This window comes from Myxococcales bacterium (assembly GCA_022184915.1).
In the GTDB taxonomy this organism is placed as follows: domain Bacteria; phylum Myxococcota_A; class Polyangia; order Fen-1088; family Fen-1088; genus JAGTJU01.
Genome location: JAGTJU010000005.1, coordinates 519,044 through 576,714 on the forward strand (window position 1 = coordinate 519,044; position 57,671 = coordinate 576,714).

The following is a 57,671-nucleotide window of genomic DNA, read 5'->3' on the forward strand; positions in this document are numbered from 1 at the left end:
GTGGCCATGGGCACCCCGAGCCTGCGACCGGCCACGACGAAATCCTCTGACGATTGAATGCGTCCCCGGGCCCAGATGGCCAGTCCCGAAAGTGCTGTGATGTAGCCAACCAGTATGAACCAGACCATCGTGCGGAAACTTCGGCGAGGAGCTTACTCGACGAAGCGCACGCGTCAGCGGCGCATGAGCGAAGAAGTCGGTCACGAGGGCCGAAGGCCGCGCTAGCTCACTTAAGCTCATCGTCCTGCCTGGTGGCTAGCCGAGCCGAGTGCCTGTGTGCTGGGGATCGAGTTCAAAAAACCATTGATTTGACGGGGCATTTAACTTTCGTGGTCAATCGTCCAGTTTACGGTTCTCGCACGCGGACAGCCGCGCTCGTTGTTGCTAACACCGGTTCAATCATGTTGCGCGAACGGGCAAGAATTCGGCCACGCCCTCTGCGTCAGGGGTCGGCTGAGGTCGTCGACTTGATCGATACGTATTTCAACGCCTACAACGCGGCTCGCCTTCGAGAGGCCTGCCAGGCCTTCGTGGCCATGATTGATTCGGGGGCAACGATTGGCCTGTCCCTGTCGGGCGCGTTGACGCCGGCGGGCTTGTCGTCCGTGTTGGTGCCGCTGCTCGAGATGGGCTTCGTCGATTACATCTCGTCCACGGGCGCCAACCTGTACCACGACCTTCATCACGACCTGAACCTTCCCCTCTACCGCGGCACGGCCCAGCTCGCCTCGGGCGCGGAAGACGTCAGGTTGAAGCGAGAAGGCGTGATCCGCGTTTACGACATTCTCTTCGAGGCGAACGTGCTCTACCGGACGGACGAGTGGGTCTACCGGGTTCTGATGGAGCCCGAGTTCCAAAAGCGCCTGTCAGGCTCCGAGCTCCATCACCGGCTGGGCCGCTACGCGCTCGAGACCGCGCGCAAGCTGGACGTGGAAAAGCCCTCGATCTTGGCGATGGCGCACGAATTCGACGTGCCGATCTGGTGTCCCTCACCGGCTGATTCCACCATCGGCCTCAACATGGCGGCCCTGTTCGCGGCGGCGCCGAGCACGGCGCCCCAGATGGACCCCGCGGCCGACGTCATCGAGATGACCTCCGTCGTGCTCGACGCCAAGCGGACCCCGAATGGCGCCTCGGCGGTGCTGATTCTGGGCGGGGGCGCGCCCAAAAACTTCCTGCTGCAGACCGAACCGCAGCTGCAGGAGATCATGGGCGTGGACGAGCGCGGGCACGATTATTTCGTGCAGATCACCGACGCACGGCCCGACACGGGCGGGCTGTCGGGCGCCACGCCGCAAGAGGCGGTTTCGTGGGGCAAGGTCGATCCCGATAAAGTCCCCGACTCGGTCGTGGCCTACGTGGACTCCACGATCGCCCTGCCGCTCATGGCTTCGTACGCCATGGCGAAGTGTGAGCCCCGTGCCCCCAAACGCCTGTACCAGCGCCTGCCAGAGATGGTGAGCAAGCTCAAAGAAGCCTACAAAACCAGCCCGCTTTACGCGCGGTACTGGGGCTGAGGTCGGCTTCGCCGTCACTCAGAAATATTGGTTGAAGGCGAGTTGCCCGAACCATCCCTGGCTCGGCTCAGGCGAGCTCCAGGGCCGTGCGAGATCCAGGCGCAACACGAATCCGGCGAGGGCAAGGGGGACGACGCGCAAGCCGATGCCTGCCGCCGCCGCCTGGCGCCAGGGTTGGCTGCGCCCGGTGGCGTCCATCGGTTCGTGAAGGGCCGTGTCCAACAAAACGACGCCCTGAAGGGCCCATCGTCGCGCCACGTTCACGGACTGTCTGAACTCGAGGTTGAAGAACGCCTGTGTGCGATTGCGAAAGAAGGCGTCCGGCAACCCTCGCACCCCTTCGAGACTGCCCAACAGCACGCTGTGGTTTGCGTTCCCTCCCCCCACGCCAGCGGCCTTGAGACGCCCCATGAGCACGGCCTGGCGCCAGACAGGCGCCGCGAAGGTGGTGGTCCAGGCGAGTTCGGGGCGGGCCTCCAGGGAGGGCAAGAGCACGCCAGGGTAAAGCTCGAGGGTGGAACGCCAGCCAGACGGGACCAGATCGTGGAACGTAAATTTGTCGACTTCCACGACGACAGCGGCCCCGATCCAAAAACCAGTGGACGGAACCCGGCTCACCTCCGCGGAAGACACCCATTCGCGCACCCCAAACGCCCCGAACGTGACGCGAACGGGGCCTTCGTAGGAGAAGGGACCGTTGACGAGGAGGTCCATCCCTGCCTGCCGCCTGAGCCACGCGGTGTCGGCGGCTTCCGGATCGGTCTGGCCGTCGGCAAAGCGAAAATCGGCGGTTGTCAGATAGGCGCTGAGGTCAACGCTCCAGCGGCCTCGGGCGTAGGGGTGCTGGTAGAACTGGACGGTGCCATTGAGGCCCCGCTCTTCCCAGCTCAAGAACGCCGCCAGGGTCGACGCCGTGCCGAGGAGATTGGATTCCGTGGCGCCCACGAGGGCGTAGGTGTCCACGGCCGTGGCTCCCGTCGAGAATTCCAGGCTGGGAATCAGCGTGAACTTCTCCCTGACGGTGACCACGAGTTCCGGATCGTCGGCCTGCACGGTGACCTTGTCGAAAACGGCCAGGTTCCGAACGCGTCTTTCAAATTCCTCGATCTCGATCGCGGTGAGCGCCGTGGGCATCGGACGCGGGAGCAAGCGCTCGATGGTTCTGCGTCGCGTGCGCTCGAGCCCCACCAAGCGCAGCTGTGTAAAGGGCCGGGACACCGTCCGGTCCACCTCCACCGCGGGTGACAGGGCAGGAAGCTCGTCGTCCGCTTCGGTTTCGCTGTCCGTCTCGCTCTCGTCTCTGGCTGCGCTGGCCGCGGCGCGATCGACGGGCGCCGCCAAAGCACCTGCGCTCGAGAGGCAAACGAGCAGGGTCGTCGTGCCGAGCGCGCAGGACAGACCCGCGCGCCCACTACGGGTTCGTAGGCGGAGACTCACGGGGCTGTGAAGACGCGAGGGCGTCGTGGGCGAGGGGCTGATTCACGGAAGAACGCTGGGCAGCATCATCACCACCTCGACCAAAATCAAGAGGACGATGGTGGCCTCGAGCCAGATCAGGCGGTTGTCACGGACGACGTCGAGAATGAGCTCGAGGGCCTCTTGAACGCTCCGCAGACGCGTCTCGAGGGCGGTGAAGCGATCCCCGAGTTCGAACTCGCCACGAAGGTCATCGTAGATTTCGTCCATCGCCGGGTCGTCCCACGTGGCGTCCGGCTTTTCGAGGAGATGAAGCACCGAAAGGATCTCGTTGCGGGTGCTCACGGCCTCCCCGATGAACCGGTGCAGGCGACGTGGCCTGGAGGGGGCAGACCCGCGCAGGCGAAGGCGTTGTACGAGACCGTCGGTCTCTGCGGAGAGGCGTTCGATGGCCTCCTCGAAGTGATCCATGGCCACGCTCTGCGCGAGAGTGAGGGCGACCACGCCGGCCCGTGCGGGGGTGAGGCGATCCAGCACCATTCTTCCATCGCAGAGAGCCAACCGAGAGGTGTTCTCTTCGCGGACCTGAAAGGTCTCTTCGATGTCCTCGTGGCTCAGCTCTCCCACGTGTTTGCGGATGCGGTCCAGGAGCGCATGGCGCTGGCTGGGCTCGACGTCATGGAAAACCACAACCCCGAACGGGTAGACGAAGGCGGTCCCCTGGCCGAGGGAGACGTTCACCACGCCTCCCGCTTTGGGCTGGTCTCCCAATACGGACGCGAGCGAGCGCATGCGGAAGTTGGCGGAAAACCCCACGGCCACGAAGGAATGCGTCCGGGCGGTTGCCTCGACGCCTTCCTCCAGCCCCCCTGACGAGGGGTTGGACACGACGGTGGTGGGGATCAGCACGCGAGACGAGGAAGTGATCGCAGAATCCATGAGGTCTGCTGAAAGTTAGCTGACGGCACGCATTGCGAAAGAGGGGCTGTGACGAAGCGTCGGATCAATGGTCAGTTGTCATGGCGAATCGCACATTCCCGATACGCACGGCCCGCTCGCAGGACCAAGGAGCGCCTGATACGCTCCGGACGAAAGTCACGCCGAAGCCGGCGGCCGAGAGATGACTAGCCCACTTAGACTCCCCTGGCCGCCTCGTAGACGTGGGAGAGACGATCCCGCGAGGAAGCCTGGAGCATGTTTGGTTCACGCAAAGAAGGCCCTGCCGCCGTAGAGAAAGATTACCTCGTTCGGCAGCTCAAGCAGCTTCTCGAAGCGCTCGTGAAGAAGGTCCTTCACGAGGGACAGCCGCCCGAACAATCCCAGGAGGACGTGCGCAGCCTCTGTGGCGAGCTGTTGAACGTTGAGTACGACGAGCTTTCACGCCTCAACGTTTCGTCGATGGCGATGCTGTTGCGAAGCCCGGAGCGCATAGAAGCGTTTGCTCTCGTCATGGAAGCGGACGCGCAGCAGCTTCGCGCCAGGGGCGACGTTGTTGGTGCCGATGCGCTGGAAGGCCGGGCGCACACCCTGCGTCTTTCGCAGAGCACGAGGGCGGGCGGCTCATCCCCCGAAGCGCCTTAGCCGGACAGCCGCGCCACCACGGACATCAACTCGTCGATGGCCGCATCGCCCTCACCCGAGCTGATGGCGTGCTTCACGCAGCCTTCCGTGTGATGGCGCAGCAACGCCAAGGCCACGGATGACAGCGCCGAGCGCACGGCGGCCACCTGCGTGAGCACGTCGACGCAGTAGCGATCCTCTTCCACCATCTTTGCGAGCCCCCGCACCTGGCCTTCGATGCGCGAGAGGCGCTTGAGAAGCGCCGCCTTGTCGGGCTGCACGACCTGCGGCTTTTCAGGCGGCATCGAAGCCCGCATCCTCGATGGCGCCGCGCAGCTGCGGCTCGTCGACCAGCATTTCGTCGAAGGTCACGTCGGCCTGCCCGGGCGCAAGCTGTACCTTGACGTCCTTGACGCCCGAAACCGCCTGCAGCGCACGGGTCACGCTGGCCACGCAGCCACCGCAGGTCATGCCTTCGACCTTGATGCTCGTCGTTTTCATCTCGTCTCTCCTTGTTTGGGGGTCGCGCCGGCCGTGCCGGCAAAACGGCGGAGCAACAGAGCGTTGCTGACCACCGAAACGGAGCTGGCCGCCATCGCCGCGCCCGCGATCACGGGGCTGAGCACGCCAAGGGCCGCCAGGGGGATGCCCACCACGTTGTAGACGAAGGCGAAGAACAAGTTCTGACGAATCTTGCGCAGCGTGGCCCGCGCCAGCCTGACAGCGTCGAGCGCGCCGCGCGGATCCGAGCGCATCAAGGTGACGTCGGCCGTTTCGATGGCCACGTCGGCGCCCGCGCCCATGGCGATCCCCACATCGGCAGCGGCCAAGGCAGGGGCGTCATTGATGCCGTCGCCCACCATCGCCACCACCTGGCCCCTCGCCCGCGCGTCGTGCACGGCCTCTGCCTTGCGCGCCGGCAACACCTCGGCCTCGAAGCGCGTGACGCCCAGCTGCTGCGCGATCGCCTCGGCCGTGGGCCGCCGATCGCCCGTGAGCATCACCACGTCGATGCCCTCGGCGCGCAGGCCCTCCACGAAGGCATGCGCCTCGGGGCGCACGGGATCGGCGATGCCGATCACGCCCAGCACGGACGGCCCCCGCCCCAACACCACCACGGTGGCACCCTGGGCGTCGAAGGCGGCGAGCGCGTCTTCCGGCAAAGGGGCGCCTCGCGCTTCCGCCAGGCGAGGGGCGCCCAGCCAGGTGGGCTCCCCTTCCACCACGCCTTGCACCCCGAAGCCGGTGAGCGATTCGAACACGTCTACGCCGGGCCACGAAAGGCCCGCGGCCCGCGCCTTGATCGCGCGCGCCAGAGGATGTTCGGAAGGCGCTTCGAGCGCGGCCGCCAGGCGGAGCACCTCCGCCTCGGACACTCCAAACGACCTCACGCCCACCACGGCGGGAGCGCCCTGGGTGAGCGTGCCGGTTTTGTCCACCAGCGCCAGCTGAACGCCGGCGGCCCGCTCGAGCGCCTCGGCGTTGCGAATCAGTACACCCAAGCGCGCGCCCACCCCCATGGCCACCGTGATCGCGGTGGGAGTGGCCAGCCCGAGCGCGCAGGGGCAGGCGATCACCAGCACGGCCACCGCGTTGACCAACGCCACGCCCCAGCCTGCAAGCGCCCACCACACGAGGAAAGTCACCAGCGCCAGGGCAAGCACCACCGGCACGAACACGGCCGCGATCTTGTCCGCCAACTTCTGTATCGGCGGCTTCGAGCCCTGGGCGGCTTGCACCATGCGGATGATCGCCCCCAGCACGGTGGCCTCTCCCACCGAGCCCGCGCGGCAACGCAGCCGGCCGTTGCCGTTCACGGTGGCGGCGTACACCTTGGCGCCGGTGGCCTTGGTGACGGGCAAACTTTCGCCCGTGAGCAGCGCCTCGTCCACGCTGGAGCCCCCCTCCAGCACCTCACCGTCCACGGGGACGCTCTCGCCCGGGCGCACCTCGAAGGTGTCGCCCACCTTCACCTCGGCCAGGGGCACGTCCACGTACTGGCCCTCGCGCCAGACGTGGGCGCGCTGCGGCCGCAAGCGTACGAGCGCCTCGATGGCGAAGGAGGTGCGGCTCTTGGCACGCGTTTCCAGTATCTTGCCGAGCAAGACCAGGGTGATGATCACCGCGGATGACTCGAAATAGACGTGTCCCTCGAGGCTCCCGATGACCGTCACGAGGCTGTGCCCGTAAGCCGCCGAGGTGCCGAGCGCCACCAGCACGTCCATGTTCGCGGCGCCTCCGCGCAACGCCTTGTACGCGCCCACGTAAAAGCGTGAGCCGGCCACGAACTGCACGGGGGTGGCCAGCAGCAGCTGCCACCACACGGGCAGCATGAGCGCGTGCACACCCGTGGCCATCGCCACCATCTCCAGCAGCAAAGGCGCGGTGAATACCAGCGCCAGGTACAACCGCCTGCGCTCGCGCCGCTCGGCCTCGGCTTTTTGCGCCTTCTGCTCCTGCTGTACCTCCTCCGCATCGCCGTCCAGTACGCGGGCGCCGTAGCCCGCCTTCTGCACGGTGGCCACGAGGTCGGCCACGCTGTGCTGCGCGGGATCGAAGACCACGTGCGCACGCTCGGTGGCGAAGTTGACCGCCGCCGTCACACCGGGCCGGCGGCCGAGCACCTTTTCGATCCGCGCCGCACAGGCCGCGCAGGTCATGCCTTCGAGCGTGAAGTCGACGTGGCTTTGGGGCGAAGCGGCGGGCTCAGAGGAAGACGTCACCTTCCAAGTATACCCCCAAGGGGTATTTGAGCAAGGTCTCGGCGCGTCTAGGGGCGAGGGGCAGCCCGGCCCACCCGCCGCTACTGTTCCGTTTCGCTCTTCGCCACCGTTTGAGGTCCCAGCATGTCGTGGGCCAAAAGCCCACACACCGCGGCGCTCTCGTCCACCATCCGCGTGAGCAGCTCGTGGATGCCGTGACGCAGGCCCGGGCTGCGGCGCTCGTCGAGCCACGCCGTCAGCGCCGCCAACCGGGCGTAGGCCGCGTGCCCAGGGCTGCCGGCATCCTTCGCCGCGCCGGGAAACAGCTCCGAAACGAGCTTCATGGACGAATTGAGGCAGTAGCGAATCGAGCGCGGGAACGTGCCCTCGAACAGGAGGAAGTCCAGCACGCCGCTGCGCGAGACCTGACCCCGGTAGCGCCTCATGAAGGGCTCGAAGCCGGAGCAGGCGCGCAGCAACGCCAACCAGAGGTTGAGATCGACGATCTTGTGGGGGTTTTCGCCCGACAGCGTGTGGTGCTGCATGTCCAGGATGCGCGCCACCTGCGCCGTCCGCTCGAGCATCACCCCCAGCCAAAGAAACGCCAGCGGCGCCTCTCGCAGCATCGTGCTGCGCACCAAGCCCAGGCACAGCTGCCCCGTCCGGCGCACTTTGCGGTAAAACTCGTCCCGGTTGCGCTCGTACTCGGCGCGCGACTCCGGCTGGGAGAGCCACAGGTAAAGCTCGTTGATCTCTTCCCACGCCTCGGCCGAGAGCACGTCACGGATGGTGCGCGCACACTCGCGAGCTGCATGGATCGTCGACCACAGGCTCACGTGGTTTTCGTGATCCCAGGTGGTGTACTCCTGAACCAAGCGCGCATCGCCCGCCTGTTCGGGCGAGAACCTGCGCAAAAAAGCGGGGTACTCTCCCGAGACGATCACCACCGGTTGCCAACACTGGGCCACCGAGATTTCGGCGTCGAAGGACAGCGCCCGTGTAACCTGCAAAAGGCGCGCGGTGCTCTCGGTGCGCTCTACGTAGCGTCCGAACCAGAAGCAGTTATCGGCGACACGAGCGATCATGGCATGTCCTTTTGCACCCAGGTGTCCTTCGAGCCACCACCTTGGCTCGAGTTGACGACGTACGATCCTTCGCGCAGTGCCACGCGGGTCAATCCTCCCGGCAGCACCCACGACTCGAAGCCGAGGCCCCCTTGCACGGCGCCCGTCAGGATGAAAGGCCGCAGGTCCACGCGGCGCGCGCCGAGCGTGTGGCGGTCCGAGTCCCACGTGGGACATGTGGAAAGCTCCACCCGGTGCTGGGCGATGTACTTGCGCGGCTCGGCCTGGATGCGACGCCGGAACTCTTCGCGTTCGGTGCGCGTGGATTGCGGTCCCATCAACATACCGTAGCCGCCCGCCTCGTCGACCGCCTTGACCACCAGCTCACCGAGATGTTCGAGCACGTACTGCCGATCGTCCTCGGCGATGCACTTGTACGTGGGCACTTGCTCGAGCAACGACGACTCGCCGAGATAAAATTTGATCATGTCCGGCACGTACGGGTAGATCGCCTTGTCGTCGGCGACGCCGTTGCCGGGCGCGTTCACGAGGGCCACGTTGCCCTTGATGTACGCCTTCATGAGGCCCCTCACGCCCAGCATGCTGTCCGGACGGAAGAAGGCAGGATCCAGGAACGCATCGTCGGTGCGGCGGTATATCACATGCACGCGCTGCGGCCCGTACGTGGTGCGTACATAGACCTTGTCGTCGTCGACGAAAAGATCGCTTGCCTCGACGAGCTCGACGCCCATGGTGCGCGAAAGGAAGGTGTGCTCGAAGTACGCCGAGTTGAAGGGCCCCGGGGTGAGCAGCACGGCCGTCGGATCAGACCCAGGCGCCACGGACCTCAGGGTCTTCGCCAGCTGCGTGGGGTACTCGTCAACCTGCCGGACGCCCAAGCGCTCGAGCGCGTGCTGGAACACACGCTTGGTCACCACGCGGTTCTCGAGCACGTACGACACCCCCGAAGGTGTGCGCAGGTTGTCCTCGAGCACCCGGAACGTGCCCTGAGGGTCACGGATCAAATCCACGCCCGCGATGTGGATGCGCACGTTCTTCGGCGGATGGACGCCACACAGCTGAGGGATGAAGCTCTTCGAGCCCGTCACCATCGCCCGGGGAATCACGCCCTCTTTCAGGATGCGTTGATCACCGTAGATGTCTGCCAGAAAGAGCTCGAGCGCCGCCATCCGCTGCTTGAGGCCCTTTTCCACCTCGGCCCACTCGCGGCCTGCGATCACCCGCGGCACGATACAGAAGGGAAAGATCTTCTCGGTGCCGCGGTTATCCGAGTACACCGAAAACGTCACGCCTTGGTTGATGAGCGAAAGCTCGGCCAAGTCTTGGCGCTGCCGGAAAGCTTCGGGGCTGAGGCCCCCCAAAAGGCGCACCGCCACCTCGGCGTGCTCGCGTGGGCGCCCCTGGCCGTCAACGAGCTCGTCGTAAGCGTCGGGAAGAGGCTTATACTGGGCAAGAAGGGAATCGGGCGGAAGCTCCATGGCTTCGAGTCTAAGAGCCTGCTTTTTCTAATTCAGCAATATAATCCGACCTTTACGAATAATAAACCATTTGGAAACATGGCAGTTACGTTTGCCCCTTATCCTCGCTAGAAAGCGCTTCGTGCCTAACCCCGCTTCGCGACACGTGTATCCGCTCTGCCAACTCGTGGATCGGGGGGGTGAACCCGCGCCCCTTTCCCCTTCCCCGATCCTCCGAATGACCCCATGAGCCGCCCTCCCACCCTGCCAGGTCCCGCCCCGAAAGGGTTGTTCGGCAACTATCGGGGCGCCGCGGACTCCTTCGATGAGCTACGGGGAGCCTCGGGCGAGTTTCGCCCCGTGTGGCGCCCCCTCCTGGATCGCCTGGAGACCCTGGGGACGACGGAGCTGTCGCGCCGGTGGCGCCAGGCCCAGCGGCTCATCCGCGAAAACGGCATCAGTTTCATTCTCTACGGCGACGAGCGCGCCCAGGACCGGCCCTGGAAGCTCTCCCCCTTGCCGGCGGTCTTCAGCCAGCAAGAGTGGGCGCCCCTGGCCGAGGGCCTCCGTCAGCGGGCCACCCTCCTCGAGTTGGTTCTGGCCGACTTGCACGGGCCCCAACATCTGCTGGCCGAGGGCCTGTTGCCACCCGCCCTGGTGTTCGGCAACCCCAACTTTCTGCGAGCGTGCCAGGGCATGCTGCCCCCACGTGGGCGGTGGCTGCCACTTTACGCCGCTGACGTCGCGCGCGTGCCGGATGGCAGCTTCCGCGTGCTGGCGGATCGCACCCAGGCGCCCTCGGGCACGGGCTACGCCCTCGAAAACCGCATCATCATCGGCCGCACCTGGCCCGAGGTGTTTCGCGAGTGCCGCGTGCAGCGCCTGGCCTCCTTCTTCAACACCTATAAAGAGACGTTGCTGTCTTTGGCCCCGCGGCCCCATGACCAACCGCGGGTGGTCTTGCTCTCGCCCGGGCCCCACGACCCCACGTATTTCGAACACGCCTATTTGGCGCGCTACCTGGGCTTCACCCTGGTCGAGGGCGGCGACCTGACGGTGCGTGACGCCCGCGTGTTCCTGAAAATGCTGGGCGGCTTGCAGCGGGTGGATGTCATCGTACGCCGCGTACCCGACGTGCTCTGCGACCCTCTGGAGCTCCGGGCCGAGGCTCCGGCGGGGATCCCGGGCTTGCTGCAAGCGGTGCGCGACGGGAACGTGGCCATCGCGAACCCGCTCGGCACGGGGCTCGTGCACAGCCCCGCGCTGCTTCCCTTCCTGCCGGGCATCTGCCGGCGCTTTTTGGGGGAAGAGCTGCGCACGCCTTCGGTAAATACGTACTGGTGTGGCGATGCCAAGTCGCGCGCTTTCGTGCTCGAGCGGCTCGGCCAGCTGGTGATCAAGCCCGCGTTTTCGAGCGGGCCTGCCGTGCCCCAGTTCGGGGGCCTGCTCTCCGAAGTGCAAAGGCAAGAGCTGGCCGCGAAGATCAGCGCTCATCCGCAAGCGTACATCGCGCAGGATCCGCTGACGCTGTCCACCACCCCTGAGCTCTTGGCCGAAGGCCCGCAGCCACGGCACGCGGTGTTGCGCGCGTTCTTGACGGCCTCGGCCGATCGCTTCGACGTGATGCCCGGCGGTTTGACCCGCGTCGGGCCTCGGCCCGATGCGCTCGAGGTGTCCCTGCGCGCGGGGGGCGGCAGCAAGGACACCTGGGTGTTGAGCGAAGGGCCGGTCCAGAGCTTTTCGCTCTTGCCGCCGGCCACGCTGGCGACGCCGCTATCGCGCGGCGGCGGCGATCTGCCGAGCCGCGTGGCCGACAACTTGTTCTGGCTGGCCCGCTACGCCGAGCGGGCCGAGGGCATCTCCCGCCTCTGCCGCGTGATCGCCAGCCGGCGCATGGAGCAGGCCGGCGACGAAAACGACGACGAAGCCCAGGCACGGCTGCTCCAAGTGTTGGCCGAATCGCTGGGCGTCACCTTTCCGGCGCGGCTCGGCGCCGAGGCGGCCGTCACCCGTTCGATTTGGTCGCGGGAGTGGCCGGGCTCGCTCGGGCACGTGGTGCAAGCCACGACGCAGCTGGCGCGCATGGTCCGGGATCGTCTCTCCACCGACACCTTCCGCATTCTGCTCGCACTCGAAGACGAGCTACAGACCCCACCCGATCAGGGCGATCCCGACCTCGGGCAGGTGGTGCACGCCATGGATCGCATGGTGCTCACGCTCGCAGCGTTCGCGGGCCTTGCGATGGACGGCATGACCCGGGGGCACGCCTGGCGGTTCCTGGATCTCGGCCGCCGCCTCGAGCGCGCCAACACCATGGCCTTGCTGCTCACGAAAACGCTCACGCGGGCCTCACGTCAGGAGGAGCGCTTGCTCGAAGCCACGCTGGAGGTTGCGGACAGCGGCATCACCTACCGGCGCCGCTACCCGACGCGCCTCGAGGTGGGGCCCGCCGTGGACCTCTTGCTCACCGATGAAACGAACCCGCGCTCGGTGGCCTTTCAGCTGCAATGCCTCGTCGATCAGATGGATGCCCTGCCCGAACAGGGGCCGGATGCACAGCGCTCGTCTCAACAAAAGCTGGCGCTGGCAGGGCTGACGGCCCTGCGGCTGGCCGAGGTGCAAACCCTCTGTGCGGCCGCCCCCAATGGAGAGCGGCCCGCCCTTCACCAACTCATCGAACGGCTGCTGCGCGATCTGCCCGCGCTTTCCGATGCATTGAGCGGCCAGTACCTCAGCCATTCGGCCGTGTCGCGCCAGCTGGCTTTCGATCCCAACGCCTTCGATCGCCCCCTGTGAACCGCCGTGAAACTGCGCATCCAACACCAAACCGCGTACCACTACACCGAGCCGGTGAGTGTGTCGCACCACATGGCGCACCTGGTGCCCCGCAACAGCAGCACCCAGACGTGTTTGTCGCGTGAGCTCGTCATCTCTCCCGAGCCCGCGTTGCGCCGAGAACGCGTGGACGCCTATGGCAACCGCTGCGTTTACTTTTCGATTCAAGAGCCGCACACGCAGCTCGTGGTGCTCTCGCGCGCGCTCGTGGACGTGCTGCCCGTGGAGCAGAGCCTGCCGTTTTCGGGCCAACCCTGGCAAGAGGTGCGCGATCGCCTCGCCAAAGATCGCCGGCCGGACATCCTTTCGGCCTACGCGTTTTCCTTCGACTCCCCCTACGCGCCTTTGTCGGCCAGCATGGCCGAGTACGCACGCACGTCGTTTCCGAACGGGCGGCCCTTGCTCGAGGCGGTGGCGGATCTCACCCGGCGCATCCACGAAGACTTCACCTACGACCCGGCGTCCACCACGGTGGCCACGCCGGTGGCCGAGGTGTTTCGGTTGCGCCGGGGTGTGTGCCAGGACTTCGCGCATTTGCAGATCGCTTGCCTCCGCAGCCTGGGCCTGGCGGCGCGCTACGTGAGCGGGTACCTGCTGACGCGCCCGCCGCCCGGGCGGCCGCGCCTGGTGGGCGCCGACGCCTCGCACGCGTGGCTTTCGGTCTTCGTGCCCGAGTTCGGCTGGGTGGATTTCGATCCCACGAACGACGTGGTTCCCGGTGGGGAGCACGTACAGGTGGCCGTGGGGCGCGACTTCGGCGACGTGGCGCCCGTACGCGGGGTGATTTTGGGGGGTGGGCAGCACCGGGTGGCCGTGTCCGTGGACGTCGAACCGCAGTCCTGAGCCGCCGCGCGGGCGCGGATCTGCCAAGCTTGGCGCATGCGGAAACGTGCCGCGCTGGGCGTGCTCGTGGCGGCCGTGGCAACGGGGGCACCCGAGGCCGTGGCGGAGCGCTGGCCCTCGCCCGAGGTGGCGGCCGAGGTGCTGGCAGCGCTGCCCGCGGGGACGGTCTTTGTCGCGTTCGGCCCGGCGGCCGACAACACCCTTTGGATGGCCCGCCACGTGGCGACGTCTCGCGAGGCCCTCCTCTCCGAGCTCGCCCGGCCCGAGGCCTACCCCCAGGCGATCCCGTCGTTCGTGCGGGTGGCAGACGTGGGCACGCACCCGCGCGGCGATGGGGTAGACCGCAAAGTGGCCTGGGAACTCGAGGTGCCGCTTTGGAACCTTGCGGGGTCCCTGTGGCTCAAGCCCTTCGGTACGAGCGTGCAGCTTCGCATGCAGGAAGGCGCCTTTGCGCCGGGCGCATTCACCTGGCAACACACACCCTCGCTCGCGCCCGACGCCAGCCTCTTGGTGTTGACCGGAACCGCGAACACCGCGCAGGCTAATTGGGCCACCCGAAGGATCGCCGGGCGCAGCCCTCTGGCGGAGCCCGCCATGACCGCCGCTGCCGCCTACGTTTTGCTCGAGGGCATGAGCGCGCTCTTCGCCCCTCGAGATACTGCCTTGGGACTTTCCAAGGCAGAGGGGCTGCCCCGCTGGCCACAGGCGCCGCGCGAGCCCCCGCCCCTGCACGCCTTGCCCGCCCACCTGGCCGTGGTCGGGCCCGCGTTCTCGGGCCCCGTGGGGCTCGTGGTGCGGAGGCCGAATGGACGGCTTGCCCATGTCGAGGTGGCGTTCGACACCCCTTTGTCGCCCGAGGCCGCCCTGGCCGCCCTGGCCGAGCCCCACCGCTGGCGCGCGCTGCCCGGCTGGAAGCACATCCGCGCCAGCACGCCGGTGGGGACACAGGAAGGGGGACGCGAGGGCAGCCGACAACGCTGGGAGGTGGACGGCAGCTTTCCGTTTCTGGACTTCGACGCGCTTTGGGACGTGACGGCCGGGAAGACCTTGCGTGCCGAAGCCGTCGCGGGCTCCGGCACGGGCGCCGTGTGGGCCTTCGTGGCGCGGGCGCAGGCAGGAGGCGCACGCGTGGTGTTTAGCCTGCACCCACGCCTCGATCGGCTAGGCATGGTGCCGCGCAAGTTCATCGACGCGGAGCCGCTCTTGGAACCTGGGCTCGCCCTGGCGGTGGCCTACGTCTACGCGATGTCCCTGGCATACACCCTGCCAGGACCTTGAGGGCCACGAGTCACCCCCGGCGCCGGGGACACGTCGACCCCGTCGACATGCCCCCGCCGCCTCGCCCGGACCGCCACCGACCCGCCCCTCACCGGGCGATTCACCCGCGCCTCCCTTCGGCCCCACCCCTGCACCCTCTCCGCCCTGTGGGCCCCCACGCCCCGTCCCTCCCACCGTGGCCCAGAAGGTAACATGAGGCGACGGCCAAAGACATAAAATTCCCAATAATTTCAATGTAGTATGAGAATTTACCGGGCCACAGATCCCCCGACATGAGGGCGGATCGGCCCAATGTCGGCGGGCCTCCCCACGTCAGCCTACGCGTAACGGCCAACCCCTCGCGGGTCCCGAGGGCGTTCGGCAGACCACCTGCTAAGGTGGCCGCGCATGGAACGGGGCCGCCGCGACGAGGTGAAAGTTTGTGGTCTTCACGCCTGTCGCGCGGTCTTTGCGACGCGCCCCGACGCGGTGCTCAAGGTGTTCCTCCGCGACGATCGCGTGGCGCTGCTCGGTGACATCTTGCAAGCGCTGGCGCGTGAACGACGCCCCTACAAGGTGGTGAGCAACGACGAGCTCGAGCGCCTGACCGAGAGCACACACCACGAGGGGGTCTGCTTCCTGGTTCGACCGCGCCCGCCGCGCACCCTGTCCGGCCTGCTGTCCGAGGGCCGAGGGCAGACGCGGACCTTCGTCGCCCTGACGGACGTCGCCAACCCTCACAACGTGGGCGCCATCCTGCGAACCGCGGCGCATTTCGGTGTGAACGCGGTTTTGCTGGGCCCCGGGGGACGGCTGTCGCCCGCAGCGCTGCGCACAGCCCAGGGGGGCGCCGAGGCGCTGGCCGTGGTGGCCGTGGAGGGATGGCGAGAGGCGCTCGGCGCCTGCCGCGCGGCCGGCTTCACGCTGGTGGCCACCTCGAGCCACGCGGCGCACAGCGTGTTCGAGACCCGGTGGCCCGCGCAAGCTGTGATCATGGTGGGAAGCGAGGCCGCGGGCCTTCCCCCCGAGGTGGCGCGCCTGGCGGACCTGAACGTGGCGGTGCCAGGCTCGGGTCAGGTGGAGAGCCTCAACGTGGCGGCCGCCACCGCCGTGGTGCTCGCCGAGAGATGGCGGCGCCGCGCCGACATCACCCGGTGACGAAGGCTAGGCCGTCTCAGTTCACGAAGCCTGTGGCTTTGCGTTCGTAGTCGTAGAGCGGCAGCGTCGGTGGATAAGGGCGTGGCGGGCGGCGGGCCTGTCTGAGAAAGGATTCCAAGGTCTCGACGACCTCGGGATGCTGGGCCGAGACGTCGTGGGCCTCGGCCAGATCCACCCGGAGATCGAAGAGGCGCAGCGGGGCCCCGGGCTCGACCCTCAGCCCCTTCCAGGACCCGTGGCGCACCGCTTGGGCCAGCTTCCGCTCTCCACCCGCTTCCCAATAAAGGAACGGCATCTCCGCCTGGGTACCGCCGGTCAAGGTGGGAAGCACCGAGACCCCATCGATGCCCACGGGCACCTCGCCCCCGGCCAGATCCACGAGGGTGGGCAACACGTCCCACGCCGCAAAAACGTGGGCGCTCACGCGGCCCTTGGGAATGCGGGACGGGCCCCACACGATCAGGGGGACGCGAATGCCTCCTTCGTAAAGCTCCCGCTTGTGGCCCCGCAGCGGTCCGTTGGCCGCGAAGAAGGTGGCATCGGACATGTCGTCGCTGGCGCCGTTGTCGCTGGTGAAGAACACCACGGTGTCTTCGGCGAGGCCGAGCCTGCGCAGGAGGGCGAGCAGGCGGCCGACGTCGCGATCCAGGCGTGAGATCATGGCCGCGAGCGCCGTGCGGGGGCGAGGCTGCGGCGCGAGATGGTGCGTGCCCACGAACGGCGTGGGCTCGGGGAACCGCCCCGCGTAGGCGGCCAGCGCGTCTTCGGGGGCCTGCAGCTCCGTATGAGGGATGGTGACCGGCAGGTAGAGAAAGAAGGGGCGTTCGTGGTTGCGCTCGAGCCAGGCCAAGGCTTCGTCCATGATCGCATCGTGCGCATAGCGGCCCTTGCGATCATCGGCGTTTTCGGGGAACGCGACCTTCTCGGCTTTATGCCAGAGGAAGGCGGGGTAGTAGTAATGCGCGTGCACTTGGTGGAGGTATCCGAAGAATTCGTCGAAGCCTTGCTGCCAAGGGACACCGGCGCTGCCCACGTCACCAAGTCCCCACTTGCCGAAGAGCGCCGTCTTGTAGCCCAGCGGCCGCAAACGCTCGGCCAGCGTGATGTCTTCATCCAAAAGAGGCACCGCGCCCGAGTTGTCACGCACCGAGGTATGGCCCGTATGCAAGCCCGTCATCAAGACGCTGCGTGAGGGCGCACACACCTTGCTGCCTGCGTAGTATTGCGTGAACCGCATGCCCTCGGCCGCCATGCGATCGAGGTGAGGGGTCTCTATGCGCGTTTGCCCGTAGCTGCCGAGGTGCCCATAGCCGAGATCGTCCGCCATGATGAAGATCACGTTCGGCGCCTTGCGGGGCCGCGCCGCCGCAGAAGCCGAAGGTTCGGGCAGGCGGGCGGGCGGGGCCGTCGCGCAGCCTCCCCACGCCCAGAGGGCCCCCAGGAGCGGACCATAAAGACGCATCACGAAGGCTTGGTAGCGAAGCATGGGAAAGACTCTGAAGTTTAGGCTAATCGGTTCGGTCGATGAAGACCGATGCGTCGTCACCGCGTGGGCACGCCCCAAACATTGCATTTTTTTACTCGGCTCGTTCGCGGGCCTTCACGGCCGGGGGCTCGCCCGCCAGGGCCTCTGCCCTTATGATGAGCCCGCCCCATGCACGAGGACTTCGACATCCCTGCCCAGCGTTACGGTCGGCTTTGGTTCCGGGACGGCATCGCGCCCATGTCGTACGTGCACAGGCACGCAGAGCTCGAAGTCAATCTTGTGGTACGCGGGTCGGGCTCCTATCGGGTGTGGAACCGGCGCTACGACATCCATCGCCACAGCATATTTTGGCTGTTTCCGGAGCAAGAGCACACGCTGTGTCACACCTCCGAAGACTTCGTGATGTGGGTCTGGATCATCAAGCAAGACGCGCTTTTGCACCTGGTCTCCCCCGAGGCAACAAAGGTCCTGCGCCATGGGAACCCGCCGGGGCACTTCTGTCGGGCGCTCGCGCCGAACGACACGCGGCTGCTCGCCGCCCTGCTCCAGCAGGTGTTCACGCATCAGGCACACGACGACGTGTTCAACAGCGGCCTGCTCCACGCCACCGCCACGGCTTGGATGATGTATAGCGAAGGCCCGGGCGCAGGGCCTGCGGGTACGGCGCTTCATCCCGCAGTCGAACAGGTGGTCGAACTGCTCTCCACCCGCGAGATGGACCTGCCCACCCTGGCACGCAAAACGCGGCAAAACCCGAGCTATTTGAGCCGCCTGTTTCATCAGCAGATGGGCGTACGCCTGGTCGAGTTTCGCAACCGCATGCGCATTCAGCGCTTCCTCGAGGCGTACGGGCATGGAAAAAACCTCACGATGTTGGCGGCGGCGCTGGCCGCGGGCTTCGGAAGCTACCCGCAGTTCAACCGTGTGTTTCGTGAGCTCATGGGAGTCGCCCCCCGCACGTATCTGGCCCGCACGAACACGTGAGCTCCCAAGAGCGAGGGAAAAACCGGCGCACCTACGCGCGCATGACGAAGCCACCGGCCGGGACCGTTTGGCCCTCGAAACTCGTGGGCTGGTCTCCGAAGTTCGCCAGCAAGGCCTGACCGCTCGAGAACTCGGTTTGTTCCACCTCTCCGTCTTCCGTTACGTACCGGTGCGCGTAGAGGTCGGCAGTGCCCGTCCGCTCGAGCCACGCGTCGACGGGCAGCGACGCGGCGAAGGTGGGCGCCCACCGCGCGGCTTTCCCTTCGCCCTCAGGGGACTCGCACATCGGATAGGCCCACAGCAGATCCGGAAGCCAGCGGGGGGCGGGCCCGCGCGGCGCAGACCGAACATCGCCACTCAAGACCGCATCGAAGTGCGGCTGAATGCGGCTGCTCAGCACTGCATCATGGTAGACGAGCGGCCACAGCGGAACGGACACGCGCGCGCTGCGGGTGTGGCGGCACCACACCCAGTCCGTGAGCGGCACACCGAAGTCGGCGCCCTCTTCGCTGCCCACAACCAAACCTTGTTCCTTGAAGAATCGCAGCAGATCTCGTTTGCCCGCGAGATCGTCCGCACGGGTCTGCGTCTCCAAAGGGTCGTGGCTTTCATAGAGGGACGCGGCCGTGACGGTGTCGATGTACATCATGCGAGGGCCGAGGGTCCGCAGCTCTCGCCAGTTACGTTCGGCGTAGCGCAGGCTGGCTCGTGAGTTCAAGATGAATGCCTGGCCGCCGCGCCAGGGGCCCCCGGGCATCCGGCTGCCATCGGCGCGACGGTTGACGCCCTTGGGCCAGCTGGGGGATTGGCGGTAGATGTCTTGGTAGTTGTCGTGCACGCCGAGCGTGAAGGGCGGTGACGAAGTCAGCAAGGCCTTCATCTCGGAAAGCGAGCCCAAAGCAGGCTCGGGAGGCCAGACATCGGGGTGGCGCCAGTCGTATCCCCCCGGCGCCCAGCCTTGCAGCATGGCCATGCCTTGTGACACACCCATCTGCTTCGCCTCGGCCAACAAACGCGCGACATCCCCGTGTGTGAGGCGTACGTGGAGCTGCGGTTCTCGGGACACGCCAGGTCCGGTCCCGAAGCGCAGGCGCTCTTCGTCGACAAGAGGGTCCGTGGTGTAGGCCTCCACGAAGGTGAGCAGGCGGCCGCGCGCCAGGCTCTGCAACGCGGGGGTGTGTTGCAGCTTCTCGCGGAGCGAGCCGTGCAGGCCCTGACCTTGGGCCCACACGCGAAACGCGCGCGCGACGGCAACGTGATCTCCCTGCACGAACTCATACCGAACGGTGTGAGGCCCCCGCCACGTCGACAGCGATTGCATCCACCCGGGAGAGGCCGACATCTCCGTGGCCATGACCCCGGCGTTCTCCGCCCCGCGCGCGAAGATGGCGAGCCAGCCGTGCCCGCCGCGCAGCCCGGCGAAAAAGCGCATGTTGAGATGCCCGAGGGCGCGCCAAAAGCGCGGCTCCGTGAGCGGCTCCCTGACCCATGCCCCTACACCCTGCGGGAAGAGAAGGCTGTCACACTCGAGTGGAGGCGGAAAGGTGAGGTTCTCGAGCTCGCGCGGCAGCTCCCGCAGGTCGAAACACAGGGCCGCGCCTTCGAGCGTGACGTGCGCCACGAACGTGGCCTGCGGGCGCCCGTCGCGTCCAAACATGACGTAACGGACGTGCGGCCCTTCTTGCCGGGCCACGAAGCGCGCGGCATAGGTCTGCGCCGACGAACGACGCGACAGCGGCCACACGAGCCCCTCCTCGAAGGGGCGTTCATCCTGAAGGGCCACCCGCCGCATGCGCCAGCGCTGCGCACTGGCCTTCACCACGATGACGGCCGAGGCGTCGTCGAAGAGCGTGACTTGCAGGTGTTGGTTCTCGAGGTGCTGGATCCCGCGTCCCTCGCGCCGCACCGGCGGGAGCGCCACGCCTGCCCCGAGAGGCGCTACGCTGCTGGCCGTGCAGGAAGGCACCAACGCCGCGAGCGCACCGGCAGCCTGCAACACGGATCGTCGGGCCGGCGCGGGCGGACGGACGGAGTTTGAGGGAGGCACAGAGGAAGACATTACGGGCAAGATGCGCCGAAGAGGCCGCACGTTCGTTTACCACATACCACCTGACGGGACCTCCGAACGCGGCGCGGCCGTTTCGCCGATGAGACGGCTGGATGAACCACCGAAAATGAGAGCTTCCGGCACAAAAAGCGAGAGGACTTCCCGCCGGTTTGCGCATCGACCTTTACATCAACGACCAACCCACGTCATCGCTCGTCGATGACGAGCGCGAGCGACGGCGGCGTTCGGGCGTACTGGCCGTGCCCGTGATCCCGGGCGCCCCGATGCGGGTTCAGTACCGCAAGCTCAGGCTGCGGCGGTTCTAGCGAACGCGCGTTTCAGCCGCTCGTACGGCCGTTCAGGGCGGATCTGCCACGCTCAGTTCTGGCCGACCTTGCTGCCCTTGATCTTGACGTCACTCGAGGCGTTCAGATCAATCTTGCCCGAAGCCTTGAGCTTCACGTCCTTACCATCGATGGTGATTGAGCCATCCTTTTTGAGGGTGATGGACGCCTTGCCCACCTTGATGGTGAGCTCGTCACCCACGGTGAGCACCATCTTCTTTCCGATGTCGAGGGTGCCATCCTTCATGACTTTGATGGCCTGTTTCCCCTCAATTGTTACGTTTTCATCTTTCCCCACGGTCACGGTGTGGCCGCCCCCCACGTTCAGGGAACGATTCATGCCGACGTCAAGGGATTGGGCCCCTCCGATGGACACAGATTGCTCCGCGCCCACGTCGAGAGATTGGGCGCCCCCTACAGCCACCGACTGGACGGCGGCCACCATCACGGCTTGGCCTGCCCCCACGGTCACCGTGTGGTTGGCGCCGATAGACGTACTCTGGTCGCCGCCGATGCTCTCGCTTTGGTTCTCGCCCACCGTGAGAGTTTCGCTCTTTCCCACGGTGGCGCTGCGGTTGGCGCCGATCGAGACGGTTTCGTCGTTCCCCACCGTCTTCGTGCGGTTGTTTCGGGTCGTGCGTTGCTCGTCGTGTTTGGTGAGCGTTTCCAGATCCTTTTCCGCCTGCACGAAGAAGAGTTCGCTGCCCTTTTTGTCCTCGAGGCGGATCTCGTTGCAGTTGTCCGCGGTGCCGCCCTTGCTGCTGCGGGACTTGACCCCGCTTTGGGTCTTGTTGTCGGGCAGCTTGTACGGCGGCATGTTGTCGGCGTTGTAAACACGCCCCGTGACGAGGGGCCGGTCCGGATCACCTTCCAAGAACTCGACCACCACCTCTTGCCCGATGCGGGGCAACGTCACCACCCCGAAGCCCGCCCCCGCCCAGGCCTGTGACACGCGGACCCAGCACGAGCTGTTCTCGTTCTTCTGTCCCACGCGATCCCAGTGAAACTGCACCTTGATGCGACCGAACTCGTCGACCCAGACCTCCTCGCCCCCCGGCCCTACCACCACCGCGGTCTGGGGCCCCCTGATGAGGGGCTTCTTCGTGCGCCCCGGCGTACGAAAGGGGCGTCGGGAATCGATCGCCGAAAACGACCAGTGAAAACTCTCGTCGAGCCCCTGATCGGCCGACTCGTAGCCATTGACCACAAGGGTGTACTGAGACTCCACCACCAGGTATTCTTTGTTGTGACCGTCGAGGGGGTGATTGGTGAGCTTGAAAAGCTGTCCCACACCCACGCCTGCCACGTCTCCGGTGCCCTCGAAGCGCTCGTAGGCGGCCTGGCGCTCTTCGAGGCGCCGCTTCGCAAGGTCTTGTCCGACCGCCGCCGCCTCGTATTCGCCGGGAAAGTCATAGACCTCGAAGGAGGCGTGGGCGTGCGGGCCAGGGTCGCTGACCTCGGCCATCAGGCTGACCTTGGGCCGCTTGAAGTCGAAGTCGGTGAGGGCCACCGCCCCCGATTGCATCTGATGCACGCGATGAAACGAGTTCACGCTCTCTCGCTCTCGGCGCGTTTGCCCGGGAGGAAAAAACGGGATCTCTTCGTAGCCGGCGGCCAGATCATGCGAACTCGAGGAGTCGGCAAACACCAGGAAGTGTCGGTCGACTTCGTGGCGAAAGTGGTAGTAGATGCCCTCCTGTTCCATCAGGCGGCTGATGAAAGCGAAGGCCGACTCACGGTACTGCACCATGTACTCCCACTCGCGGTAGATCTCGTACAGGCGCTCGTCGAAGTCCGAGAACCCGTGGTCGCGAAACACGCTCTTGGCGATCTCGGGCACCGGCAGGGCCTGAAAGATCCGACAATCAGTCGACAGATCGAGCACCGCAAACCAGGGCTCGAGCACGGCGTGAAAGCGGGCGTAGCGGCCAAAGCCACCCGCCTCACCGAACGAGGTGACCAGGCCACAGAAGCGGCGCAGCCCCTCGTCGGGAAGCCGTACCTCGATCGTCATGGGCGCGCCGATGAGCATGTCCACGTCCACCTCGGCTTGCTCCGAGAGAAGCTCGAGTTCGTAGCGAAACGGACGCCCGAGCGCTTCGTGCCCGTTCATGCTCTTGAGCCTCAACACGTCTTCGCCCAAAGGCGAAACCACCGTGAACCGCCGATCCATGGCCATGACGGGCATCCTACGACGCTTCGCAGCTCCGGGGAAGCCAACCTGCCCTGGGACCGTGACCTGCCGAAAGGTGCGAAGACCAAAGGATTGCTTCTATACTGCCGGGGTGTCGCGCATAGCCCCCGACGACCGCCCCCCCGAAGACGCCGCGTCCGCCCGGCTCCTCGAGCGCATCGCCCAGCTGGAAGCGCAGCTTCATGCGGCCCACCAGGCCCGCGAAGAGGCGACGGAGGCCGAGGAGCTGCTCAAGGGTCTCTTCGCGGCGGTCCCCGCCTTCATCATCCGCTACGACGCGGACTACAGGCTGAAGGCCATCAGCCGCATGCAGCCGGGGTTCGACCGGGCGCAGGTGCTGGGCACAAACTTCTTCGACTACATGCCCCCCGAACACCATTCCGTGGCACGCGAAGCCGTGGAACGCTGCCTGGCCACGGGCGAGCCCCAGCGCTACCAGGTCTCGGGGATGGGCCCGCACGGCCAGCCGGCGGACTACGAGAGCTACGTGGCCCCCGTCAAAGACGCAGACGGAAGCACCGGCTTCGTTTTGGTGGCCATCGACGTGACCTCCCAGAACGCTCAGGCCCTGGCGCTTCGCAAGAGCGAGTCGATGTTGGATCTGGCGCTCGAGGCGGCGGGGGTTGCCCTGTGGGCAGTCGAGCTGCGCTCGCAGAGGGTTACCTGGAACGACCACGCTTTCCAGCTTTTTGGCCACCCCGAGGCGTTGCTGCCCGGGGACTACGCGCGGCTATTGGTGCATCCGGACGACCAAGCGAGCGTGCTTGCCGACATGCAGCGCCCCCTGCTTCCCGGGCGCTTCGCGGGGCCCCCTCACCGCATCATCCGCCCCGATGGTGAGCTGCGCTGGGTCTCCACGATCCGCGACGTGCTCTGCGACGAGCGCGGGCAGCCGACGCACATCATCGGCGGCACCATGGACGTGACCCAACAACACGAGCGTGAGATGCGGGCCCGGGGGGCGCAGCGCATGGAGGCCATGGGGCAGCTCACGGCGGGGATCGCCCACAACTTCAACAACATGCTCGCAGCGATCGTCCCCGCGCTCGATCTCATGCGTCCCGTGATCCCGAGCGACCTCGATGGCATCGCGGCGGGTGCGCAGAAGGCCGCAGCGCGGGCCACGGAGATGGTGCGACAGTTGATGACCTTCGCGGGCAAACGCAACGAAACGCCCCGAGCCGTTTCGGTGGCCTTGGTCGTGAGCCGGTCCCTCGAGATCTGTCGCAACGCCTTCGAGCGCCACGTTTCCCTATCGGTAGAGGTGCTGGACGACGTCGACGTCTTCGTGGCAGCCGCCGACCTCGAGCAAGCGGTGGTGAACCTGCTCATCAACGCGCGAGATGCGGTATTGGCCTCCTCCAGGATCGACAAGCGCGTTTTGGTTCGCGTGCGCCGGGTCGAGGCAACTCCCACGCCAGACGAGCCCCCTTCCGTGAGCCTATATGCCTGCATCGAGGTCGAGGACAACGGCGTGGGCATGACCCCCGAGGTGCAAGCCCACATCTTCGAGCCCTTCTTCACCACGAAGGACGTGGGCCGCGGCACAGGGCTCGGGCTGGCATTGGCCCATGCGGTGGTGAAGCAAGCGGGCGGATGTACCGGGTGCCGATCGGCGCCTGGGGAGGGCACGCAGCTCAGCTTCTACTTGCCAGCCGTCGAGGCTACCTTGCACGACGGAGAGCGCATGGACCGTGGCGATTCCGCCGTTTCCCTCGGCATCCGTGACGTCTTGGTGGTGGACGACGAGGACGACGTGGCGGCGGCGACCGCGGCCCTGTTGCAGCGACACGGCCTGCGCGTATGGCGTGCTTCGACGCTCGCGCAAGCGCTGGACCTCGCGCGTGAGCTGCCCTCGATCGAGCTCGTGCTCCTCGACCGCTCGATGCCGGGAGGGCCTGCGGATCTCATTCTTCCCGACCTTCGCAAACACCTGCCCAGGGCGCGGGTGCTGTTCTTCACGGGGCAAGACCTCGACGCCGACCAGGCCGCTTTGGTGGACGGGGTGGTGTTCAAGCCGGTCAACGACCAGGCACTGCTGGCCCAGCTCTTCCCGCAAGGCAGCACGGTCAAAACGCCTGTGTGAAGCCCGCAGAAAACCGGCCCGGAAGGCCGGCCGTGGGGCCCTGGGTGGCGAACGCCCAGTCCGCACGAATCACGGTGGGCTGCAGCTGCGGAATCAAGAGCCGCAGGCCAGCGCCCACGTCGTGATGAAGCACGAGATCGGAGAAGCGGGCCGCCACGTGACCGAAGTCCCAAAAGGCCGCGACGCCAAGGCGCATGAAGGACACCCGCATGCCCCGCGTGCGCACCTCGAGGTTCCCCACCGCCAGAGCCTGCCCCAGGAACGCCCCGATCGGATACCCCCGCAAACCACTGTCCCCTCCCAGGGCCACATTGCGTACGGCACGGTTTTCGATCAAGCGATCGGCACGCAACCTCAGCACCACACGACCCGCCTCGAAAAGCAGCGGCGTGGCGAGCAAAAGTCCGCCCCTGACTTGATTGTCGACCCAACTGTCGGCAAGGCGCCGCGTGGAGCCCTCGAGCTCCGCACTCCACAAGCCGTTCTTGCCAAGTCGGGACACGAACTTCACGCTACCGGTCAGCCGCCAGAAAGACCTGTCGGCCCCGAGTGCCGGCAGGGCGCGCGCGGCAGACAGCGCGAGCTCGGGCCCAAGCCGAACGTCCTTCGGGCAGATCGAAGGTGTCGTAGTCGTGGAAGGTGACGTAATTCGGGGGTGAACATCCGGTAAGCCACGAGCGGGGCCGAGACCCGCTCCGAGCGGGGCAGTACGTCGCGCGCGAAGGCCGCACGCAAGGCAGGCGCCTCCACGAAGAGCGCGTCGAAGACCTCCGGACGGCGCAAGTCGAAGTCGTAGCCCAGGCTCACCTGTTTGATGACGTGCGTGCCGGATTGGCGGGTGATTCGCGTGTCGACGCTGAGGGTGCGATACCGGTAGCGCCAAGGCACCGCTTCGACGGCCGTCGTGTTGGGGTCATCGTAGGCGCGTAGCCCCGCGCCCAAAAAACTGCGCTCGGTGGCCTCGTACTGATCCAAGCTGAAAACGGCTCCCCACCGGCGGCTGAACGCCCACAGCGGGTGTTCGAGCTTCGCATAGAGCCTCCGCCCCTCCCAAGTTTGCTCCTCCCGTCCCACGTAGGCGCGCGCCAGCGCCAAAAGCTGCCACCGCGAGCCCGCGATGTTGCTGTCGAAGTAGGTGGGGCCCAGGGCATAACGGCCCAACGTGATCTCGAGGTCGCCGGCCACACGCTTGCGGCGGCCGAGAAAGTTGTTCTCGGCCGGCTCGATGTGCAGCAGCGAAAGCACGTTGCCCTGAAACTCGAAGTTTGTGTTCAGCCGCAAGCTGAAGATGTCGCGGGTGACCACCAACACGAACACCTCGCCGGGCGTGGGCGCCTTGACGGGCGCCACGACGACGAACGCGGAGAAGAGCGGTTCGGTGAGCCGGCGCCTGGTTTCCTGCGCCACCACGGGATCCCAGAGGTCACCCGGCTGCAGCAACACTTCGCGCGCAATGATGTGCTCGCGCGTGGTCATATGAAAAAAGTTGAGCCAACCGAGCACCCGGCCGTCTTCTTCCCGGGAGAATACGTCGAAGTTTTTCACCAGCACGCCGGCAACGCGCTTACCTTCCGGGTGCAGCTCGATCTCGAGTCCTCGCTCTTCGAGCACGCGAAGCAGCGCGTTTTCCTGGTACGACCCCAAAGACCCCAGCACCTGCTGCCGGCGCGGCGCGGGTGCGGTGCCCCACGGGGAAGCCTGGGGCAGCTGCGGCGAAGCGCTCGCCGCTTGCCCGTCGGTCGCAGCCCGTGCGGAGGCGACCGCGCAAAGCGTGACGAGACAACAGGCCAGCAACGACCGCATGGGCAAGCCGTGCAAGACTACCCGCAAAGGGCCACGCCCGGAACCTTCCGTGCGTTTGTCCTGGTCCGCAGGGTGGAGAGCCCCCACCCGTAGACCTCTCGTTCCCGGCTTGTCCCCCCCAGGCGGAGGCCGCTGGCACTACCCGCGGGTCAATACGGGCAGCGGTTTGCTGGCGTTCTCCATGACCTGGGGAACGTAAGCCTTTTTGTAGTCGCCGGAGACGAAGTCGAGACCGTATCCGGTGCGGCCGTTGTTGGGAATGTTCTGCCAGTCGGAAGCAGGAAGCCCGTACGACTGAAGAATCGTGGCCAGGAACTGGTTGTGCGTGAGGCCTGTTTGCCCCTTGGCCTGCCCAAACATGGACAGGCGGGCAGAGGGCGCCATGTTGCGGTAGTCGATGTACAGGCCCGTTTGGAAGGCTCCCGCGCCTCCGCCTGCCGTGATCGTGGGGCGGCTGCGAGAATCGTGAGTCTCTTCTCCGGACTCGTTGGTCCAAACCACGAAGCTGTTGTCCAGGATCGTTTGGCCCGGCTGCTCCTCGACGCCGAGCTTCGCGATGAGATCCACGAACACCTCGGAGAAGAGGTTGCGATTGGCTTCCACGAGCAGCCCCTGCCCCGAGGTGTCCCACAAGTGAGCGACACCCTGGTGCCAATTGCTGCTGTTCGAGGCAAACTGGCTCTCATCGATCCCCATCACGGCGATTCGACTCGTGCCGCAAATGAACGCCGCAGCGATGACGTCATTCAAGGCCTGATAGCGCGCGCGACCGGTGACCGCGCCGGGGGCCTTCTGATCTTTGCACGCCGCCGACCGCACCACGGGACCGCCTCCCACGCGGAGTTCGAGCTCCGCGAGCCGCTGCATGTGATCATCGAGCCTCTGGCGGTCCTCCGCCGACAAACGTCGGTTGGATTCTCTGAGGCGCTTGTAGTTCTCCCGCACGCGGTCGACGATGGGAGCTCGCGCCGCGGGGGGCGGCGCCCCCATCCCCCCCCCAGCGGGGTCGAAGATCTTCGTAAACAGGTCTTTGGGCTCTCCCGTTCCCGAAATGGGCTGAATGGTGCCCGACCGGTTCGCGGGGTTCGAAAAGTTGAACGACAGCTGGTTGATCGCGCCCGTGATCATGGCCCGCTCCCGAATCCCGGAGAGATTCGGATAGAACTTATCGGAGAAAGCCAGGAGCTGGTCGATGGTGGGCGTGGATTTGCCCTGCAAGGCCTTCCCGTCGCCACCGTTGCCGTCGTTGCGGGCGTAGTTGCCGAGGTGACCGCCCGTGTTGTGCGCGATGTACCAGGGAACGTCGAGCCCTCGGATCACGTTGAGCTTCTGAACCAACGCGGGGGTCAACTTGTTCGTGGGTCCCCGCAGAATTCCGGATAGAGCGGTGCTTCCGCCCTCGGTCTGTGACTTCAAGCTTCCCCACCGGATCTGGTGCCCCGGGTAAAGCTGCAGAGACTTGTCGAGCCACGCCTCGGGCGGGTACATCGTGGCTTCTCGCACGCCCCCGTGGTTCGACGCCAGCGACACCAGACGAGGCTGGCGCGCGATCACGGGAGTGGCCGCGTAGGCGCGGACCGGAACCAGCGAAGGAAGGAAGGGAAGCGCCAACGTGAATCCCCCGGCACCCCGTAGCACCTGACGACGGCTAACGACAACTGGCTTCATGAAAGTCTCCGGTGGGTGATTCATCGTCACCCGGTTGTGTGTCAGTCTGTGGGCGTAGCTCGGACCGAGCAGTCTTTGCTTTCAAAGGTCGATACGGCGCGACTTGAAGGCGTCCGAGAGCACCATCGATCGGATCATGCTCTTCAGACTCCCGCCTCCGGCCAGCTGCGAACGGAGGCGCTCCAGCACGCAGCCATCGCTCTCGACGTCATCCCACCGCGCAAACGTGTGCCTGAAGTAGCTTCGGGCAAGGCAGGCTTCCACCTTCCCGCTCTCGGCGATCCGGTTCATCAGGTCACCCGGCCCTTCCACCTCGCGGTCGTCATCGATGAATACCCGCGGAACGCTGCGCGTGATGACGGGCTTTCGCAGGCGCTCCTTCCCCGCATCGTCAAAGAGGACTTCCTGAGTGCGCTGGCGCCCCAGAGAGTCGAAGTTCTCTGTCGCAAAGCCGAGCCCATTGATCAGGTTTCTGTGGCACGAGGCGCAGGTCGTTCCCTGCTGCTCCGTGATGGCTTCGACGGCTTCTCGCGTGGTGCTGCTCGAGGTGTCGACGGGGGTGTTCCCGGCGTTCTCGGGCGCGGGCGGAATGGTATCGCAAAGCACACTCTGGCGGATGAATACGCCCTTCATGATGGGCCTCGTCGTCGTGATGCCCGTCGAGAGGAATGCGGCCCGGGTCAGAAAGCCAGGCCGCTCGCCCGCAGCGATGGAGGGCGGTTGCCCCTCACCGGACCAGGCCTCGACGCCGTAGATCCGCGCCAGCGCTGAGGTCCGCGCGAAGGACAGCTCGCTCGAAAGGAGGTCTTGCACCGTTCCGTCGACCGTCCAGGTGTAGTGCTGAAAGAGGTCGATCGGCTCTTGGACCATGTCTTGTCGAAGCGCGCCGTTGGGCTCGAGCTCGCCGGCGAACGCGCGGAAGTCTTTCCGATCCATCGACTTGTCGAGCGCCGGCAGATCTTCCACCTTCAGAAGGTCCATGAAGAACTCGCGAGACGCATTCCGCCCCCGGCTGTCCGCCATGAGTCTGTCCACCTGTGCTTCGTAGCCTTCGGCGGTGCTCAGGCTGCCGTCCTGTGCGGCGTCCCATAGCTCGGCGTCCGGCATCGACTGGGTGAGCTGATAGGAAAGGCGAGCGGCCAGTTCATGAGCAGAGAGTCGGTAGACGCCCGGCTTGCCTCCAGCCTCGTTCTCCCCGTGCTCGACCATGTACAGGAACTGAGGCGCCGAGAGGACCGTTGCGATCACATCCGCCAGGGCAAGGCGATCGACGCCGCCGCTCGTGCCATAGATACCCCGGTAGAAGTTCAGGTCTTCTGGCTCGGCAGGGCGACGCAGCGCCAGAGCCGCAAAACGCTCCAGGAAGGCGTCCACGCAGGCGGTGTCATTCGCGGCGTTGCTGTCCGTGGCACACGCGCCCACCAGTTTGGACAATCGCTCGCCCTGGACCAGCTCAGCTCCCGCCTTGACCGCAACGTCGTAGCTCACGTCTACATGAGCCTGTTGCAAGTCTTGGTCGAGCTGCCTGTAGCTGCCATGCAGGTCTTCCGGGACCTTCTCTCGCTCTTCGGCCGGGTATTTGGCGAGCAGATCCGCGAGGCTGTTCCACACCGCCGCGGCCTCGTTCGCATCGCCGAGCGACCTGTCGATGACATCCCGTAGGCTGTTCTTGTATTGTGTGGCCGTCAGCTTGCGTAGGGCGACCGACGCGGGCGCCACGGACTGCTGACAAGCAAACGTGGGCTTTTCGCCGATCACGCGGCCCGTCTCGTCCTTGACCGGTACGATCTCGGGAGGGGGAGGCGGCTCTTCGGTCGTTTGGTCGGGCTCCTCCTCCGGGGGAGGCTCGTCTTCCACGGGGGTGCGGCTGACGTTGCCCACGCAGGCAGACCACAGCAGCGCCCCGATCAGGAAGGCGAGGAACTGAGGGACACGCACGGATATGACTACCGAAACCTTCATGGTAGACCCCAAGTCACGCGCGGGAGGTCACTTAGAACCACCAAAGCTGCTCCAACGCCGTCTAGAACCGTACAATGCCCCCTCACGGAACTCGCGTCAAGGTTATATCTTATTTAGTGACTATGACTAATCAAGCTAGACCCCGCAGGGGGGCGGGCCTGCGCCTTCTTTGGCTCCGAAAAACGTCGAGGAGCCGGGAGGCGCCCTGTTGGGGGGCCGTCCGGCTCCTCGCGCTCCGCCTCGGGGAGGGGCGATTAGGTCTTGAGCTTGACGTTGTCGATGCAGGTGCTGCCGGTGGTGGAGATGATTTCCACCTTGAGGAGGTTGTTCCACGACAGGCTGACGGTGGAGGTGCCCGAGGCGGGCAGGGACACGTCCTTGACGAGGCGGCCAGACTGGCCCTTGACGTAGCCGTAGACGCGGTAGCTGGTGGCGGCAGATTCGTCCCAGAGCTTCGTGAGGTCGAAGGTGGTGAGAGAGAAGGGCTCGCCCGTGTTCTTGGTGATGGTGATCGTGTCACGTTGGTCGTAGGCGCACAGGCGCTTCGAGCCCTTGACCGTTTCGATGCTCAGCTTGCCAGGCGAGAAGGCATCGATGATGTTCGCGAACTCGAAGTTGTGCGACGTGGTCCAGATCTCGGAGGGGTTCTCGGTGACGAGGCCGAGGGTATTGGCCTCGAAGGAGAGCGTGCGCGAGACGTTGTCCTGGGTCACGGCGCCGTTGTAGTTGGAGTTCACGTAGGTGGTCATCGTGTAGGGCCAGTTGGTCCAGGTTCCACCGCCAAAAGCCGCGCTGTGGAAGTCGCAGGAGGAGTAATCGTAGTGCTCGCCATCACCCACCGGCACTTGCCTGCAAAGGCGCTCGGCGAGGCCCGTGTACTTGGTGGCCTGGTCCACACGGTAGCCTTCGATGGGCTTGTAGGGGTTGCCAGAGCTGGCGCCCAGGCGGCCGGCGATGTTGGCCTTGAAGCCCTGGCCCTTGGCGTAATGAGCCACGGGCGGGTTGGACGCAAACACGTTGCCCATGTACACGCCTTCCTGAATGTGCGCGTCGCTACCCACCTGGTAAGCGAGGGAGAAGCCCACCGAAGGCATGTCCTCGGGGTCGGCGGTGACGAAGATGGGCACGTTTTGGCCGGTGCTGTTGAGGTGTGCGAGCACGCAGGCGCTGATCTGCTGCTGGCAGCGCGCATCACAAGCGCCGTTCTTCCAGCCGGTGCCCACACCAAGGCCACCGGGGAAGGTGTGCCAGTTGCCGTTGTTGTCTTGTTTGCTGATCGAGTCGTTGGCGGCCAGCGCGCACTTGGCGATGTACCTGACCGTGAGGCGGCCACCGTTGGTGGTCATGAGGCCGTTGGTGGTCATGAGACCGTTGGTGGTCATGAGGCCATTGGTGGTGGCGAGGCCGTTGGTGGTCATGAGACCATTGGTGGCCACGAGGCCGTTGATGGCGGACAGGCCGTTGATGGCGGACAGACCGTTTTCGCTGAGAACGCCCTGGGAGATGGGATCGTCCTGCAGGAGAGAGTTGTCGTTTTGGCCGGGGGCGGCGCCGCAGCCCACGGCGCCTCCCAGGAGCAGGAATCCAAGGGTCTTGGCGAATCCGGTGTTCATCTGAGGTCTCCTTCGGTAGCCCGGCCAGCTCGAGGAGCTCCGTGGCTTTGCGTAACGCGGTCGCCCGCGTGTTGCCGTTTCGGGAACATTCCCTTGTCCCGGAGAAGAGCAATCGGTGTGCCATGTATAGAACGTAAGCCAGCTTACTCAATATGGGACAAAAACAGCCCTTGGACCAGGGGACCTGTTGTGCCCCGCACAACACCTGATGATTCGGCCGCTACAGTCCGGGGCCGCAGATTCGCCTCGAAGGCTGCCGTGTTCGTGCTCGTTCTTGCGTGGATCCTGTCGGGCGGGCTCTCCCCCCGTGTGGGAACGGCCGGCTGGGCCTCTCTGGGTGACATGCCTCGCCCTGTGGCGCAGGCCGACGGGCTTTCGTTCCAGAGCGACCAAGGCACCTTGTGGGTGGGCGCTGAGAACGATCACGTGTTGCGGGTGCGCTTTTCGCCCCGCGCCTCGTTGGGCCGCGACCACTCCTACGCGTTGACCTCACCGAGACCGAAGGTGACGACGAAGCCCACGGTCGAGGTGGGCGCGACGCAGTCCCTCGTGAGGGTTCAAGGCCTGAGCGTTTCGATCAATCACAGCCCACTTCGGCTCACATTTCGCGATACCGCAGGCGCAGTGATCGACGAAGACGACGCTGAACGCGGCATCGCATTCGTGGGCCGAACGACCCGCGTCTGGAAGACCTTGCCAGACGACGCACATGTCTACGGCCTTGGCGAAAAGGGAGGGCGCCTGGACAAGCGCGGCCGCAACTTGGGCGGCACCTCGTACACCATGTGGAACAACGACACATTTGCGTACGACAGCGACACAGATCCCATCTACGTATCGGTTCCCTTTTTCATGGTCATGCGCAAGGCACGCGCCCACGGTGTCTTTCTCGACAACACGTCCCGGAGCTCGTTTGACGTGGGACACGAATCACAGCGCTTGCTCTCGTTTGGTGCTGAATCGGGGGAACTCAACTACTACGTGATCGCCGGTCCGCACCCCAAGGATGTGGTGGCTCGCTACACCGCACTCACCGGGCGCATCAACCTTCCCCCCAAGTGGGCCCTGGGATTTCATCAGTCGCGCTGGGGCTACTGGCCCGAGTCACGACTGCGGCTGGTGGCGAACACGTTCCGGGAAAAGAAGATTCCAGCCGACGCCCTGTGGCTGGACATCGATTACCAGGAGGGGTTCAAACCCTTCACCTGGGACAAACAGCGCTTTCCCGATCCGCCCCGCATGCTGAAGGAGCTGGCCGCCCAGGGCTTTCGCGTCATCACCATCGTGGATCCCCATCCCCCCGAGCAGCGCGGATACCCCGTATTCGATGAGGGCCTGGCAGGGGATCATTTCGTTCGCGCACAAGACGGCACGATCTTTACGGGCGCCGTGTGGCCGATGCGCGCAACGCCCCCGCGGCGCAGCGTTTTTCCCGATTTCACGAGACCCAGCACACGGCACTGGTGGGCCGAGCTCTACAAACCTTTTCTGGACATGGGCGTCGCGGGCATCTGGAACGACATGAACGAGCCCGCCGTGGGCGATCAACAGAACGGAACCATGCCCTTCGACGTTCGTCACGACAACGAAGGACAGCCCACGGATCACCGTGAGGTTCACAACGTTTACGGGCAGCAGATGACACGTGCCACCTTCGAGGGCCTTCGCGCAGCGCGACCTAACCAGCGCCCCTTCGTGCTCACCCGCGCGAGCTTCGCGGGCGGCCAAAAGTGGAGTGCCGTGTGGACAGGCGACAACCAAAGCGACTGGGCGCATCTGCGCGGAGGCATTCCCATGTTGTTGGGGATGGGACTTTCGGGTTTTGCGTTCGTGGGCAACGACGTGGGCGGATTCGCCGATTCCCCCGTGCCCGCCCTCTTCACCCGATGGGCGCAGGCAGCCGTGTTCTTCCCTTTCATGCGTGCGCACACGACGCGCGCCAGCCTGGATCAGGAGCCGTGGTCCTACGGTGTCGAGAAGGAGATCGAGAACCGTAGGATCATCGAGCTGCGCTACCGCTTGCTGCCCACCATCTACAACGAGATGCAAAAAGCAAGCGCCACGGGTGTGCCCGCCATGCGCCCTCTGTTCCTCGAATTTCCAGACGACCCTGCCACCTGGGATCGGGACGACGAGTTCATGTGGGGCGAAGATCTCTTGGTCGCGCCCGTCCTCAAGGAAGTGGCGCTCGAGCGCGAGGTGTACTTGCCCCCCGGAGATTGGTACGACCACCGTACGGGTGCGTTGAATGCGGGGGCGCGATCCAAGGGCCCCAAGTCAGGCGACCAGACCGCACTGGCTCAGGGGGGAGGGCAGACCCTCACCGTGCCCGTCACGCTTTCGACCCTGCCGCTCTTCGTCCGGTCCGGGGGCGTGGTCTTCTCGACGGACGTGGTACAGCACACGGGACAGCTGCCGGGACAGCCCCTTCGGGTTTCGGTCTATCCGTCCGAACGCGAGACGACGCGCACCCTTTACGAGGACGATGGCGAGAGCATGGCTTATGTGAACGGCGCCGCGTGCGTGCGTGTCTTCCGAAGCGTGCGCACGGCCGAGCGCGTTCGCGTCGACATCTCTGCGTGCCAGGGGACGTATAAACCAGCGCCCCGCTCTCTTGTCGTGCGCACGCCCGAACGGTACGCCGCATCGGCCACGGTCAACGGAAAGCCCGCGGCCGTGAACCGCGATGCGACTGGTTTCTCCGAGCTCACGATGCCGGATACGTTCGGAGCTCTCAGGGTCGAGTTTCGGCGGTGAGGTCCCGGCCGCCGAAGGCCCGACTCACTCCGAGGCAGGCGTCGGGCCCAGGGGACCTATCGCGACGTCGAGGATGAGGCGATCCTCAAGCACATCGTGGATGCGTAAGTCGTCGAGGCGCATGCGCGCCAGAAAAGGCAACTCGTTCGCTCGAAGCGAGGGGACGAGCTCGGGGCGCTGCTCGGAGACCGGCCGGGCGTACGCAAAGCTGGCGCGAAGCCCGCTGGCCAAAGACACCCGCAGTTCCACGTCGATCGTGTTGCTCGCAACGGAGACGCGCAAAGGGCGCGCCGTGAGCGCCTCGTTCGGGACCAAGGCGAAGTCGAGGTGTCCGTGCACCGTGAAGTCAGCCACGGGCTTGCGCCCGCGCGGCTGCCAGGAATAGCTGAGGCCCTCGAACACCCGCTCGTCTTCGTCCGCGTCGACGAACCCCACCACGTCGAACTTCATGCGACGAGGTCCGTCGGCCCGCAGCAAACGAACCTCTTTCACCTGGACTTTGGCGCCCGTGTACCGCGTCTTGACGAGCGTCACGTCCCGCAAGAGCTCGGGCCGCTTGTCGCGCAGGGCCCTCTGAACTTCTTCGGTCGAGATCGCCTCCGCCACGGCCCGGTTCACGACGACCCGCCCAGAGGCCGTGCGGGCCACCGCGTCGAGCGCGGTGAGGCGCACCTCGGAAATGCCCCGAGCGGGGTTCGGCAGAACGAGGCTGTCCGGGAAAGGCCCCGCGCTCGCGTCAGCGGCCCAGGCCGCGTCTCCGGCCCGCAGGAGGGAACACAGGAGCGCAGCGGGCACAAAAAAAGAGGACAGCTGTAACGGAAGCGGCATGGTGGGACGCAGGCTTGAGTGTACGCTGCTGCGCACCTCCACTTCCAGCGGGAAGGCGCCACGCACACCCAAGCCACGCGCAGCGCGCCAGCCTCAAGGTTGGCGGGTGGACCTTCGATGCCTAAAGGAGGGAGCCGCGGCGCCGGCATTGCCGGGGCCATCGGCTCATCCGCCGGGAACGCTCGACGAAGCGGGCTCGACGACAGGTTCACCGCGGAGATGACGGCCTTGAAGACCTTACGCCCCTCGTTCGCTTTTCCTTTTGCCTTCCTGTTCCTTGCCGTGGGCGGGAGCCTCGTAGGTGGCTGTATCGAGCGCCCTCTCATCGAGATCGCGGGCCCGGGTGGTGCCGGCGGCCAAAGCACGGACGCCGCCCCGCCCGTCGACCCCCTCGACGCCTTTGTCTTTCCCATCACTGATGCCCTTGCCCTGCCCGACGCCCCCGTTTGCCCAGGTCCCCTCTGCCCCGACGATGCCGCCTCGTCCTTCTGCGGCGATGGCCTCGTCGACCCGGCCGAGGAATGTGACGACCGCAACGCCCGCCCCGGTGACGGCTGCTCGGGCCTTTGCCGCGTCGAAAAGGACTATGCCTGCCCTTCCCCCGGGGAGCCTTGTGTCTCCACCGTGCTCTGCGGTGATGGCCTGCTCTCCGGCGCAGAAACCTGCGACGACCGCAACACCGCGAGCGGCGACGGCTGCTCCGCCTCCTGCGACCGCGAACCCGGTTTTGCCTGCGCCACCCCGGGCGCCCTCTGCACCCCCGTCACCTCCTCCAGCCGCTGCGGCGACGGCGCCATCAACGACAGCGAAACCTGCGACGACGGCGCCACCGTCTCCTTCGATGGCTGCTCGGGCACCTGCCAGCGTGAGGCCGGCTGGAGCTGCCCCTTGCCCGGTCAGCCCTGCACCAAAGACGAGCTTTGCGGCGATGGCTCTCTGGGTCCCAACGAAGAGTGTGACGACGGCGATGTCGCCCCCGGCGACGGCTGCACCGGCCTGTGCAGGCGCGAGCCCTTCTTCTCCTGCCCCACCCCCGGCATGCCTTGTCTGTCCACCATCGTCTGCGGTGACCGCTTGGTCGTCGGCGACGAGGCCTGCGACGACGGCAACACCCTGCCCGCCGATGGCTGCAGCCCCGACTGCAAATCCAGCGAACCCGGCTTCACCTGCCCCGTCGCCCTCGGCGTTGGCGGCCCCTGCGTCCCCGTCCCCTCCCAGCGCTGCGGCGACGGCCGCCTCTCTTACGGTGAGTTCTGCGACGACGGCAACGACCTCTCCGGCGATGGCTGCTCCGCCTCCTGCAGGGAAGAGCCCGGCTTTACCTGTAACGCGCCAGGCACCCGCTGCCAGCTCACCGAGTGGTGCGGCGACGGCAAACTCAGCCTTGCCCGCGCTGAAGAGTGCGACGACATGAACACCGTCTCCGGCGACGGCTGCACCGCTGACTGCATCAAGGAAGCCAACTTCGTCTGCCCTCAACCAGGCCAGCTCTGCTCTTCCACCATCCGCTGTGGCGATGGCCGCCTCGGCGGCAGCGAAACCTGCGATGACGGCAATGACGTTGCCAACGATGGCTGCAGTGCCACCTGCCAGGTCGAGTCGGGATGGAGCTGTCCCGCGGGCTCCACGTGTCGGGCGCAACGATGCGGCGACAGCCTGGTCGCGGGCGCCGAACAGTGCGACGACGGTGACGCCGACGGGGGGGACGGCTGTAGCGCCGCGTGCAAGCTGGAACTTCCGAGCGACGAAGAAGACGCAGGGTGGGTGTGCCCGGCGCCGGGCCTGCCTTGCCAGCGCACCGTCTGCGGCAACGGCACACAGGAAGGCAGCGAGCAGTGTGACGACGGGAACAACGATTCGGGTGACGGCTGCTCGCCCTTCTGTCGCAAAGAGCCTCTCTGCCCTCCTGCAGGTGGACCTTGCATGACAGCCTGTGGCGACGGCCTGCTGCTTCCCATCGACCTCGCAAGCGGCCAGGAGTGCGACGACGGCAACACCGTTTCGGGCGACGGCTGCAGCGCCGCATGCAAAGTGGAGAGCGGCTACACCTGCAGCCCTCGCGAGATCACACCCGACCCCTTGATCCTCCCCATCGTGTACCGCGACTTCAAAGCCAAAAACGAGACCAACGGGCACCCGGACTTCCAACACTCCACCGGCGAAGAAACGGGCATCGTGAAGCCCTTGCTGGGCGTGGATGGCAAGCCCCAGCACGTCGATCAGAACAAGGCAAGGACCACCAACAACGATCCGGGCGTCTCGTTCGACTACTTCGGTGTGTGGTACCGGGACAACGCCGCCTACAACAAGACCCTCAAGTCGAGCTTGACCTTCACCAAGTTGATGACGGGCGAATACCGCTACGCCAACGCGGACTTCTTCCCCCTGGATGGGCTCGGGTGGGGCAACTACAACAACGGCTCCCACAACTTTCACTTCACTTCGGAGGTGCGGTACTGGTTCGAGTACAGGGGCGGCGAGCGCCTCGACTTCAGCGGAGACGATGACGTCTGGGTGTTCATCAACAAGCGCTTGGCAGTGGACATCGGCGGCATCCACGGCGTGAGGAACGGCAGCGTGATCCTCGATGCGAACGACGGCACGGGACGGGTGTGCGATCTGGTCACCACCAACTGCAACAACCGGAGAGCCGTGGACTTCGACCTCGACAAGGGCAGTGTGTACGAAATCGTGGTGTTCCAGGCCGAGCGTCACACCACCGAGTCGAACTACAGGCTCACCCTGTCGAACTTCACGGGCTCCCGGAGTGAATGCACCCCCGTGTGTGGCGACGGCTTCGTCACGCCCAACGAAGCCTGCGACCTCGGCACGGCCGCGAACACGGGCGCCTATGGCACCTGCAACCCCAACTGCACCCTGCCCCCTCGCTGCGGCGACGCCGTCACGAGCACCCCGGACGGCGAACTGTGCGACAACGGCATCAACCTCACACCTTACGGAGGCGCCCTTCAGGTCTGCGGAGCCGGGTGCCGGTTTGCCCCTTACTGCGGCGACGGCATGGTCGACGCGACGTACGGGGAGCAGTGCGACCAGGGCGCACAGAACGGCATGGGCTACGGATTCTGTGCGGCGGGCTGCAAGCTCGGCCCCCGCTGCGGCGACGGGATCACGAGCGATGGCGAGACGTGCGACGACGGCGCCGCCGTCAATGGCACCTCGGGCAGCGCGTGCATGGCCACCTGCCGGCTCAAGTGTGGCAACGGGCTTCTCGATCCCGGTGAGCAGTGTGACGAAGGCACCCTGCAAAATACGGGGGCTTATGGCAAATGCCGGTCCACTTGCACCCTCGGGCCTCGCTGCGGCGACGGCATCCCCAACGGGGGTGAACAATGTGACGATGGCAAAAACGACGGCACTTACGGCACCTGCGCGCCAGGCTGCGCGTTCGGCCCCCGCTGCGGTGACAACGAAGTACAGGCCACCGCCGGTGAGCTTTGCGACCAGGGTCCCGCCAACGCCAGCAGCAGCGCTTACGGCAGCAACGTGTGCACCACCCGCTGCCGGCCCGCCCCCCGCTGCGGCGATCGGACCGTGGACGTCACGTTCGGCGAGGTCTGTGACGACGGCAAAAACGATGGCACGCCGGGCTCCTGCGCAAGCGACTGCAAGGCCGCCATCCCCCTGCCCTCGTGCGGCGACGGCGTCAAGCAGCCCGACGAGGCCTGCGACACGGGCAGCGCCAACGGTACCCTGGAAAGCACCTGCGACTCACGCTGCCGGATAAAGTGTGGCAACGGCGCCAAAGACCTTGGCGAGCAGTGTGACGATGGCGTCAACAGCGGCGCCTACGGCACCTGCAGGCCCACCTGCACCCTCGCCGACTACTGCGGCGACGGCGCCAAAAACGGCAACGAAGCCTGCGACCTCGGCGCCCAGAACGAACCCGCCCCCTACGGCCAAGGCAAGTGCACCACCTCGTGCCAGATCGCGCCCTTCTGCGGCGACGGCCGCATCCAGTCGAGCCTCGGCGAAGAATGCGACGGCGGGGTGGGCTGTAGCACGCTTTGCAAGATCGTCCCCGTACTGTAACGAAGGTGCGGCGGCGCTCTTCAGTGAAGGCGACCCACCGCCGCACCTGACTTTCGGTCGCGCAATCCGCTGCGCAAGGGGGGAGGCTGGTATGCGCCGCCTTCTCTGCGGGCCTCTCATTTTTTCGTGCGACTTTCCGCTAGGGCGCCGTCCACCTGGCATGCATCCACGCTGTTCCACCCCGGATGCAAGAAACGGAAATACATGCGTACGAAGATTCTCCTGTCCCTGGCGGCCGCCGCGGTTCTGCCCCCCTTGTCTGCAGGGAGCTCACGAGCGGACACTCTCTGGGTCGAAGCGGAGTCGGTCCGACTCGCAAGCAGCGAAGATGGCAACAGCATCACCTCGCCTTTGCGGATCGAGGACGCGGTGCTGGCGTCTGACGGCTCTTTCGTCAAGGTTCCCTCGGGCCTCAACAGCTTGAACGCGCCGGCCGCAACAGGGATCGCGCGATACCGCATCGAGCTGGCGAACGCGGGCGTTTACGGCGTGTTCGGTCGCGTGAAGGCGCCGGATACCAACTCGGATTCGCTCTGGGTCCGCTTCGATGGCGGCACCTGGGTGCGCTGGATGGACATCGCCCTCGGCTCGGCCTGGCACTGGGACTTCGTTCACGACAGCGTCAACGGCAACAAACCGGCCGTCACGTTCAACCTGTCCGCCGGTGCCCACGATTTTGAGGTGGCGTACCGTGAGAACAACGTGCAGCTCGACGCGCTCGTGTTCACGGACAACGTCAACTACTCACCCACCGCCTTCTCCTCCCCGCTGGCCGCTCCGGTATTGAGCTCCGTGAGTGGCAGCAACCGGATTCGCTTCACTTGGACGGCTGTGGCAGGCGCCACCAGCTACCAGATCCAGAAGCAACAGGCTTCAGGCGCCTTCTCTTCCGTGCAAAACAACGCAAACCTGGTTTACAACGCCCAGGCCACCGGCTGTTTCCGCGTGGTGCCCATGCGCTCCGGATACACCGGAACGCCTTCGCAGGTGTTGTGCACCGGCTTCACGTCGGGTGACTATCCCCTGGTCATTCGCAACGGCTACAATGCCTCGTTCTCGTCGCCGATGTTCTTCGACTGGACCGACGAAGAGGCCAAGGTGTTCCCGGGCTACAACAGCCTGAACGCCGCACCCAACACCGGATACGCCCGCTTCGACTTCCAGCTGGGCGCCACCACGAAGGTGAAGTTCTGGGTGCTGGTCACCGCGCCGTCGACATCGTCCGATTCGTTCTGGGTGCGCATCGATCATGGCACGTGGATCAAGTGGGACAACATCGTGGGCGTGGGCGACTACGGCTGGGCCGACGTGCGAGACACGAACGCCTCGAATGCCGTCGTACAGCCAACGCTTTCCGCGGGCAGCCACACGCTCGAGTTTGCGTATCGTGAGGAAGGAACCACTTTCTCGCGCATTCTGGTCGAGTCGAACCTGTCTGCAGAGCCGCCCGGCGGCGTCTACGACTGAGCTTGTCCCGTCCTTCCTACGGGGCGGGGACGTCCCCCTCGCCCCCGCCCCGTAGCGGGACCTCATCCCTCGGGGCGCATTCGTCCCTGCCCCCCCAAAGGTGGGTCCACGCCAGGTCGTAATACGACCCCAGCGTCTCGTCGGCCACCATAGTTGCACCGCATGCAACGACGAGTTTCGTCCTGTTGCCTTGTCCAAGCCCTTCTGCCCCCCTAGTGTGAGAACACGCAGAAAGGACGTCACATGAAGATCACATTCATTGGCACCGGTCAGGTGGGCGGGGCCCTGGCCGCAGGGCTGGCGAACGCCGGACACGACGTGGTCCTGGCAGAAGCCCGCCCCGGCTCGCGCAGCGTCGTGGAGGCGCTGGCCCGATCCCCGCGGCTGTCCGCACGGCCCCTGGCCCAGGCGGTGGACTTTGCGGAGGTGGTGTTCCTGGCAACGCCGTTCGCCGCGAACGAGACGGTGCTGCCCCCACTCGCAGACGCGCTCGCCGGCAAGGTGTTGGTTGATTGCACCAACCCCGTGGGGCCGGGGCTGAGCCATGGCCTTTCCAGCCAGCGCTCGGGCAGCGAAAGGGTGCAGGACTTGGCACCCCGAGCGCGCGTTGTGAAGGCCTTTAGCATCTACGGCTTCGAGAACTTCGAGAATACCGCCTACCCCGGGTATGACACCCGCCCCGCAATGCTGTTCTGCGGAGAAGACCCGGCCGCCAAGCAGGCCGTGGCCCAACTCATCACCGACCTCGGGTTCGAGCCCCTTGACGTGGGGGGGCTGGTGCAGGCGCTGCATCTGGAACACATGACGCTGCTGTGGGTGCGCATGGTGCGTGCACACGCGCATCCGCCCGGCATCGTGTGGTCGGCCCTGAGGCGCCCGAAGCCGCTCCTCTGAGTCGCATGATTCGAGCGTTTTAGGGCGAGTACTTTCCCTTCAGATAGGCCTGAAGCTGATTCAACTCAGCCTCGCTGAGGGCGGCCTCGTAAACGAGGACCTCGCCTATGTCCCCGTGAAAGTAGGTATTGGCGCGGCCTAGACCAAGGTGGCCCAATGTCTTGTTGTTCTTCAGCGTTGTCAGTTGGTTGGATACAGTCAAGACCTTGTTCCCTTGGATGTAAAGGTCTTCAACCGCTCCTTTCTTGACGGCAACGGTGACTGTGACGGACTCCATGACCGAGGAAGGCCGATCGTAAACCGTCACGTTGTCCTCTTCACCCGTGCCGAAGCGAAAGCTAACGTTCCCCTGCAGGGGCGTCAGATAGGTGGTGCCCCAGTCGCCACTTTGCTGCCACGAGATCGGAGCGGCGAGGGTGCCGTGATTGTCGAGAGTGTTTTCACATCCAAACGCATGACACTGCCGACTGAGGTTGGCAGAGACCAATGCAATCGTGAGCTCCGAAAGTCCGTTGATCTCATACGAGAAATCCAGCTGGTTTCCGTTCGTGGACTTGCCCAAGTCAGAAGGAACGAACCGGACCGCGGGTCGACCGTTGATGGCATTTGCCACCAGTGCCGGTTGAAGTTCAGGCTTGGTCTGGGAGGCATCGATTCCCCGGCCTGACTGATCCTTCCAGACGGAGACTTTTCCCCCGCTCGTCGAAACACCGTGATCGGCCGCCAGCCAAAGCGAAAGGCTCCTCTTCGGCGGTGCAACTTCAGGTGGTGAGGGAGACCCTGGGCATTTCACTTCGTAGAAGACGAGGGGCGACCCCTTCAGGAAGTTGGTTCCCGCGAAATCAATGTCTCCGTCGTTCCCGAAGTCAGCAACGCGAACGTTGTGCTGGGGCTCCATCGCTACGAACTGTTTACGAAAGCTTGGCTGCGCTTTTCCGTCATTGACGAAGAGCGCAACTCCTTCGCCAGCCTCTGATCCGAGGATGACGTCAAGGTCGCCATCGTTATCCACGTCGACGATGTTGGGGGTATGGGCGCCCGCATTGGGATCGAGGACATGCCGAGTCCAGGGCTGCTTCGGATCGGCCGGAGACTCCCACCACGTCGTTGATCCGGCACTGCGACCCGGGGTGAACAGAACGTCGATTCGCCCGTCACCGTTGAGGTCGCCGGCGGTGGCATTGTCTCCCGAGGCTTGACCTATGCTGTACGCCTTCCATACACCTTTGGCATCGCCAGGATTCTCGAGCCAAGATCCCAACCGGATGATGTCCAGGTCGAGGTCGCCGTCTATGTCGGCAAGCGCCAGCCCCTCCAGAGCAAACTCGTCCCACGTCGTGGCCTTCGGGGCGGTTTGAACGAAGAGGCGCCCCTCCTGCTGATGCCCCAGAACGTAAAGCCGATCGTCCTTGGGATTCTTCGCAACCTCGAGGTCATGGGCACCCCCGTTGCCGATCTTGCGCCTCACCCAGTTGTCGCCCGTCTTCCCGGAAGGCATGGGATTCTCGAGCCAGATCATGCCCGATGGGGTCCCCTGGTGTTCGGGGTAGATCACATCGAGGTCTCCGTCACCGTCGACGTCAAACACGTCCATGTCCGTGTAGCAGTCGACCCCGGTTTGGATGACGTGCTTGCTCCAGGTCGGGTATTCGTACCAGGCGACGTCCCCACCTCGCTCAGCGCCCGTGATGATGTCGGCGAGCCCGTCTCCATTCATGTCGCCGACGGCCTTGCAAGAAAGGTGAGGGCCCGGGCTCGGCGGGCTGGAATCGACTACGACCCTCTGCAAGGGAATGTCCTTGCCTGATGAGTCTGCGCACGTCGCCTTGCCGTTGTTGCCTGGGGGCGTTGTCCCCCCGGCGCTCACGGTACCTCCGGTCCCTTGACCTGCGTTACCGCCGTGCTGCGCCCCCGCAGTGCCGCTTCCTCCGGTGTGCGTGCTTCCTCCCTCAGCCCCGCGCCCACCCTTTCCGCCCGCCCCAGCGACGCCTGAAGACGAGCCACCAAGGGCGCCCCCTCCGGTCCCTGCCGAGGGCGAAAGGTCATCTTCGTCCCTGCTGCCGTTGTCCCATGCTCTGCAGTCGACGGCGCTGCTCGAGGCGATATTCACCACGAATGTGCCCTCGGCGGAGGCAAAAGGATCCGCGCGCGACCTGACGAAGAATGCGGCGGAAACATCAGGATTTCCGTCCGAGCTCGCACGCACGAGGGCCGACTCTGAAGAGGCGTTCTTGAACGGGGAGCTCGCGCTCGTGGGAGAGCGGCTTTCGAGCCCGTCAGCGTCCGAGTTGTGGCTCGAGGGTCGACCTCCGGCCACCCTCGACCTACGCACGGTCAAGCTGCACGCGAAACACGAAAGCAAACAGGGTCGGGAACATTCCGACTGGTATGGCTTTGGGATGCAGCGGGCCAGAACGAAGCGCCCGATCGGAAGGGCGATAGAGCAAGGCCACGAACACGAGCAGACCAGGACCTGGAAGGTCGCCTTCGACGGCGCCGCCCGCCGCGCTGGAGGTCTGCGGCGATTGCCCATGCCAGCGCACGCCCCGGGCGCTTACCTTCTGCAAGCCACGCCCGATGGCGGACGGAGGGGACACCCCAACGGCGCCCAACCAGACGGCATCATCAACATCAGCAACTTGTTACTGTGGCCGAATCGGGGGGTGGCTGCGGAACGGGGCCTGGGGGTCCACGTCCTGTCTCTCGAAGACGGAAAACCGATAGTGGGGGCCGTGGCCTCGGTGTGGAGCGACGGCGTGGAGCACTCGGCCTTGTCTGGGCCGGACGGGTGGGCTTGGGTCCCCTTTTTATCCGCTCGCCTCAATCATGTTTATGTCCTTTCGGCCAGAAAAGGAACCGATGAAACTCTGACCTGGTCACACATTCATCCGTCCTCGACCCCTGATGCCGATCCGGAGCTCCGCGAAGCAGCTCTACGCAATCATCGCCTGCAGGAGCTCACGCGCAGCTTGAGTCAATCGAAACAAACGAGCCCTGCGGGTCCCTGGCTCTCGATCGATCAGTACCCGAAGGAAGCTCGACTCGGCGAGCCCATGAGCGTTCGCGGAGAGATCGTCAGCCGCCCGGCGCGCCCGCCGAATCGGCGATGGCAGGGACGCTGGTGGCTTTTGGACTCACAGGGCAACCCTTACAACGGCAACGAGCTTCCCGCGGCAGCCCGCGTGCTTCAGCGCGGTGATTTCAAGGTGGAAGCGGATGGTCACTTTTCGTTCACGCTCACACCGCGCGCGTGGCTGTTCGATAGCGAATCCGACCCCAAACGGACTTTCTCCTATCCGGCTTGGCCCCATCGCAGTTTCCGGTTGGTCGTTGGGGCCGCTCCCGCAAACAAGAGTGCCCACAAAGACGCCGCCTTCCTCTGGGACGACGTCGTGTTCAGGGCCGGAGCCACTGCCGCCTCCTCGGTGTTGACGAGCTCGGACAGGTGGCTCGAGGCAAGCGGGGGCAAGGGGGTCGAGCTTCACTGGCGGACGTTCAGGAGCGATGCAGTGTCCGGCGAAGCGACGCTCACGATTGAGATGTTGTCACCGCCCAAGACACTACCGGCATTGAGGGCGTCCCCGAACGCGGAGCTGGTCTCTCGGATGCCGCGCGGACCACTTAGCGAACTGAGACCCGACCGGGACCTCCCCTCCCAAAACGTCGCTGGAATGGATGCCGAGCTAAGCGACTGGGAGGTGGCTCGAACCATCGGCCAACAGAGCGTCACCTTTGATCGCTGTGGGCATACCTATCTGACGTTGCCGGCCTTGGTGCCCGGAGTCTACCGAATCCGCGTCGACGCTCGCGAGCGGGCCATCGAAGCCGTGTCCCACATCTTCGTTGGCCGTGCAGAGGACCTGGAAGCCCGCGGGGTCCTCGCAAAGCTGCGCCTTTACCTCTTGCCTCAGACCGTGGTCCCTGGGCCGGACGCCGAGCCGGCACAGACCCTGCGATGGCTCGCGGGCTCGGGATACGGATCTTCCTCGGTGTGGGTCGACGTTTTCGACGCTCGTACGAACGAGCTCGTCAGCTCAGAGCGTTTGCGCGAAAAGGGTGGACTGGTGACGCTTCGGCTTCCAGAGCGGATGTCGTTCGCTCCGCTGCACGCACGCGCGACGCTGGTTCGCGACCACCGCGTGCTCTCCCTCTCTCAGTCCATAAGCCCCAGGGCTGTCCGCGCCGATCTCGAACTTGCCGCCTCCGTGAAAACCTGCGGGGCCGTCACGTGCGACCTCGAGATCACGCTGGCGCTAAAGTCGTCTTACGGAGCGATCTCCAGGGCTGACGCTGCGTTCAGGATCATCGGCGGGGAACGAGGGACCGGCGCCGGATGCCGATCTCCTGACCCCGCCGGCGACCTTGCGGCTGTCGCCGCTCATCCGAGGCAGGCGCTCGGTCTGTGGAGGGAGTCGCTACGGGCAGACGTAGCCCCGGACGAAGTGATCTCGGAGTCCAGGTGGGAGAAAACGTTTCGCCAGAGACGCTGGCCGGCTGTCGAGCTTCAGATCCCTGAAGGTGAACCGCCGGTGGGTCTTCGACAACGCCCGGAGATCCCCACCGAGATCGTGATGCCCATCGAAGTTCCAACGAACGGCGAAGCGGTCACGATTGTTCGCCGAGTGCCTCGCCTTGGCGTACGGCGATGGCTCGTCAGGGCAGACGTCGTCACGAGCGGTCCGGCCGCGGCTCTGTCACACGAGATCTCGGTGCCTGCGACCGCCCGATGAGCGTGCGCGACACGCAGCCCTCACGAGCTCCCACCATCGTCCTCAACTGGCTCGCGCCCCTGGTGAAGCCACGCCGTGGCGCACAGGAAGTTCAAACACCACGCCACTCCGCGTCATAACTATCCCGCGTTGAATGTTTCTGGCAACTGACGTAAGCCGTCTCGCATCCTCAATCTCGCTGCCGTTCCTTCAACGTGAGCCGTCTCGCAGCCTCAGCCCTCGCTTCCGGCCCGGGGGGCCTCACGTTTCGGCAGGCGCATGCCGATAGCTCCCGGGGCATGTCGCGCTACGCTCGTTTCCTCTGTCACTCCCTTTCGCCTTCCAGCCTTGCCCCACGAGCTCGTCTCGCCGCCAAACGGCCTCGGGCGCCCCGTCGCACCAGGGCCTTTTGGGCCTTCCTTGTGGCCATCGGCCTCGGGCTGTCCGGCGCCAAGCGGGCCCAGGCGGCCAACGATGTGTGCTACCGCGGTGGCCCCGTTCTGGCGAACTTCAAGCTCAACGGCACCGCTACCCTGACGGACGAGAGCATCGTCATCACGAAGAACCAGGGCAACCAGGGCGGCTCGGCCATGTACCAGAGCAAGTTCTCGACGGCGCAGAACTTCCACATTCAAATGAAGGTGAAGATCTCGCCCGGGTCGGCTCAGCCTGCCGACGGCATGGCCTTCATCATGCACAACAACGCCGCGGGCACTTCGGCGTTGGGTCAGCTGGGCGGAGGCGTGGGTTACGCCACGCTCACGAACTCGGTGGTGGTGGAGTTCGACACCTACCAGAACTCGAGTGACCCCTCCGGCCCCCACATTGCACTGACCCGCAACGGTGCAGCGTCTCACAGCGCCACCGACAACACGGGTCTGCCGGTCGTTCGCTTCTCCCAGCTCTCGAACGCCTTCAACCCCACGGACGGCACGCCGTTCAACATCTGGATCGACTACCTGAGCACCTCCAAGACGCTGAACGTTTTCGTGTCTCAGTCGGACACCAAACCTGCCTCCACCGCCCTCACGGCCACCCTGGATCTTCCCACCTTGCTGGGGAGCGACTTTTTCGTTGGGTTCACGGGCTCGACGGGAGGTTCGTGGAACCTGCACGAGTTCCTCGAGCTTTACGTCACTGACAACGGCGCCACGGCGCAAGCGGCCTGCTGCAATAGCAACAGCGACTGCGTGGGTTCCTCCTTCGGCACCATCTGCGATCCCGTCAAGAACGTGTGCGGAACCTGTACGATCGAGGCCACGACCTGCGGCGGCGGCGATGGGTGTAACCTGTCCTCGTCCCACAACAGCTGCATGACGGCCTGTGATGGCAACTTCGGGTCCAGTACGTCCCACGCCTGCAGCGCGGCGGCCTACCCGGCTTGCCGCACGTCGGGCGTGGGCGCGGGCTCGTGCGCGGCGTGCGGCGGCGACTTCGGGACGGGAGCGACGGCGTCCTGCGCGAGCGGGGCGCCCTATTGCGCTGCCAGCGGCTACTGCGGCCTGTGCAGCACGAACGCCGACTGCACCGCCGCCGGCGCCACCCACGCGGGCGCCTTCTGCAACAGCGACACGGGACGTTGCCTCACGAGCTGCGCCGGGGCCAACGACTGCGGGCCCGCGAACTACTGCGCCGGTGGCACATGTGCCGCCAAGGCCGCCAATGGGCAAGCCATCCCGGGCGGAACCTGCAGCGTGGGGGCTGGGCAGCTTTACTGTGCGTCGGGTGTTTGTTCGACCAGCAACAACACCTGTGGCTACACGAACGGTTCGGGCAGCTGCACGCCGAGCAACGCGACCACCGTGTGCCAGTCGGGCGCCTGTAGCACGGCAGGTGTCTGCATCCCGGCCGCCAGCGGGGCCTGCTACGTGGACGGCGAGTGCGCGTCGAACCAGTACTGCGAGCGCAGCAGCTTCAGCTGCAAGAGCAAGCTCGCCGCCGGAGCCTCGATCCCCTCGGATGGGCTTCACGATGGCACCTGTAGCCCCGCGAACGCCAGCGCCGTCTGCAGCACGGGAGCCTGCAACACCGCGACGAACACCTGTGCCGCTGCGGCGGGCACGGCTTGCACGGCGGCTGCCATGTGCACGGGCAACCTCTGCGGCAGCAACGGCCTGTGTGGGGGTACCAACGGCACCGCGGGGTGCACGGGGGCCAACGCGGGTACCTATTGCCAATCGGGGGCCTGCAGCACCGGCGGCGTTTGTGTGCCCGCCGGCAATGGCCGCTGCTATGGCGACGGCGATTGCGCTTCCGATAGCTTCTGCGTTCGGAGCACGTTCACCTGCACGCCCAAGCTGGGCCCGGGCAGCACCATTCCCGACGACGGATTGCATGGCGGCGTTTGCACCAGCAACGTGGCCACGGCGGTGTGCACGACGGGCCTGTGCAACGCGATCACCAACACCTGCGCCAGCGCGCTGAACGCGCTCTGCGCCAACAATGCGAGCTGCGCCAACAACGTCTGCGGTGGCAACGGTCAGTGTGGGGCTCCCAGCGGAACGGGCAGCTGCACCGCGGGAACCGCCGCAACGGTCTGCCAGTCGGGGGCCTGCAGCACCGGCGGGGTGTGCTTGCCCGCCGGCTCTGGCGCCTGCTGGGTGGACGCGGACTGCGCGGGCACCCACTACTGTGACCGGGCGTTGCTCTCGTGCGTGACGAAGCGCCTGGCGGGCGCGCCCATCCCAAATGACGGGCTTCACGGGGGCGCCTGCGCCTCGGCCCTCGCGGTCTGCGCGACGGGACTTTGCAACGAATCCACCACCACCTGCGCGGGCGGGCTGGGCTCTGCCTGCAGCGGAGCGGCGGCTTGCCAGACCAACGTCTGCGGCGGCAACGGCCTTTGCGGCCTTGGGCTGGGTGAAGGGCCGTGTAGCACGGCAACGGCGGCCTCCTCCTGCCAATCCGGCGTCTGCAGCGCGGCGGGTGCGGTCTGCATCCCCGCGGGCAACGGCGGCTGTGGCTCCGACGTCGACTGCGCGGGCGCCGGCTATTGCGACGCGGGCACGCTCACCTGCCAGCCGAAGCTCGAGCCGGGGGCGCCCTTGCCCACCGACAAGCTCCACGACGGAACCTGTACGCCCTCCCTGGCGGTCAACGTCTGCGCGAGCGGCGCCTGCAACCCGGTCACCAACACCTGCGCCAACCCCAGCGGCAACGCCTGCACGGCGCCCACGGCCTGCGTGACCAATGTCTGCACGTCCGAGGGGTTCTGCGGGTTGGCCCGTGGCGCGGGCCCTTGCACCAGCGACAACGCTTCGACCATCTGCGCCTCGGGCGTCTGCAGCGCGACCGCGGGCGTATGTCTGGGCACGGGCGGGGGCTGCTGGGTGGACGCGGATTGTGGCGCCGAGCGTTTCTGCGACCGCAACGCCAACACCTGCCGTGATCGCCTTGCGCCTGGCGCGCCCCTGCCCAACGATGGGCAACACGACGGCGCGTGCACGCCGGAGGTGGGCGCGGCCGTTTGTGCCTCGGGGGCGTGCAACGCCACCACGAGCACCTGCGGCGGCACGCCTTCCTCTGCCTGCACCACGGCTGCGGAATGCGCGGTGAACCACTGCGGGGGCAACGGCCGCTGCGGCTTCGAGGCAGGATCGGGCACGTGCACCGGCGCCACGGCGGCTGCTGTCTGCCAAAGCGGCACCTGCGGTCCGGAGAGCGGCGTCTGTGTCCCCTCGGGGGGGGCAGGCTGCGGGAGCGACGATGACTGCGCCGACGCGCAGTTCTGCGAGCCGTCGAGCAAAACCTGCAAGCCCAGGCTTGCGCCGGGGGCGCCCTTGCCGGTAGCGGTCACCTGCACCCAGGGCATGAGCTCGGCTTGCGCCACGGGGCTCTGCAACGCGGTGGCCGGCTCCTGCGCGACCGCCACGGGTGAAACCTGTGCGGCGGCCGCCGACTGCGTCTCGAACGTCTGTGGCCGCAACGGCCGCTGCGGCTGGGCCGACGGCGAGCCGGGCTGCGAGGCCGGCAACGGCAGCGGCTGTCAATCGGGCGTGTGCACGATGAGCGGCGTCTGTGGTGCGAATGGTTGCGCCCTGGATTCCGAGTGCCCCAACACCGCCTTCTGCAACGGCACAGGCCTTTGCCAGGCCAAGTTGCCGGCGGGTGCAACTTTGCCCATGGACCCTGTGCGGGGCGCTTGCCCCTCCACGGGCCTGTCCGGCGCTTGCGAAAGCGGCCGCTGCAACGCCACTCAGAACACGTGTGCGCGTCCTGTGGGAGGTGTTTGTGCCTCGGATGCAGGCTGCGACACCAGCACCTGCGGCAGCAACGGCCTGTGCGGGATCCCCGACGGAGCCCCCGGCTGCATGGCCACCACGGGCGCCCTGTGCCAAAGCGGCGTGTGTAGCGCCACGGGCGGCCGCTGTGTGCCGGCGCAGACAGGGGCCTGTGCCGTGGACGCCGATTGCGGCGCGAGCACCTACTGCAACGGCACGATGCTGACCTGCGTGCCTCGCCTCGGCGCCGGCGTGCCCCTGCCCAAGGACGGTCTGCACCAGGGCGTGTGCATGCCCGGTGAGGCAGCGGCTGTCTGCGCTTCGGGGCTGTGCAACGCAGCCGCGAACACCTGCGCGGAGGCCTCGGGCGCGTTGTGCACCACCTCAACGGTGTGTGAGGTTGGCTTCTGCGCGCAGAACGGGCGTTGTGGCTGGGCTGATGGGCAGGGCTCCTGCTCGCGGCTGAGCGGCGGCAAGCTGTGCCAAAGCGGTGTTTGCAGCGCGCAGGACGACGTCTGTGTGCCCAACAGCCCAGACGCTTGCGCGCAGGATGAGGCGTGCGGCCCCTTGCGCTTCTGCGACCGCCTGGTGCTCCTGTGCAAGCCAAAGCTGAGTTCGGGTGCTGCGCTGCCGGTCGACCCCATCCACGACGGCCTCTGCACGCCGGCCCTCAGCGCCGCCGTGTGCGCTACGGGCATCTGCAGCGCGCGGACGAACACCTGTGCCGTGGCCCAGGACTTGCCCGTGGTGGTCTCGGGCGGGGGTTGTGCCTACGGCTCACCCACGGGAAGCCCCGACGCGGATTGGGGCACCCTGCTGCTGGCGGCGCTGACTTCGCTCGCGCTTCGGCCTCGCCGGGGTCGTTCGAGGCGCGGCTAAGGGCTGTGGGCCCGCGGTGGGGGCATCCCCGCTGCGGGCTGTCGTCGTTCTGGCAAGAAGCTCCGCTCCGGGGGCGTGAGCGACGCCGCCCAGGAGCCGAGCACCCAAGACTTAGCCTTGACTAAGTCCACACGCCACCGCATACCTCAGAGATGAAGACGGTGACAACGCATGAAGCCAAAACGCATCTTTCGCGTTTGCTGGCGGAGGTCGAGGCCGGCGAGGAGATCATCATTCTTCGCGGCAGTGTCCCCGCCGCCCGCCTGACCGCGGTGGACGCGACATCGAATCGTTCGACCCGGCCGCGCGTGGGGGTCGCGACATCGAAACCCGTACGACAGGAGGCAGACGTGTTTGCGCCTCTCGAGGGTGAGGATCTCGATGTGTGGGGAATCGGTTGAAGCTTCTGCTCGATACCTGTTCCTTCATCTGGCTCACCTGCGAGTCCGAGAAGCTCAGCGAGAACGCCCGCGAGGCCATCGATACATGCCGGGACATCCTCCTCAGTGATGTCTCCGTCTGGGAGATATGCACCAAGTGGCAGACGAAAAAGCTCGGGCTGCCGGCTCCCCCGCGCACCTGGATCGAGGAGCAAGCGGCGGTGTGGCAACTGACCCGATTGCCCATCAGGTCGGGCGATTGCTATCGTTCGACGGAACTGCCCGAAGTTCATCGCGATCCCTTCGATCGGTTGCTGGTGTCCCAGGCCATCGAGGGTGGGTTGACGCTGGTGACCCCCGATGAATGGATACATCGGTACCCCGTGAACGTGCTCTGGTGAGATGCGACCAAGCGGCTGAATGGGTTCGGCCATGTTGGCGGCCGTCCCAGCTCGCTGCCGGGCAGCGCGACCTTGCGCCCCTCATCATGGCAGGCCGTGGTAACGTCCACGGTCATGAGGTCGAGTGAGATACGGCGCTTTCCGGCCACCGGTGCGGCGGTTCTGGCTTGTATCCTCGCCGCGGCTCCTGCCGCCGCGAAGGAAGCGCGAGGACGAGCCAAGGCTGAAAAGACCGACAAGCCTTTCCCCGTGCTCATCAAGAACGATTGCGATCGCGCTATGGAGGTGCGGTTCGTTCTCGTCCCGCCGGGCCTGGGAAAGAAGAGAGCGCTGGCGCTCTACGAAGCGGCACCCGTCACGGTGTTGCCGCCGCACTCGGCCCAGACGCGCAGCATGCGTCCCCACGAGCAGCTGGTGGTGCTTCGCGAAAGACACTCCTACGGGACCGCCGGGTTCGATGAAGTCCTCGTTGGCGCTAGTCTCATTCTTTCGGGTGAGACGTGCAACGCTATCTCGTCGGAGGCCGAGCCCAAAGCCCAACGAAGCTGAACCGCGGGGGGAGTGGACGGATCCACGTGCGCCCCCCCAAGGCGGCCCACATTCTCTCGCAGATGGCGGTAGACCCACATTCGCCGCAGGTGACGCCCACAGCATGGCGCGATGCGCCATGCGCTGCGACCACGTCGCCGCTGCCAAATGGGTCGCCCCGGTCAATTAACGCCCTCAGCGCAGCCTGAATGTTGTTCGAGTTCACGATTCGTCAACAGAATCGTCAATGCCAGGCGATGAGTCGTCAACCTGAGGCGAGAATCGTCAACCGAATCGTCAACTTGTGGATGCGCCTGCCCTCGTCCGAATCTCCGAATCGGATCCCATCCTGCCTGCCTCGCGTCTCGACAACCTGCTGCCCCACCGCCGGAAGCCGCCAGCCTGACCCGGAGGACAGGCTTCAGAAGCGGCGCGCATCATGGGGACTGTCTCGAATTACCGACCACCGAAGCATGGCCCATGCCCGCCTCGACCTCAGAGGAAGCACCCCACAGATGCTCGTTGGGACCGGCCCCCCACTTCGCCGTCGTCGTGGGTCGATGCGGTCAGCGCGGAGACCGGCCACCCTGCATCTGCATCGTCCGTTGTTGAAGTGCCAGATTGGCAGCAGCGGCCGCTTGAGCCGCAGTGATGGGACCGGCAAGCGATGATACTGCGGCCGAAGGCGCACCTGGTTCTGAACGAGCGACGACAGGCGAAACCTGGCATACACAAGCGCTCGCACCGGGTCCCATCGATGATTGATCTCCGACAGCAACCATCCCGGCGAAGTGTAGACCCCAACCGGTACAGATCTCCACGCATTGCTTGGGCCCGCCCTGAACCTTCCATCCACTCGCGCACCCCGAACTGAGGAAGATCGCTAACACCAGAAGTCTGTTCAGTTTCATCATCATCTTTCTTCGGGCAACCCAGGTTCTCGAGACCGGACTTTACGGCACGCCGCACCAAGCGCGTCGCATGCCGCGGTGGCGCCGGTCGTCCGCCACCGCCAGATGGTGAATCCAGCCCCGGACACCGTCGAAGCTCGCCATTGCGGCGCAGGGCCTGTCGAGCGCCGCTGGTTCTGCAGGTGCGGGATTCGCAGCGCCCGGCCATGACCGGCAGGTGCGCATTGGGTGTTAGCGTACACAACGAACCTGAGACGTCTCGCCCACGCCGAGACCGTTCGTGACGCCGGACTCGAAACCTACGAACCACGCGAATGGGGGACTGCCCGCCACCGGGGAAGAGGTCCAAAAACTTGCGGACTTCGTGCCCGGGAACACCGCTGTGTCTATCGCAGGCTCACTCCTCGTGAAGTCTACGATTGTCAGAAGTTCTTTCACGCTGGGCAAGCGAAAGTTGGCTCCGACCGTGGGGCAATAGGTCTTCGCATCGGCCCACGTTTTTGCTTCAGGGGCTACAGAACGTTGCCAGGTCAGCCCTGTTTTACCGTCGACCACCTCGGTCGCACTCACGGTAAAGCGTGGCGACGGATAGCATGGCAAACCGGCAAACGCCGCGGTCGCCGCCAAGACGGTCACAAAGGAAGCGGCACCAAGTGCGAAGTACTTCATGATGTCTCCGATGGTTAGGTCCTCAAAGCATCGATCGCACACAACGAACCTGGACTGTACTGCTAACGGTGCTTGTGCTCGCGCTGCCATAAAAGAAGTAGATCCCCCACGCTCTGGAGGGATCGCCCGTCACCGCGGTAGAGGTCCAGAAGTAGCTACTGGGTGTGTTGGGGAATGCCGCAATATCGATTGCGGGATCGCTGCGCGTGAAGTCAACCAGCGAATATAGCTCCACCATCGTGGGCAGACGCCAGCCGCCGCCCTTGTCAGCACAGTACTTCAAGGCCGCCACCTGGTCCATGCTCGCCGAACCGATGGGTTGCTCCCACGCGAGGTTGGTTACGTTGTCGACTACGAATCCCGAACCTGCGGTAGATGAATAGGACGTCGGGTTTGGCAGCCCCACGGCAGATGCAGGGTTGGGCATTACAAAGCCATCACACGTGCACGTGTACTTCTGACACGTCCCCCCCGCCCCACACACACCCGTTTGCCCGCAAGACGCCGCTCCCTGGTCCACGCACGCTTCGCTGCAGCAAATCTCGTTCACGCAATTGCCCGAAGCGCACCCGCCTGCAGCACATATGGCCCCATTGCCCAACTTCGGCACGCACTGGCCCGCAGAGCAATACATCGACGATGACACACAGTCGCCGTCTGCACGGCATGAACCTCTGCATTCCGTAGCGCTGAGGCAGCCCAGCCCCTTGGGGCATGCCACCGACGCAACACTCACGCAAGCACCTCTGCCGTCGCACTGACTCGCGGCCGTGTACATGGCAGCAGAGCAACTCGCGCCCGCTCCACATGCCGTGGTGCTTGGGTAGTAGGCACAGGCGCTGTCGCCATCACAAAAGCCAGTGGTGCCGCATGCATTGGCGGGCCCTTGGTTCAAGCATAAACCTCGAGGGTCCATGTTCCCAGAAGGCACCGCGCTGCATGTGCCCATGCCGTTCACGTTGCAGGCTTGGCAAACACCGCAGGTTGCGTTTCCGCAGCACACCCCATCAACACAAAATCCCGTGGCGCAGCTATTGCCCGTCGCGCATCTCATGCCCTTGCCGATTTTCTGCTTGCACATGTCGCGATCGCAATAGAAATCGATGCTGTTGCCACAATCGGCGTCAACGGTGCAAGACCCGGTACAGGTGCCATCTCTACACGCGAGCCCCATCGGGCAAGGGCTTGGAACCGCTGGGCTGCATGCACCAGCGCCATTGCAATTGCGTTGCGGCGTATGCACGCCTTCAACGCACGTTTGAGGGCCACCACACAGAGTCGCAACACCGTAGAACGCACAGCCCCCTCTCCCATCGCACAGGCCAGTGGTGTCGCACTGGCCTTTGTCTTGGCAGATCTTGCGTGGGTCTGCGGCGTTTTCTGGAACCGGTTTGCAAACACGAAGCGAGCCCGGAAGATTGCAAGCTTGGCACTTTCCGGTGCACGCAACGTCGCAACACACGCCATCAGCACAATGGTTTGAAGTGCAGTCGCTGTCAGAAACGCACTCTGCTTTCGCTCCCCCGTCACCAGCCGTTGGGCCGGAAAGCGCATCGTCACTGGAGCCCCCGTCGGCCTCGACGATGAGTGTCGCTGCCCGCCGGGGAATGGCGCCACAAGTACCATCAAGGCAGGTCTGCGTCTCGTTGCACGCAATCACGGCTGACGCGCAGCTCCTGTTTAGCCTCACAGTCAAGAAAGCATGCTTGTCCTTGATCAAGAAGGTCGTCACTTTCTGCGACACGACCGCCACGTCGTCGAGAAACGCCGTGACGGTGACCCTCATTTCCTCGCCGTCAGCGCCAGGTGAACTAACGGGTCTAAAGGTTACGGGGAATGTTTGCGGCGCCAGCAGATCCAGTATTTGAGGAGCGCTGGTTCCGCGCACGTTCGCGTACGTGGCCTCTATTCTGTTTACCTCGGTGCCTACCGCAAATTCGCTTTCGACGGTCACAGCTAACGACGTTCGCAAGACCGTTGTTTTCGAACATGACATTGCCCCCAAACAAAGCAGCCACACCGAAAGATTGCGTTTGCCAAGTTGAGTCATACCTCGTCCTTTGCTCACGGCGCTGAGTCGCAAAGCGGAGCACCACAGTCGATGACTGTCTTCGTTCCTGAACTTGCCACTGCAAACAGAACCGCAGAGCTCACCACGACGGCGGCCATACCCGTCCAGAACCACCACTTGTGAGTCATCGGCTTCTGCGCGTCGTCGGCTTTGGGCTCTACGGACTTCGCGTTCACCAAGGGCGATTGTTGGGGGGGGCTGTTTGTTGGCACATACGCAGGCACGACGTCAGGCGCTGCCACATGCTCCGGCTTTGGAGGCTCACTCTTTGAGCTGGCCGTACGTTCGCGTTCCTCGTTGCCTGCCCGGCGCTCGAGCTCTTTGTCGATCTCCGCAATGAAGTCTTGTGCCCGGCCGTCGCGCGCCAGATCCTTCCGCTTGTTCGCACGCCGAAATTCCACGAACCGTTTGCGCGCGTCTTCTAATCTATCGTTTTGCTGGTAACAACGCGCCTGGTTGAACACCCAGATGGCATCCTGCGTTTCAGCGTAAAGCTCTGCCAGAATGCTTATGCCTTTTTCCAGGTCGTTCGCCAAACAAGCCGCCATCGCTTCGCCAACGCGAGGATCAACCTCGTCTCCTTCTTCAGCCTGTGCCCCGGGTGACACCACGGACAAAACAGCAAGTGTAAGCGTGAAGAACGCTGCGAAATGTGTCGGAGATGAGCGCATCGTCTGCATACGATAAAGAACCCTCAAAATTCTAGGGAAGGTATAATTTTCTTCTTGGGCTTCGGTGGCACGGGTGGGGGAGCCGGTCCAGGTGCAACCACGTTGACAGGGGCTCCTCGAAGCTTTGTCGTTTGAGGTGAATGGATGGCCGGCGCCGGTGTGCCATCAACCTGCGCACCCATTCGGTCACGGTGTACCTTGGATTTACGGCGTGCTACA

At 65.4% G+C, this 57,671-nt stretch carries 41 protein-coding genes and 1 riboswitch (2 of these 42 running past the window's edge); of the genes, 18 read left to right on the plus strand and 23 right to left on the minus strand.

Annotated features, from left to right (window positions below; all coding sequences use genetic code 11):
* Positions 1-128: the 5' portion of a hypothetical protein gene (locus KA712_20680; GenBank protein ID MCG5055388.1), read on the minus strand. It extends 1,276 nt beyond the left edge of the window; only the first 128 of its 1,404 coding nucleotides appear in the window; its start codon is at positions 126-128; its stop codon lies off the left edge, out of view.
* Positions 129-401: 273 nt separating this feature from the next.
* Between KA712_20680 and speY the strand changes: the two genes are divergently transcribed.
* Positions 402-1,517, plus strand: coding sequence for a deoxyhypusine synthase (gene speY, locus KA712_20685; protein ID MCG5055389.1), 1,116 nt, complete (start codon positions 402-404; stop codon positions 1,515-1,517).
* 18 nt (positions 1,518-1,535) lie between these two features.
* Here the strand turns inward: speY and KA712_20690 are convergent, their stop codons facing one another.
* Complete coding sequence (locus KA712_20690) at positions 1,536-2,954, minus strand: hypothetical protein (protein ID MCG5055390.1); 1,419 nt, start codon at positions 2,952-2,954, stop codon at positions 1,536-1,538.
* Positions 2,955-2,996: 42 nt separating this feature from the next.
* Positions 2,997-3,872 (minus strand): RMD1 family protein, encoded by an 876-nt coding sequence (locus tag KA712_20695; protein MCG5055391.1) that lies wholly within the window; start codon positions 3,870-3,872, stop codon positions 2,997-2,999.
* 255 nt (positions 3,873-4,127) lie between these two features.
* On the opposite strand from KA712_20695, the gene KA712_20700 reads away from it, so the two are divergent.
* Complete coding sequence (locus KA712_20700; protein ID MCG5055392.1) at positions 4,128-4,514, plus strand: hypothetical protein; 387 nt, start codon at positions 4,128-4,130, stop codon at positions 4,512-4,514.
* Here the strand turns inward: KA712_20700 and KA712_20705 are convergent.
* From KA712_20705 to KA712_20725, 5 genes are all read right to left on the minus strand, one after another.
* The gene (locus KA712_20705; protein ID MCG5055393.1) at positions 4,511-4,798 is read right to left on the minus strand and encodes a metal-sensitive transcriptional regulator; all 288 of its coding nucleotides are present in this window, start codon (positions 4,796-4,798) and stop codon (positions 4,511-4,513) included. The genes KA712_20700 and KA712_20705 overlap by 4 nt on opposite strands.
* On the minus strand, positions 4,788-4,994 hold the full coding sequence (locus KA712_20710) for a heavy-metal-associated domain-containing protein (protein MCG5055394.1): 207 nt from the start codon (positions 4,992-4,994) through the stop codon (positions 4,788-4,790). Before KA712_20710 ends, KA712_20705 begins: the two co-directional genes overlap by 11 nt.
* Positions 4,991-7,153, minus strand: a complete 2,163-nt coding sequence (locus tag KA712_20715; GenBank protein MCG5055395.1) for a heavy metal translocating P-type ATPase — start codon at positions 7,151-7,153, stop codon at positions 4,991-4,993. The genes KA712_20710 and KA712_20715 overlap by 4 nt, the downstream gene beginning before the upstream one ends.
* A 143-nt stretch (positions 7,154-7,296) precedes the next feature.
* A complete protein-coding gene (locus KA712_20720) occupies positions 7,297-8,280 on the minus strand; it encodes an alpha-E domain-containing protein (GenBank protein MCG5055396.1) in 984 nt (327 codons plus the stop codon).
* On the minus strand, positions 8,277-9,758 hold the full coding sequence (locus tag KA712_20725; GenBank protein MCG5055397.1) for a circularly permuted type 2 ATP-grasp protein: 1,482 nt from the start codon (positions 9,756-9,758) through the stop codon (positions 8,277-8,279). The genes KA712_20720 and KA712_20725 overlap by 4 nt, the downstream gene beginning before the upstream one ends.
* A 225-nt stretch (positions 9,759-9,983) precedes the next feature.
* Between KA712_20725 and KA712_20730 the strand changes: the two genes are divergently transcribed.
* From KA712_20730 to KA712_20745, 4 genes are all read left to right on the plus strand, one after another.
* Positions 9,984-12,533 carry a circularly permuted type 2 ATP-grasp protein gene (locus KA712_20730; GenBank protein ID MCG5055398.1) on the plus strand — a complete coding sequence of 850 codons (2,550 nt, stop codon included), beginning with the start codon at positions 9,984-9,986 and terminating at the stop codon, positions 12,531-12,533.
* Between the two features lie 6 nt (positions 12,534-12,539).
* Positions 12,540-13,415, plus strand: coding sequence for a transglutaminase family protein (locus KA712_20735; GenBank protein ID MCG5055399.1), 876 nt, complete (start codon positions 12,540-12,542; stop codon positions 13,413-13,415).
* Between the two features lie 36 nt (positions 13,416-13,451).
* A complete protein-coding gene (locus KA712_20740; GenBank protein ID MCG5055400.1) occupies positions 13,452-14,693 on the plus strand; it encodes a hypothetical protein in 1,242 nt (413 codons plus the stop codon).
* A 387-nt stretch (positions 14,694-15,080) separates the two neighbouring features.
* The gene (locus KA712_20745; GenBank protein MCG5055401.1) at positions 15,081-15,830 is read left to right on the plus strand and encodes a hypothetical protein; all 750 of its coding nucleotides are present in this window, start codon (positions 15,081-15,083) and stop codon (positions 15,828-15,830) included.
* Between the two features lie 16 nt (positions 15,831-15,846).
* On the opposite strand, the gene KA712_20750 is transcribed toward KA712_20745, so the two are convergent.
* Positions 15,847-17,316 (minus strand): arylsulfatase, encoded by a 1,470-nt coding sequence (locus KA712_20750; GenBank protein ID MCG5055402.1) that lies wholly within the window; start codon positions 17,314-17,316, stop codon positions 15,847-15,849.
* Between the two features lie 168 nt (positions 17,317-17,484).
* Here KA712_20750 and KA712_20755 point away from each other — a divergent pair, with 168 nt between their 5' ends.
* Positions 17,485-18,300 (plus strand): AraC family transcriptional regulator, encoded by an 816-nt coding sequence (locus KA712_20755; protein ID MCG5055403.1) that lies wholly within the window; start codon positions 17,485-17,487, stop codon positions 18,298-18,300.
* Between the two features lie 31 nt (positions 18,301-18,331).
* Here KA712_20755 and KA712_20760 read toward each other — a convergent pair whose 3' ends face one another.
* Positions 18,332-20,299, minus strand: a complete 1,968-nt coding sequence (locus KA712_20760) for a glycoside hydrolase (GenBank protein ID MCG5055404.1) — start codon at positions 20,297-20,299, stop codon at positions 18,332-18,334.
* Positions 20,300-20,517: 218 nt separating this feature from the next.
* Between KA712_20760 and KA712_20765 the strand changes: the two genes are divergently transcribed.
* Positions 20,518-20,673: a hypothetical protein gene (locus KA712_20765; protein ID MCG5055405.1), complete on the plus strand. Its 156-nt coding sequence runs from the start codon at positions 20,518-20,520 to the stop codon at positions 20,671-20,673.
* Between the two features lie 52 nt (positions 20,674-20,725).
* On the opposite strand, the gene vgrG is transcribed toward KA712_20765, so the two are convergent.
* On the minus strand, positions 20,726-22,870 hold the full coding sequence (gene vgrG / locus KA712_20770) for a type VI secretion system tip protein VgrG (protein ID MCG5055406.1): 2,145 nt from the start codon (positions 22,868-22,870) through the stop codon (positions 20,726-20,728).
* A gap of 106 nt (positions 22,871-22,976) precedes the next feature.
* On the opposite strand from vgrG, the gene KA712_20775 reads away from it, so the two are divergent.
* Positions 22,977-24,971 (plus strand): PAS domain S-box protein, encoded by a 1,995-nt coding sequence (locus tag KA712_20775; GenBank protein MCG5055407.1) that lies wholly within the window; start codon positions 22,977-22,979, stop codon positions 24,969-24,971.
* Here the strand turns inward: KA712_20775 and KA712_20780 are convergent.
* From KA712_20780 to KA712_20800, 5 genes are all read right to left on the minus strand, one after another.
* On the minus strand, positions 24,955-25,473 hold the full coding sequence (locus KA712_20780) for a hypothetical protein (protein MCG5055408.1): 519 nt from the start codon (positions 25,471-25,473) through the stop codon (positions 24,955-24,957). The genes KA712_20775 and KA712_20780 overlap by 17 nt on opposite strands.
* A gap of 17 nt (positions 25,474-25,490) precedes the next feature.
* Entirely contained in the window at positions 25,491-26,780 is a 1,290-nt protein-coding gene (locus tag KA712_20785) for a hypothetical protein (protein MCG5055409.1), read from the minus strand.
* Between the two features lie 132 nt (positions 26,781-26,912).
* A complete protein-coding gene (locus KA712_20790) occupies positions 26,913-28,442 on the minus strand; it encodes a DUF1552 domain-containing protein (GenBank protein ID MCG5055410.1) in 1,530 nt (509 codons plus the stop codon).
* An 81-nt stretch (positions 28,443-28,523) separates the two neighbouring features.
* Positions 28,524-30,404, minus strand: a complete 1,881-nt coding sequence (locus KA712_20795; protein ID MCG5055411.1) for a DUF1592 domain-containing protein — start codon at positions 30,402-30,404, stop codon at positions 28,524-28,526.
* Between the two features lie 254 nt (positions 30,405-30,658).
* Positions 30,659-32,017 carry a hypothetical protein gene (locus KA712_20800; GenBank protein MCG5055412.1) on the minus strand — a complete coding sequence of 453 codons (1,359 nt, stop codon included), beginning with the start codon at positions 32,015-32,017 and terminating at the stop codon, positions 30,659-30,661.
* 11 nt (positions 32,018-32,028) lie between these two features.
* Positions 32,029-32,103, minus strand: a riboswitch (cyclic di-GMP riboswitch).
* A 172-nt stretch (positions 32,104-32,275) separates the two neighbouring features.
* Between KA712_20800 and KA712_20805 the strand changes: the two genes are divergently transcribed.
* Complete coding sequence (locus tag KA712_20805) at positions 32,276-34,774, plus strand: glycoside hydrolase family 31 protein (protein ID MCG5055413.1); 2,499 nt, start codon at positions 32,276-32,278, stop codon at positions 34,772-34,774.
* 24 nt (positions 34,775-34,798) lie between these two features.
* Here the strand turns inward: KA712_20805 and KA712_20810 are convergent, their stop codons facing one another.
* Entirely contained in the window at positions 34,799-35,602 is an 804-nt protein-coding gene (locus tag KA712_20810; protein ID MCG5055414.1) for a hypothetical protein, read from the minus strand.
* 228 nt (positions 35,603-35,830) lie between these two features.
* Between KA712_20810 and KA712_20815 the strand changes: the two genes are divergently transcribed.
* From KA712_20815 to KA712_20825, 3 genes are all read left to right on the plus strand, one after another.
* Positions 35,831-39,652, plus strand: a complete 3,822-nt coding sequence (locus KA712_20815) for a DUF4215 domain-containing protein (protein MCG5055415.1) — start codon at positions 35,831-35,833, stop codon at positions 39,650-39,652.
* A 204-nt stretch (positions 39,653-39,856) separates the two neighbouring features.
* Positions 39,857-41,119 carry a hypothetical protein gene (locus KA712_20820; GenBank protein MCG5055416.1) on the plus strand — a complete coding sequence of 421 codons (1,263 nt, stop codon included), beginning with the start codon at positions 39,857-39,859 and terminating at the stop codon, positions 41,117-41,119.
* A 243-nt stretch (positions 41,120-41,362) separates the two neighbouring features.
* A complete protein-coding gene (locus tag KA712_20825; protein ID MCG5055417.1) occupies positions 41,363-42,013 on the plus strand; it encodes an NADPH-dependent F420 reductase in 651 nt (216 codons plus the stop codon).
* 19 nt (positions 42,014-42,032) lie between these two features.
* On the opposite strand, the gene KA712_20830 is transcribed toward KA712_20825, so the two are convergent.
* Positions 42,033-43,730, minus strand: a complete 1,698-nt coding sequence (locus KA712_20830) for an FG-GAP-like repeat-containing protein (protein MCG5055418.1) — start codon at positions 43,728-43,730, stop codon at positions 42,033-42,035.
* A 146-nt stretch (positions 43,731-43,876) separates the two neighbouring features.
* Entirely contained in the window at positions 43,877-44,059 is a 183-nt protein-coding gene (locus KA712_20835; GenBank protein MCG5055419.1) for a hypothetical protein, read from the minus strand.
* Positions 44,060-44,244: 185 nt separating this feature from the next.
* Between KA712_20835 and KA712_20840 the strand changes: the two genes are divergently transcribed.
* The 5 genes from KA712_20840 to KA712_20860 all read left to right on the plus strand — a co-directional run bounded on the left by KA712_20840 (position 44,245) and on the right by KA712_20860 (position 53,151).
* Positions 44,245-46,743, plus strand: coding sequence for a hypothetical protein (locus tag KA712_20840; protein MCG5055420.1), 2,499 nt, complete (start codon positions 44,245-44,247; stop codon positions 46,741-46,743).
* A 401-nt stretch (positions 46,744-47,144) separates the two neighbouring features.
* Entirely contained in the window at positions 47,145-51,821 is a 4,677-nt protein-coding gene (locus tag KA712_20845; protein ID MCG5055421.1) for a hypothetical protein, read from the plus strand.
* Positions 51,822-51,973: 152 nt separating this feature from the next.
* On the plus strand, positions 51,974-52,222 hold the full coding sequence (locus KA712_20850; protein MCG5055422.1) for a type II toxin-antitoxin system prevent-host-death family antitoxin: 249 nt from the start codon (positions 51,974-51,976) through the stop codon (positions 52,220-52,222).
* The gene (locus KA712_20855) at positions 52,207-52,602 is read left to right on the plus strand and encodes a type II toxin-antitoxin system VapC family toxin (protein MCG5055423.1); all 396 of its coding nucleotides are present in this window, start codon (positions 52,207-52,209) and stop codon (positions 52,600-52,602) included. Before KA712_20850 ends, KA712_20855 begins: the two co-directional genes overlap by 16 nt.
* Positions 52,603-52,716: 114 nt before the next feature.
* Positions 52,717-53,151 carry a hypothetical protein gene (locus KA712_20860; GenBank protein MCG5055424.1) on the plus strand — a complete coding sequence of 145 codons (435 nt, stop codon included), beginning with the start codon at positions 52,717-52,719 and terminating at the stop codon, positions 53,149-53,151.
* 1,121 nt (positions 53,152-54,272) lie between these two features.
* On the opposite strand, the gene KA712_20865 is transcribed toward KA712_20860, so the two are convergent.
* The 4 genes from KA712_20865 to KA712_20880 form a co-directional block, all read right to left on the minus strand.
* A complete protein-coding gene (locus KA712_20865) occupies positions 54,273-54,800 on the minus strand; it encodes a DUF1566 domain-containing protein (GenBank protein ID MCG5055425.1) in 528 nt (175 codons plus the stop codon).
* Positions 54,733-55,884 carry a DUF1566 domain-containing protein gene (locus KA712_20870; protein MCG5055426.1) on the minus strand — a complete coding sequence of 384 codons (1,152 nt, stop codon included), beginning with the start codon at positions 55,882-55,884 and terminating at the stop codon, positions 54,733-54,735. Before KA712_20870 ends, KA712_20865 begins: the two co-directional genes overlap by 68 nt.
* A gap of 890 nt (positions 55,885-56,774) precedes the next feature.
* The gene (locus tag KA712_20875) at positions 56,775-57,398 is read right to left on the minus strand and encodes a hypothetical protein (GenBank protein MCG5055427.1); all 624 of its coding nucleotides are present in this window, start codon (positions 57,396-57,398) and stop codon (positions 56,775-56,777) included.
* Between the two features lie 77 nt (positions 57,399-57,475).
* Positions 57,476-57,671, minus strand: partial view of a serine/threonine protein kinase gene (locus KA712_20880; GenBank protein ID MCG5055428.1) — the 3' end only. 1,316 nt of this gene lie beyond the right edge of the window; 196 of the gene's 1,512 nt are visible here — the last part of the coding sequence; its start codon lies off the right edge, out of view; it ends in the stop codon at positions 57,476-57,478.

Excerpts from the sequence above, each read along its gene's own strand:
- KA712_20820 (MCG5055416.1), top strand. The coding sequence starts at position 39,857 with ATGCGTACGAAGATTCTCCTGTCCCTGGCGGCCGCCGCGGTTCTGCCC.
- KA712_20705 (MCG5055393.1), bottom strand. The coding sequence starts at position 4,798 with ATGCCGCCTGAAAAGCCGCAGGTCGTGCAGCCCGACAAGGCGGCGCTT.
- KA712_20865 (MCG5055425.1), bottom strand. The coding sequence starts at position 54,800 with ATGGCAGCGCGAGCACAAGCACCGTTAGCAGTACAGTCCAGGTTCGTT.
- KA712_20860 (MCG5055424.1), top strand. The coding sequence starts at position 52,717 with ATGAGGTCGAGTGAGATACGGCGCTTTCCGGCCACCGGTGCGGCGGTT.
- KA712_20695 (MCG5055391.1), bottom strand. The coding sequence starts at position 3,872 with ATGGATTCTGCGATCACTTCCTCGTCTCGCGTGCTGATCCCCACCACC.
- KA712_20750 (MCG5055402.1), bottom strand. The coding sequence starts at position 17,316 with ATGCTTCGCTACCAAGCCTTCGTGATGCGTCTTTATGGTCCGCTCCTG.
- KA712_20850 (MCG5055422.1), top strand. The coding sequence starts at position 51,974 with ATGAAGACGGTGACAACGCATGAAGCCAAAACGCATCTTTCGCGTTTG.
- KA712_20755 (MCG5055403.1), top strand. The coding sequence starts at position 17,485 with ATGCACGAGGACTTCGACATCCCTGCCCAGCGTTACGGTCGGCTTTGG.
- KA712_20810 (MCG5055414.1), bottom strand. The coding sequence starts at position 35,602 with ATGCCGCTTCCGTTACAGCTGTCCTCTTTTTTTGTGCCCGCTGCGCTC.
- vgrG (MCG5055406.1), bottom strand. The coding sequence starts at position 22,870 with ATGGCCATGGATCGGCGGTTCACGGTGGTTTCGCCTTTGGGCGAAGAC.
- KA712_20710 (MCG5055394.1), bottom strand. The coding sequence starts at position 4,994 with ATGAAAACGACGAGCATCAAGGTCGAAGGCATGACCTGCGGTGGCTGC.
- KA712_20700 (MCG5055392.1), top strand. The coding sequence starts at position 4,128 with ATGTTTGGTTCACGCAAAGAAGGCCCTGCCGCCGTAGAGAAAGATTAC.
- KA712_20800 (MCG5055412.1), bottom strand. The coding sequence starts at position 32,017 with ATGAACACCGGATTCGCCAAGACCCTTGGATTCCTGCTCCTGGGAGGC.
- KA712_20825 (MCG5055417.1), top strand. The coding sequence starts at position 41,363 with ATGAAGATCACATTCATTGGCACCGGTCAGGTGGGCGGGGCCCTGGCC.
- KA712_20740 (MCG5055400.1), top strand. The coding sequence starts at position 13,452 with ATGCGGAAACGTGCCGCGCTGGGCGTGCTCGTGGCGGCCGTGGCAACG.
- speY (MCG5055389.1), top strand. The coding sequence starts at position 402 with ATGTTGCGCGAACGGGCAAGAATTCGGCCACGCCCTCTGCGTCAGGGG.
- KA712_20870 (MCG5055426.1), bottom strand. The coding sequence starts at position 55,884 with ATGGGGCTCGCGTGTAGAGATGGCACCTGTACCGGGTCTTGCACCGTT.
- KA712_20830 (MCG5055418.1), bottom strand. The coding sequence starts at position 43,730 with ATGAATGGAGACGGGCTCGCCGACATCATCACGGGCGCTGAGCGAGGT.
- KA712_20715 (MCG5055395.1), bottom strand. The coding sequence starts at position 7,153 with ATGACCTGCGCGGCCTGTGCGGCGCGGATCGAAAAGGTGCTCGGCCGC.
- KA712_20745 (MCG5055401.1), top strand. The coding sequence starts at position 15,081 with ATGGAACGGGGCCGCCGCGACGAGGTGAAAGTTTGTGGTCTTCACGCC.
- KA712_20795 (MCG5055411.1), bottom strand. The coding sequence starts at position 30,404 with ATGAAGGTTTCGGTAGTCATATCCGTGCGTGTCCCTCAGTTCCTCGCC.
- KA712_20720 (MCG5055396.1), bottom strand. The coding sequence starts at position 8,280 with ATGATCGCTCGTGTCGCCGATAACTGCTTCTGGTTCGGACGCTACGTA.
- KA712_20725 (MCG5055397.1), bottom strand. The coding sequence starts at position 9,758 with ATGGAGCTTCCGCCCGATTCCCTTCTTGCCCAGTATAAGCCTCTTCCC.
- KA712_20730 (MCG5055398.1), top strand. The coding sequence starts at position 9,984 with ATGAGCCGCCCTCCCACCCTGCCAGGTCCCGCCCCGAAAGGGTTGTTC.
- KA712_20835 (MCG5055419.1), bottom strand. The coding sequence starts at position 44,059 with ATGACCTTTCGCCCTCGGCAGGGACCGGAGGGGGCGCCCTTGGTGGCT.
- KA712_20790 (MCG5055410.1), bottom strand. The coding sequence starts at position 28,442 with ATGAAGCCAGTTGTCGTTAGCCGTCGTCAGGTGCTACGGGGTGCCGGG.